54 protein-coding genes and 4 tRNA genes are annotated in these 56543 nt (G+C 63.3%); 49 read left to right on the top strand and 9 right to left on the bottom strand.

Annotation, left to right across the window (positions count from 1 at the left end):
• Positions 1-83: 83 nt before the first annotated feature.
• Positions 84-1517 carry a glutamate--tRNA ligase gene (gene gltX, locus D002_RS0102310; protein WP_026181453.1) on the top strand — a complete coding sequence of 478 codons (1434 nt, stop codon included), beginning with the start codon at positions 84-86 and terminating at the stop codon, positions 1515-1517.
• Between the two features lie 40 nt (positions 1518-1557).
• Here gltX and folD read toward each other — a convergent pair whose 3' ends face one another.
• Positions 1558-2421: a bifunctional methylenetetrahydrofolate dehydrogenase/methenyltetrahydrofolate cyclohydrolase FolD gene (folD, locus tag D002_RS0102305; protein WP_018140294.1), complete on the bottom strand. Its 864-nt coding sequence runs from the start codon at positions 2419-2421 to the stop codon at positions 1558-1560.
• Positions 2422-2537: 116 nt separating this feature from the next.
• Entirely contained in the window at positions 2538-3413 is an 876-nt protein-coding gene (locus D002_RS0102300) for a GGDEF domain-containing protein (protein WP_018140293.1), read from the bottom strand.
• 170 nt (positions 3414-3583) lie between these two features.
• On the opposite strand from D002_RS0102300, the gene D002_RS0102295 reads away from it, so the two are divergent.
• The 5 genes from D002_RS0102295 to D002_RS0102275 all read left to right on the top strand — a co-directional run bounded on the left by D002_RS0102295 (position 3584) and on the right by D002_RS0102275 (position 4628).
• A tRNA-Pro gene (locus D002_RS0102295) sits at positions 3584-3660 on the top strand.
• A 55-nt stretch (positions 3661-3715) separates the two neighbouring features.
• Positions 3716-3792 (top strand) — tRNA-Arg (locus tag D002_RS0102290).
• A gap of 41 nt (positions 3793-3833) precedes the next feature.
• Positions 3834-3909: transfer RNA gene (locus tag D002_RS0102285), tRNA-His, on the top strand.
• Between the two features lie 19 nt (positions 3910-3928).
• Positions 3929-4004 (top strand) — tRNA-Lys (locus tag D002_RS0102280).
• 168 nt (positions 4005-4172) lie between these two features.
• Positions 4173-4628 (top strand): RT0821/Lpp0805 family surface protein, encoded by a 456-nt coding sequence (locus D002_RS0102275; protein WP_018140292.1) that lies wholly within the window; start codon positions 4173-4175, stop codon positions 4626-4628.
• A 119-nt stretch (positions 4629-4747) separates the two neighbouring features.
• On the opposite strand, the gene soxB is transcribed toward D002_RS0102275, so the two are convergent.
• The 3 genes from soxB to D002_RS0102260 all read right to left on the bottom strand — a co-directional run bounded on the left by soxB (position 4748) and on the right by D002_RS0102260 (position 8475).
• Positions 4748-6553: a thiosulfohydrolase SoxB gene (gene soxB / locus D002_RS0102270; protein WP_018140291.1), complete on the bottom strand. Its 1806-nt coding sequence runs from the start codon at positions 6551-6553 to the stop codon at positions 4748-4750.
• 112 nt (positions 6554-6665) lie between these two features.
• Positions 6666-8108, bottom strand: a complete 1443-nt coding sequence (locus D002_RS0102265; protein WP_018140290.1) for a M48 family metalloprotease — start codon at positions 8106-8108, stop codon at positions 6666-6668.
• Between the two features lie 55 nt (positions 8109-8163).
• The gene (locus D002_RS0102260) at positions 8164-8475 is read right to left on the bottom strand and encodes a hypothetical protein (RefSeq protein WP_018140289.1); all 312 of its coding nucleotides are present in this window, start codon (positions 8473-8475) and stop codon (positions 8164-8166) included.
• A gap of 244 nt (positions 8476-8719) precedes the next feature.
• Between D002_RS0102260 and D002_RS0102255 the strand changes: the two genes are divergently transcribed.
• The 23 genes from D002_RS0102255 to D002_RS0102145 all read left to right on the top strand — a co-directional run bounded on the left by D002_RS0102255 (position 8720) and on the right by D002_RS0102145 (position 29247).
• Positions 8720-9049: a rhodanese-like domain-containing protein gene (locus D002_RS0102255; protein ID WP_018140288.1), complete on the top strand. Its 330-nt coding sequence runs from the start codon at positions 8720-8722 to the stop codon at positions 9047-9049.
• Positions 9050-9185: 136 nt separating this feature from the next.
• Positions 9186-9416, top strand: a complete 231-nt coding sequence (locus D002_RS0102250; RefSeq protein ID WP_018140287.1) for a sulfurtransferase TusA family protein — start codon at positions 9186-9188, stop codon at positions 9414-9416.
• Between the two features lie 187 nt (positions 9417-9603).
• A complete protein-coding gene (locus tag D002_RS0102245; RefSeq protein WP_017941141.1) occupies positions 9604-10278 on the top strand; it encodes a 4Fe-4S dicluster domain-containing protein in 675 nt (224 codons plus the stop codon).
• A 43-nt stretch (positions 10279-10321) separates the two neighbouring features.
• Entirely contained in the window at positions 10322-11728 is a 1407-nt protein-coding gene (locus D002_RS0102240; protein ID WP_018140286.1) for a heterodisulfide reductase-related iron-sulfur binding cluster, read from the top strand.
• Positions 11728-12780: an FAD-dependent oxidoreductase gene (locus tag D002_RS0102235; protein ID WP_018140285.1), complete on the top strand. Its 1053-nt coding sequence runs from the start codon at positions 11728-11730 to the stop codon at positions 12778-12780. Before D002_RS0102240 ends, D002_RS0102235 begins: the two co-directional genes overlap by 1 nt.
• Positions 12719-13591: a hypothetical protein gene (locus D002_RS0102230; RefSeq protein ID WP_026181451.1), complete on the top strand. Its 873-nt coding sequence runs from the start codon at positions 12719-12721 to the stop codon at positions 13589-13591. Before D002_RS0102235 ends, D002_RS0102230 begins: the two co-directional genes overlap by 62 nt.
• A 49-nt stretch (positions 13592-13640) precedes the next feature.
• Positions 13641-14357: a 4Fe-4S dicluster domain-containing protein gene (locus D002_RS0102225; protein ID WP_018140283.1), complete on the top strand. Its 717-nt coding sequence runs from the start codon at positions 13641-13643 to the stop codon at positions 14355-14357.
• On the top strand, positions 14350-15261 hold the full coding sequence (locus D002_RS0102220; RefSeq protein WP_018140282.1) for a CoB--CoM heterodisulfide reductase iron-sulfur subunit B family protein: 912 nt from the start codon (positions 14350-14352) through the stop codon (positions 15259-15261). Before D002_RS0102225 ends, D002_RS0102220 begins: the two co-directional genes overlap by 8 nt.
• 110 nt (positions 15262-15371) lie before the next feature.
• Positions 15372-15818, top strand: coding sequence for a glycine cleavage system protein H (locus D002_RS0102215; RefSeq protein ID WP_018140281.1), 447 nt, complete (start codon positions 15372-15374; stop codon positions 15816-15818).
• Positions 15819-15826: 8 nt separating this feature from the next.
• A complete protein-coding gene (locus D002_RS0102210; RefSeq protein WP_018140280.1) occupies positions 15827-16234 on the top strand; it encodes a DsrE family protein in 408 nt (135 codons plus the stop codon).
• 35 nt (positions 16235-16269) lie between these two features.
• Positions 16270-16707: a glycine cleavage system protein H gene (locus tag D002_RS0102205; protein ID WP_081610800.1), complete on the top strand. Its 438-nt coding sequence runs from the start codon at positions 16270-16272 to the stop codon at positions 16705-16707.
• A gap of 106 nt (positions 16708-16813) precedes the next feature.
• Entirely contained in the window at positions 16814-17995 is a 1182-nt protein-coding gene (locus D002_RS0102200; protein ID WP_018140278.1) for a radical SAM protein, read from the top strand.
• Entirely contained in the window at positions 17988-19079 is a 1092-nt protein-coding gene (locus D002_RS0102195; protein WP_018140277.1) for a biotin/lipoate A/B protein ligase family protein, read from the top strand. Before D002_RS0102200 ends, D002_RS0102195 begins: the two co-directional genes overlap by 8 nt.
• Before the next feature lie 25 nt (positions 19080-19104).
• Positions 19105-20187, top strand: coding sequence for an NAD(P)/FAD-dependent oxidoreductase (locus tag D002_RS0102190; protein ID WP_018140276.1), 1083 nt, complete (start codon positions 19105-19107; stop codon positions 20185-20187).
• A gap of 55 nt (positions 20188-20242) precedes the next feature.
• Entirely contained in the window at positions 20243-21415 is a 1173-nt protein-coding gene (locus D002_RS0102185) for a radical SAM protein (RefSeq protein WP_018140275.1), read from the top strand.
• 284 nt (positions 21416-21699) lie between these two features.
• Complete coding sequence (locus tag D002_RS0102180; protein ID WP_018140274.1) at positions 21700-22998, top strand: OmpP1/FadL family transporter; 1299 nt, start codon at positions 21700-21702, stop codon at positions 22996-22998.
• Positions 22999-23203: 205 nt separating this feature from the next.
• Positions 23204-24160, top strand: a complete 957-nt coding sequence (locus D002_RS0102175; RefSeq protein WP_018140273.1) for a hypothetical protein — start codon at positions 23204-23206, stop codon at positions 24158-24160.
• A gap of 153 nt (positions 24161-24313) precedes the next feature.
• Positions 24314-24742, top strand: a complete 429-nt coding sequence (locus D002_RS0102170; protein WP_018140272.1) for a hypothetical protein — start codon at positions 24314-24316, stop codon at positions 24740-24742.
• 3 nt (positions 24743-24745) lie between these two features.
• Positions 24746-25789 (top strand): lipoyl protein ligase domain-containing protein, encoded by a 1044-nt coding sequence (locus D002_RS0102165; protein ID WP_018140271.1) that lies wholly within the window; start codon positions 24746-24748, stop codon positions 25787-25789.
• Between the two features lie 44 nt (positions 25790-25833).
• Positions 25834-26217: a hypothetical protein gene (locus D002_RS0102160; protein WP_018140270.1), complete on the top strand. Its 384-nt coding sequence runs from the start codon at positions 25834-25836 to the stop codon at positions 26215-26217.
• Between the two features lie 57 nt (positions 26218-26274).
• Complete coding sequence (gene proV, locus D002_RS0102155) at positions 26275-27480, top strand: glycine betaine/L-proline ABC transporter ATP-binding protein ProV (protein ID WP_018140269.1); 1206 nt, start codon at positions 26275-26277, stop codon at positions 27478-27480.
• Position 27481: 1 nt separating this feature from the next.
• Entirely contained in the window at positions 27482-28324 is an 843-nt protein-coding gene (locus tag D002_RS0102150) for a proline/glycine betaine ABC transporter permease (protein WP_018140268.1), read from the top strand.
• 53 nt (positions 28325-28377) lie between these two features.
• A complete protein-coding gene (locus D002_RS0102145) occupies positions 28378-29247 on the top strand; it encodes a glycine betaine ABC transporter substrate-binding protein (protein ID WP_018140267.1) in 870 nt (289 codons plus the stop codon).
• A gap of 435 nt (positions 29248-29682) precedes the next feature.
• Here D002_RS0102145 and D002_RS0102140 read toward each other — a convergent pair whose 3' ends face one another.
• Positions 29683-30000: a hypothetical protein gene (locus D002_RS0102140; protein WP_018140266.1), complete on the bottom strand. Its 318-nt coding sequence runs from the start codon at positions 29998-30000 to the stop codon at positions 29683-29685.
• Between the two features lie 243 nt (positions 30001-30243).
• On the opposite strand from D002_RS0102140, the gene D002_RS0102135 reads away from it, so the two are divergent.
• Genes D002_RS0102135 through D002_RS0102125 form a run of 3 tightly spaced genes read left to right on the top strand, consistent with a single transcriptional unit; the run spans position 30244 to position 34870 of the window.
• The gene (locus D002_RS0102135) at positions 30244-31104 is read left to right on the top strand and encodes a CbbQ/NirQ/NorQ/GpvN family protein (RefSeq protein WP_018140265.1); all 861 of its coding nucleotides are present in this window, start codon (positions 30244-30246) and stop codon (positions 31102-31104) included.
• Entirely contained in the window at positions 31101-33656 is a 2556-nt protein-coding gene (locus D002_RS0102130; protein WP_018140264.1) for a nitric oxide reductase activation protein NorD, read from the top strand. The genes D002_RS0102135 and D002_RS0102130 overlap by 4 nt, the downstream gene beginning before the upstream one ends.
• Positions 33653-34870 carry an acetoin utilization protein AcuC gene (locus D002_RS0102125; RefSeq protein ID WP_018140263.1) on the top strand — a complete coding sequence of 406 codons (1218 nt, stop codon included), beginning with the start codon at positions 33653-33655 and terminating at the stop codon, positions 34868-34870. Before D002_RS0102130 ends, D002_RS0102125 begins: the two co-directional genes overlap by 4 nt.
• A 412-nt stretch (positions 34871-35282) precedes the next feature.
• Here the strand turns inward: D002_RS0102125 and D002_RS0102120 are convergent, their stop codons facing one another.
• The gene (locus tag D002_RS0102120; RefSeq protein WP_018140262.1) at positions 35283-35780 is read right to left on the bottom strand and encodes a heme-binding protein; all 498 of its coding nucleotides are present in this window, start codon (positions 35778-35780) and stop codon (positions 35283-35285) included.
• 299 nt (positions 35781-36079) lie between these two features.
• Between D002_RS0102120 and D002_RS0102115 the strand changes: the two genes are divergently transcribed.
• From D002_RS0102115 to arfB, 13 genes are all read left to right on the top strand, one after another.
• A complete protein-coding gene (locus tag D002_RS0102115; RefSeq protein ID WP_018140261.1) occupies positions 36080-37249 on the top strand; it encodes an aldo/keto reductase in 1170 nt (389 codons plus the stop codon).
• A gap of 141 nt (positions 37250-37390) precedes the next feature.
• Positions 37391-38980: an endonuclease MutS2 gene (locus tag D002_RS0102110; RefSeq protein WP_018140260.1), complete on the top strand. Its 1590-nt coding sequence runs from the start codon at positions 37391-37393 to the stop codon at positions 38978-38980.
• Between the two features lie 398 nt (positions 38981-39378).
• Complete coding sequence (ilvB, locus tag D002_RS0102105; RefSeq protein ID WP_018140259.1) at positions 39379-41097, top strand: biosynthetic-type acetolactate synthase large subunit; 1719 nt, start codon at positions 39379-39381, stop codon at positions 41095-41097.
• Between the two features lie 22 nt (positions 41098-41119).
• The gene (gene ilvN, locus D002_RS0102100) at positions 41120-41614 is read left to right on the top strand and encodes an acetolactate synthase small subunit (RefSeq protein WP_018140258.1); all 495 of its coding nucleotides are present in this window, start codon (positions 41120-41122) and stop codon (positions 41612-41614) included.
• Positions 41615-41697: 83 nt separating this feature from the next.
• Positions 41698-42714, top strand: a complete 1017-nt coding sequence (gene ilvC, locus D002_RS0102095) for a ketol-acid reductoisomerase (protein ID WP_018140257.1) — start codon at positions 41698-41700, stop codon at positions 42712-42714.
• Between the two features lie 61 nt (positions 42715-42775).
• Positions 42776-43447, top strand: a complete 672-nt coding sequence (locus D002_RS0102090; RefSeq protein ID WP_018140256.1) for a phosphatidylserine decarboxylase — start codon at positions 42776-42778, stop codon at positions 43445-43447.
• Positions 43444-44277 (top strand): CDP-diacylglycerol--serine O-phosphatidyltransferase, encoded by an 834-nt coding sequence (gene pssA / locus D002_RS0102085; RefSeq protein ID WP_018140255.1) that lies wholly within the window; start codon positions 43444-43446, stop codon positions 44275-44277. Before D002_RS0102090 ends, pssA begins: the two co-directional genes overlap by 4 nt.
• Positions 44278-44281: 4 nt before the next feature.
• Positions 44282-44995: a uracil-DNA glycosylase family protein gene (locus D002_RS0102080; protein ID WP_018140254.1), complete on the top strand. Its 714-nt coding sequence runs from the start codon at positions 44282-44284 to the stop codon at positions 44993-44995.
• A gap of 101 nt (positions 44996-45096) precedes the next feature.
• Positions 45097-45576, top strand: coding sequence for a ribosomal protein S18-alanine N-acetyltransferase (gene rimI, locus D002_RS0102075; protein ID WP_018140253.1), 480 nt, complete (start codon positions 45097-45099; stop codon positions 45574-45576).
• A gap of 164 nt (positions 45577-45740) precedes the next feature.
• Positions 45741-46547 (top strand): tetratricopeptide repeat protein, encoded by an 807-nt coding sequence (locus tag D002_RS0102070; RefSeq protein ID WP_018140252.1) that lies wholly within the window; start codon positions 45741-45743, stop codon positions 46545-46547.
• A 143-nt stretch (positions 46548-46690) separates the two neighbouring features.
• Positions 46691-48286, top strand: a complete 1596-nt coding sequence (locus D002_RS0102065) for a peptide chain release factor 3 (RefSeq protein ID WP_018140251.1) — start codon at positions 46691-46693, stop codon at positions 48284-48286.
• Between the two features lie 166 nt (positions 48287-48452).
• Complete coding sequence (locus D002_RS0102060) at positions 48453-48758, top strand: hypothetical protein (RefSeq protein ID WP_018140250.1); 306 nt, start codon at positions 48453-48455, stop codon at positions 48756-48758.
• A gap of 6 nt (positions 48759-48764) precedes the next feature.
• Complete coding sequence (gene arfB / locus D002_RS0102055; protein ID WP_018140249.1) at positions 48765-49184, top strand: alternative ribosome rescue aminoacyl-tRNA hydrolase ArfB; 420 nt, start codon at positions 48765-48767, stop codon at positions 49182-49184.
• A 288-nt stretch (positions 49185-49472) separates the two neighbouring features.
• Here the strand turns inward: arfB and D002_RS0102050 are convergent, their stop codons facing one another.
• Positions 49473-51293 (bottom strand): ABC transporter ATP-binding protein/permease, encoded by a 1821-nt coding sequence (locus tag D002_RS0102050; RefSeq protein WP_018140248.1) that lies wholly within the window; start codon positions 51291-51293, stop codon positions 49473-49475.
• A gap of 247 nt (positions 51294-51540) precedes the next feature.
• On the opposite strand from D002_RS0102050, the gene recQ reads away from it, so the two are divergent.
• Both recQ and D002_RS0102040 read left to right on the top strand, forming a co-directional pair.
• On the top strand, positions 51541-53430 hold the full coding sequence (gene recQ / locus D002_RS0102045; protein ID WP_018140247.1) for a DNA helicase RecQ: 1890 nt from the start codon (positions 51541-51543) through the stop codon (positions 53428-53430).
• Positions 53431-53479: 49 nt separating this feature from the next.
• Positions 53480-54235 carry a DUF3581 family protein gene (locus tag D002_RS0102040; RefSeq protein ID WP_018140246.1) on the top strand — a complete coding sequence of 252 codons (756 nt, stop codon included), beginning with the start codon at positions 53480-53482 and terminating at the stop codon, positions 54233-54235.
• A 194-nt stretch (positions 54236-54429) separates the two neighbouring features.
• On the opposite strand, the gene asd is transcribed toward D002_RS0102040, so the two are convergent.
• Positions 54430-55284 carry an archaetidylserine decarboxylase gene (gene asd / locus D002_RS0102035; protein ID WP_018140245.1) on the bottom strand — a complete coding sequence of 285 codons (855 nt, stop codon included), beginning with the start codon at positions 55282-55284 and terminating at the stop codon, positions 54430-54432.
• 76 nt (positions 55285-55360) lie between these two features.
• On the opposite strand from asd, the gene prmB reads away from it, so the two are divergent.
• On the top strand, positions 55361-56257 hold the full coding sequence (gene prmB / locus D002_RS0102030) for a 50S ribosomal protein L3 N(5)-glutamine methyltransferase (protein WP_018140244.1): 897 nt from the start codon (positions 55361-55363) through the stop codon (positions 56255-56257).
• An 85-nt stretch (positions 56258-56342) separates the two neighbouring features.
• Positions 56343-56543 (top strand): helix-turn-helix domain-containing protein (locus tag D002_RS13920; protein WP_155996088.1); only part of this gene is annotated, 201 nt, incomplete at its 3' end.

Raw genomic sequence — 56543 nt, 5'->3', positions numbered from 1 at the left:
GTACCCGCCACCGACGGGGGCTGCCAGCGCACCGAACGTGCGTGGGGGCGAGGTGCTGGTGAGCATGCGGGCGCTCCGCTACCATGCGCGCGATGAGCAATATGAAGACTCGAACCCGTTTCGCCCCCAGCCCGACCGGCCTGCTGCACCTGGGCAATGTCCGCACGGCCCTGTTCAGTGCTCTGCTCGCCCGGTCCCGGGGCGGCCACTTTCTCTTGCGTATCGAGGATACCGACGCCGAGCGGTCGCGCGCGGAGTTCGTCGATGCCCTGCAGCGCGATTTACGCTGGCTGGGGCTGGACTGGGACGAAGGCTTTGGTGCCGGGGGCGATGCCGGCCCTTACGCCCAGTCCGAACGTGCGGATCTCTACGCCGGGTATTACCGGCAACTGATCGACGCCGAGCGCGCCTATCCCTGTTTCTGTTCGGCGGCGGAATTGGAGCGTGGGCGCAAGCGCATGCGGGCACAGGGTAAGCCGCCGCGGTATCCAGGAACCTGTGCGCGGCTGAGTCGGGAAGAGGCCGCCGCCCGCGAGGCCGAGGGCCAAAAGCCCACCCTGCGTTTTCGAGTTCCGCTGGGCCGGACCATTCGCTTCGAGGATGGGGTGCGCGGCCCGGTCAGCTTTCGTACGGACGAGATCGGGGACTTTGTGATCCGTCGTTCCGATGGGACTCCGGCCTTTTTCTTCTCCAACGCGATCGACGATGCCCTGATGGGGGTTACCGACGTGGTACGTGGTGAGGACCATATCGCCAACACCCCCCGGCAGATGCTGTTGCTGGAGGCGCTGGGGCTGGAGGCGCCGGCTTACCACCATTTGCCTCTGGTAATGGGACAGGACGGGGCGCCGCTGTCCAAGCGCAATGGCTCCGCCAGTGTCGAGGAGTTGCGGACGAAGGGCTACCTTCCGGTCGCGATACTGAATCATCTGGCCCGGCTGGGTCATCGCTACGAGAGCGAGGGACTGATGTCGGCGGAGGCCCTGGCCTCGGGGTTCAGTTCCGAGCGCATCGGCCACAGCGCGGCGCGCCATGATCCGCAGCAGCTGGACCACTGGCAGTCGGAGGCCTTGCGGGAACTGACAGATGCCGAGATGCAGACGTACCTGGAAGAGGCCGGGGTTCTGGAAGTGGTCGCGGCCGAGCAGCGGCCTGTACTGGCGCGCTTGCTGCGGGATAACATCACCCGCGCCGAGGAGGCCCCGTTGTGGGTTGCCGCGTTTGCGGACGATCCGGTCCCTTACAGCGACAGTGCTCGAGCGGAGCTGGCGGATGCCGGGGAGGCTTTCTTCCGCGCGGCCTTGGAGGCACTGGACGCGGCGGAGGAGTTTCCGTCCCTGGCCAAGGCCGTGGGGCAGGCCACGGAACGTAAGGGGCGCAAGCTGTTCATGCCGCTGCGGGCCGCGCTGTCGGGCCAGACTTTTGGGCCTGAGCTGCCGCGGATCTGGGAGTATCTGGGACGTGAGCGGGTTCGGGCCCGCCTGCAGCAGGCCGCGGAGGCCGCCGCAGAGGTGTAAACCGGCCGGGCTTGAACGGAGTGGGCGTTGCGGGCCGCGGTTACGCGGCCTCGTGGGTCCCGAAGGCGCGGGCGCGCAGGGTGTTGTCCAGTAGCATGGCCACAGTCATGGGCCCCACGCCGCCCGGCACGGGCGTGATCCACGCGGCCTTTTCCGCCGCGGCATCGAATTCCACGTCGCCCGTCAGCGTGCCGTCGTCCCGGCGGTTGATGCCGATGTCGATCACCGTGGCACCTTCCTTGATCCAGTCCCCCTTGACCAGCCCCGGTTTGCCCACGGCCGCCACGATGATGTCGGACTGCCGGGCAATAGCCGCCGTGTCCGGGGTGAAGCGGTGGCAGATGGTCGGCGTGGCGCCAGCGAGCAACAGCTCGAGCGCCATGGGGCGGCCGACGATGTTGGAGGCCCCGATCACGCAGGCGGTACGCCCCTTGAACGGTTCCTCGATATGTCGCAGTAGCTGGATCACGCCCCAGGGTGTGCAGGGGCGCAGGCGCGGCACACGGGCGACCAGACGGCCGACGTTGTACGGATGGAAGCCGTCTACGTCCTTGGCCGGGGAGATGCGCTCGATCACCGTCTCGGGATCGATGTGATCCGGCAGTGGAAGCTGGACCAGGATGCCGTCGATGGTGCGGTCGGCATTGAGCTGGTCGATCAGCGCCAGCAGGTCGGTTTGGGGCGTGCCGGCGGGCAGGTCGTAGGAGTGCGAGACGACACCCACCTGTTCGCAGGCCTTGCGCTTGTTGCGCACGTAGACCTCGGAGGCCGGGTTGGTCCCGACCAGAACCACCGCTAGACCCGGCGGCCGCAGATCCCGCGCCGTCATGGATTCGATCTCGGTCGCGATACGGGCGCGATGGGTCTGGCCAATTGCGCGTCCGTCGATGATCTGGGCCGTCATGGGGTCTCGCCTTGGAAGGAATGCCCGCGATCTTCCCACGCCAGGGGCGGGTGCTCAAGCCGGGGTGGGCGGACAATCGTTCCCGGCGCGGGTGACTGCGGAGCCGTCCAGTTGGCCTACAGGGCGGCCGAAAGACCTGAAGCGGCGGGGCTGGCCTCGCAGCGGTTGCGGCCGTCCTGCTTGGCGCGATAGAGCGCGTCGTCAGCGCGTCCAATCAGGGTCTCGCCGGTATCTCGGGATTGTGGGTGCGTGTCCAGGGTGGCAATGCCGGCGCTGACGGTCACGGTCAGCTCGTCCGGTGCGCAGGGCGGAGCGGCCTGGTGTCCGGCCAGGGTGATCGGGGTGCTGGAGATGGCGTCGCGAAGCTTCTCGCCCAGAGTCAACGCGGCATCAAGGTCGGTATGGGGCGCAATAACAACGAACTCCTCGCCACCGAAGCGCGCAGGGAGGTCGGAGCGCCGCAATACCTTCTGTAGACGCTGGGCGATGGTGGTCAGGATGTAATCGCCCACGAGGTGCCCGAGGCGGTCATTAATCACTTTGAATCCGTCGATGTCCAGCATCACCGCCGATAGAGGCTGCTCATAACGGCGCGCACGGGAGACTTCCTCCTCTAGACGGCGATCCATGTGTCGGCGATTGAATAAGCCGGTCAGTGGGTCGGTAATGGATTCGTGTTCCAGGCGCGTGATGTGCCGAATTTTTTCCACCGAGCTGTGGGTCAGCGCCACCACGGTGCAGACGAAGCAGCCGCCCAGGAGAAAGATCGCAGGGACAAGTAGATCCGGAAGGCCCTGATATAGGCCCCAGTTCAGCGGGATATAGCCGAAGTAGCCCAGCGCAAACACTGGGACTAAGAAGAACATCATCTTCCAGCCGGTCCGGACTCGGCTTTCGGGGAGTTCGCGCAATAGCAGGGCGAGCTTCCACTGAGCATAAAGGAGACCCACAGCCCCTAGTACGATGGCCGTGTTGGCGACCCAGTTGAGCATCCATGTCCTCCTTGACGAGAGCCACGCGCGCGATCTGCGAACAGTACCACGAGCGTACGGCGAGTGGGCTTGACCCGGGGCGCAATTTCGCGTTTCACCTTGACCGGGAGCCGTCAGCGGGGCTAACATTCGGCGCTCGCTGTGTAGGCCCTTTAGTGGGGACGGCTCAACGGGGTATAGCGCAGTCTGGTAGCGCGCCTGCTTTGGGAGCAGGATGTCGGGGGTTCGAATCCCTCTACCCCGACCATGGCTCCCGAGCAACGCTCGAACCAGGTGCCATGGCCCTAATGCTCGGCGGTAACGCGCTCGTAGCTCAACCGGATAGAGCATCGGCCTTCTAAGCCGACGGTTGCAGGTTCGAGTCCTGCCGGGCGCGCCATAGCCCGTGCTCCGAACAAGTGCCTGAACAGTGACACGGTGGTGACCGTAGCTCAGTTGGTAGAGTCCCGGATTGTGACTCCGGTTGTCGTGGGTTCGAGTCCCATCGGTCACCCCATCCCCCTTTTCTGTACCGGGGGCCGTTAGCTCAATTGGTAGAGCAGTGGACTCTTAATCCATTGGTTGTAGGTTCGATTCCTACACGGCCCACCATTTTCTATTCGTTAATCCTGCCTGGGTGCCCTGCTTTTGCTGTGGGCGTCTTTCTGCATCGTGCCCGATCCCTCCGTGCGTCTCTTCCTTCACCTGCCGTTCATACGTGCGGGCATAAGCTGTTGCGTGTTTTCGATCAAGACGGTTGTGTCCGTCAGGAGGTTTGAAATGGCAGGCAGAATCCTGATGACGCTGGTGCTGGCGGGTGCGGTGGCTCTTCTGGCGGGGTGTCAGACGATCAGCAAGCAGCAGACCGGGGCCCTGATCGGCGGGGCGGCCGGTGGCGCGATTGGTAGCCAGATTGGCGGTGGGCGCGGACGGACTGCGGCGATCATCGCCGGTACGCTGGCCGGCGCTGCGGTCGGTGGCTCGGTCGGGCGCAGCATGGATGATGTCGACCGGATGCGCGTCTCGCGTACGCTGGAGACGGTCCCGGATCGCCAGAGTTCGACCTGGCGTAATCCGAATACCGGGCATCAGTACCAGGCCACGCCCACCCGGACCTATCGCTCCTCCGGACAGGATTGCCGTGAGTACCAGGTCGAGGCCACGATGGACGGATATCCCGAGACCATCACGGGTACCGCCTGCCGTGATGCGAGTGGACGCTGGGTGAACGTTTGATCAGCGTCTGATTGAAGACCGAACCTGGCTGCGGTTCTCGTGACGCGGCCACAAAAAAGCCCCGCATTGCGGGGCTTTTGCGTTCCGGGCGGACCCGGAAGGGTGGTGCTATCCGCTGATTAGGACTTGCGGTACATGTCCTCGGTGGTCGGGACGTAGCCAAGATTGTCCTCGCTAATACCCTTGACCTTCGGCTCATTGAGGTCGCTGATGCGGACGCTGTCCTTGGACCGGAGGTAGTCCGCAACGCTGTCCCAGATGTCGGCGCCGGTGCCGCCCGCGGGCTCGCGCTGAACGCTCGCCCAGCCGACCACGACGTATTCCTTGTCGGGATCGATCTTCTTGCCGTCCAGCTCCATCTCGGAGATGCGGTTACCGATCTCGGCCTCGGGCTCGATGGCGTACTTCAGGCCCCCCACACGCACCATGTCACCGCCTTGCTGGTAGAACGGGTCGGCGTTGTACAGGTTGTCGGCCACGTCTTCCAGGATGTCCTTGATCTGGGAGCCGGTCATCGCGTTGCGTGTGGTCTCCGGGTAGGTCAGGCCGGTTTGGTCCATGATGTGCTCGAAGGTGATCGGCATGCCCGGCAGCACGGTCGTACCCCAGCGGAAGCCCGGGGAGAATGCGATCTGGGCGTCGTGGACGTCCATCAGGGCATCGCAGATCAGCTGGTCGAAGGTGCCGTTGAAGTTGCCGCGACGGAACAGCAGGTCCTCGGCAACCGCCAGTTCTTCCGACAGCTTCTCCTCCATGTTGAAGGTCTCGCCGTTGTATCGGACTTCGCTGTTGCGCATGTTGTGGATGTACGTCGCCATGCCCGGGTCTTCCCGCAGCAGTTCGGAAAACACCGGGACCAGGCGGTATTCCCAGTCTTTGATCTCGCCGTCGCGGAAGTCGAAGTCCAGCACGCCGACGAACTTGGCGTTGGAGCCGGCGTTAGTGACCAGGCAAGTCCCGCCGTCGGGGCGATCCACGGGCAGCGGCTGCGGGACGGCGTCGTGCGTGTGGCCGCCCATAATGGCGTCCAGACCCTCGACCATGCCGGCCATCTTGATGTCCACGTCCATGCCGTTGTGCGACAGGGCGACCACGATCTCGGCGCCCTCGGCACGGGCCGCGGTGACCTGCTCCTGCATGTCGTCCGGACGGATGCCGAAGGACCACTGCTCGACCATCCAGCGCGGGTTGGCAATCGGGGTGTAGGGGAAGGCCTGGCCGATCACGGCGACGTTGACGCCGTTCAGCTCGCGGATCACGTAGGGTTTGAAGACGCGATCACCCCAGTCCACATCGCGCACGTTCTGAGCGACGAAGTCGATCCCGGCATTGGCGAAGTCACCATTGACGACCTCTTCGACACGGTCGGCGCCGTAGGTGAACTCCCAGTGGCCGGTCATGATGTCGATGCCCAGCATTTTCTGTGCATCGACCATGTCTTGCGCGTTGGTCCACAGCGCGGAACCGGAACCGCCGCCCCAGGTGTCGCCGCCGTCCAGCAGTAGCGAGTTGGGGCGCGAGTCACGCAGCTTCTTGATCAGGGTCATCAGGTGTGCAAAACCACCCACCCGCCCGTATTGTTCGGCGGCTTCCATGAAGTTCAGATTGGTGAAGGCGTGCGCGTAGATGCTGTCGCGCTCGATATCGTAGTGCTTGAGGAAGTGCTCACTAACGATATGGGGCGGACGGTTGCGCATATCGGCCACGCCGAGATTCACGTTCGGCTCGCGGAAATAGATTGGTTTCAACTGAGCGTGGCAGTCGGTGTAATGCAGCAGATGCACATTCCCGAAGCGATCCAGAGTGTCGTAGGGGTCGCCCGCAGTACCGGCCTTATTGTTGCTGCAGGCAGCTGTGGCCAGGGGGAAACCAGCGGCGCTGGCGGCGGCCAGCAACTGCATGAATTCTCGACGTGAGATGTGCATGAGGAAGACTACCTCTCTATTCCGGATTGATCGTCGGTGGGTTTGAAGCCGTAATCTTGGCGCTGCTTAAGACGGACCGCCACACGGGAACATTCCCGGGGACGGGTATTTTTTATCTTCTTCCTTCACGCGCGTCGCGTGCGGTCTCGCGGGCCGAATTGCGCTTGTGCTCAATCCGCTGACGGTCGCGCTCGCTGGCGTCCGAGGCATCCATGGCGGCTTCGAACTGGCGTACAGCCTCTTCGTACTGTGCGCGGTGGAAGAAGTATTCGGCCATGGCCTCGCGGCTGATCGCAATATACCCCGCTGCGTCCGCAATGTCGGCTTGCAGGCGCAGGAGCTCGGGATTGGGGGCAGACTCCTGTCGGATCATGTCGGACAGGAGGCGGATCGCGCGGTCGGATTGGTCCAGATCCCGATGAACCCGCGCCAGTTGCTCTCGAATGACCGGGTGGCCGGGGTATACCGCATCCAGATCCTGAAGCCGTTCGAGTGCGTCATTGTGTTCGCTCTCCGCGCGAAGCACGGCGATGAAGGCCAGCTCCAGGGTCAGGCTTGGGGCTTCCGAGGCCTCAATGCGTTCCAGTTGTTCGCGGGCTGCGCCGGGGTCGCCGCGTTCCAGAAACGCCACCGCCGCCCCATAGCGTTGAGCTGCGGAGGGCTCGCTCGTCGCGCGGAAACGTTCCAGCGCGCGCCGGGGATCTTTCAGGGCCTTCATGCGCGCCTGCATCCAGCTAAATTCGGGGCCCCGATCACGGGTGTCGCTGGCTGCCATCTGGCTGGCGCGGTTGCGGGCATCGGTGATCCGGTCAAGGGTGACCGGGTGGGTGCGCAGATATTCGGGTACCTGGGTCCCGACACCGCGGGAGAGCTCCTGCAGGCGTTCGAAGAAATCGGCCATGGCGTGGGGGTCGAAGCCGGTACCCTGCAAAATCTGCATCCCTGCACGGTCGGCTTCGGCTTCGTTCGCGCGGGTGAAGTTGATCTGTTGCTGGATGCCGCCGGCGACCCCGCCGGTGATGACCGCGGAGCCCAGCGTGGGGTCTACCGCGGAGGCAAGAATGCCGGCGAGGATCGCGAGCCCGGTGGTGAAGTTAATATCGCGTCCGCGCGCGAACATGCGTGCGAGGTGACGTTGGGTGACGTGGGCAATCTCGTGCGCAAGAACGGCCGCCAGTTCCGCCTCGTCGCGGACTTCTAGCATCAGGCCTGCATGCACGCCAATAATGCCGCCGGGCATGGCGAAGGCGTTGACCTGGCTGTTGTCGATCGTCAGGAAATAGAAGGGGCCATCGGCATTGGCTGCATTGGTCAGCAGCTGCCGCCCGAGCGAGTCGATATAGAACACGATCTCGGGATCGGTCACCAACGGGGCGGTGCGGCGGACCTCGCGTAACAGCGAACGGCCGAGTTCGCGTTCTTCCGCAGGGGTGAGGACCCCACCGGAGGCCTCGCCAAGATCGGGCAGGGAGACCCCGCTACCCTGGGCAGGCCCAGTGCCTACACTGGCAAAGACCAGGAATGCGGCGAGGAAAAACCAGACAAAGGAGGGCATGCCGCAGGGGCTGGCGGGCGCCAGCCCCCGTCTGCGGACATGCCGGGAGGGGCTCTTACTTGCCAAGCCCCGGAGCCGACGAATAGGTGCGCATGCTGTCACGGGTTTCCCACAGCTTCGGCTTGAGCATCGCAGCCGGGATCATGAACTTCTTGCGATCCAGCACCTTGTGGGTGCGGACCTTCTTGATGACGTCTTCGTAGCCCAGCTTGAACAGCAGGCCAACGTCACCGCCGGAGGTCCGGCGCACGATCATGTAGCCGTCCTGCATGTCGTGCACGTAGATGTTGGCCGGGCGCAGCTTGCCATTTTCGTCTTTCAGCGTGACGGCGTAGTGGCCGTCCACTTCGAATTCGCTCTTGTCCACCGGGGTATCCTCCGCGAAGCAATGAAGCTGACATTATGCATCAGCGTTTTCTAAAGCGGGGGGGACGATAGCAGAACTTTTAGCCGTGGGCGACCACCCACCCACCGCTTGTCCGGTTGGGGAAACCCGGATTTGCATTTCCGCTGGGTTTCGCTATGCTCCGCGCCCACTCCTCCGTGAGTCCGTTCAAATTGTGACGCTCGCGCTGAGAGTTCGGTTCCCTGTAACGACCCCGGAGCACAGTGTGTACGGATTTACCGAGATCACCCCGGATGAACTGGAGCAGTGGCGCAACGAAGGCAAGGCGTTTCGCCTGATCGACGTGCGCTCCCCCGGTGAGACCGGGCGCGGCGTGATCCCCGGGGCGGAACTGGTACCGCTGGTCACTTTGCCGATGCGTAAGGATGAGCTGTCCGGTACCGATACGCCTCTGGTGATTTACTGCCAGAGTGGAGCACGTTCAGCCCAGGCCTGTGCCTTTCTCGCGCAACAGGGTATTGAGGACGCGAGCAGCCTGCGTGGTGGCATTGTGGGCTGGGCCCAGACCGGCAAACCGGTGGTAAGTCCGGATTAGAATTCGGTTGTATTCCGATGCCGATTCGCCTATAAGGGGGAATTCGGTTGGTGACTGTTCGGTAGTGGCTGCCGTACCCAAGGCCCAATCCGGACCGCAGTACCCGCTGATAAATCGCACTCAAAGGAGAGAAACGATGGCCAACTTTGATCAAGAACTCGATGCTTCCGGCCTGAACTGCCCCCTGCCCATCCTGCGCGCCAAGAAGGCGCTCGCCGCGATGGACGCCGGTCAGGTGCTGCACATCATCGCCACCGACCCGGGCGCCGTGAAGGACTTCCAGGCCTTCTCCAAGCAGACCGGTAACGAGCTGATGGAGCATAAGGAAGAAGGCGGCAAGTTCTACTTCCTCGTGAAGAAGGGCTAAGGCGTTTCAAGCGCTTGATTCGGGGCGGCAATCCGCAAGGGTTGTCGCCCCGAATCCTGAATAACGACGGTTGCCATGCGGTAACTGGATTGGTGCCTGGACGAGGTCTAGGCTGGCTGCGCAAGGTTCACAAGAAACCTGCATCGCCAAAAGCGAAGAGGTGTGAGATATGGCGACATACGCTGAGATGCAGCAAATCTTCGACGATATCCGTGGAGATTTTCGCTACGACCACGAGCTCAATGGCTGCCTGAACTGCGGGATTTGCACGGCGACGTGCCCGTCCGCTCAGTTCTACGATTACTCGCCGCGCGAGATCGTCCAGCTGCTCTGGACCGAAAACGTCGAACAGATCTACGACGCGATGCAGGAAAAGATCTGGGCCTGCGCCCAGTGCATGACCTGTGCAGCGCGCTGCCCGTTCAAGAACTCTCCTGGTGGCCTGGTCGCGATCATGCGCGAAGTGGCCATCAAGCACGAGATGCAGTCGGCCAAGGACGTGCTCCGTCCGTTCGGCCGCGTGATGCTCAAGCTGATCACCACGGGTAACCAGCTGTCTCCCGACATGATCCAGCCCGATCACTTCCCCGACTGGGGCCCCAACATCCAGAAAGTGGAAGGCGACCTGCGCATCCTGCGCAAGGCGATTCCGGTGAAGACGCTGCAGACGGTCGAGACCGCCTGGGAAGTGTCCCTGAAGACCTCGGTCGAGATGTACACCATCTGGGAAATGACCGGCGTCTTGAAGTCCCTCGAGCTGATGGACGAGAACCTCTTCGACGTGATCGAAGACTTCATCGACGAGAAGCGCGAGGACTACGAAGACTGGCTCGAGGAGCAGGAAGAGGAAGACGACGAGTAATTCGTCGCCCGAATCCCGCATCCAAGACATCAGGAGAAGCGTTATGAGTGAACAGACCCCAGGCAACCACAACCAGAATGGTGAAGGTGCCGGTGCCGGCACCATGAAGCCCGGCTACCACAACACCGACGGCCAGGGCATTGCCGGTCACGGTTCTTTCTTCCAGTCGACCGATCTGTCGAAGGAAGACGCCGTCAAGGCCACCGATTGGGTGCGTAAGCACGTCGACCGCCGCACCATCGATCTTGGTGATCGCATGGATGACGTCCGCGAGCATATGTACGAGCTCGAGAAGGACGGCCAGATCATCATCCACCGCATCGAGGATCAGCACGAGCCGATCTCGGTGAACACCCTGTTCGGCTGGGAGAAGAAGGTCCCGACCAAGCAGTTGTGGCACCACAAGTCCTGTGGTCAGTGCGGGAATATCCCGGGCTACCCCACCTCGCTGCTGTGGTTCATGAACAAGTTCGGCTTCGAGCCGGGCAAAGACTACCTCGACGAGACCGACCAGACCTCCTGCACCGCGTGGAACTACCACGGCTCGGGCATCGGCAACGTCGAATCGCTGGCGGCGGTGTTCTTGCGCAACTTCCACCAGTCCTACGTCTCCGGCAAGCAGCACGGTCACGAGCTGGGTCACTTCTTCCCGCTGGTGCATTGCGGCACCTCCTTCGGTAACTACAAGGAGATCCGCAAGTATCTGGTCGAGTCCGCCGAGCTGCGCGAGAAGGTCACCAAGATCCTCGGCAAGCTGGGTCGCCTGGTCGACGGCAAGCTGGTCATCCCGGAAGAGATCATCCACTACTCCGAGTGGGTGCATGTGATGCGTAACCGCATCGCTTCCGAGCTGCAGACGATCGACGTCTCCAACATCCGTACCACCGCTCACGTGGCCTGCCATTACTACAAGATGGTCCACGAAGATGCGGTCTACGATCCGTCCGTTCTCGGCGGCAACCGTACCGCGATCATTACCTCCACCGCCCAGGCGCTGGGTGCCCAGGTGATCGATTACTCGACCTGGTACGACTGCTGCGGCTTCGGCTTCCGTCACATCATCTCCGAGCGCGAGTTCACCCGCTCGTTCACGATGGACCGCAAGATCCGTGTGGCTCGTGAAGAAGCCAACGCCGACGTGATGCTCGCCAACGACACCGGCTGCGTCACGACGATGGACAAGAACCAGTGGATCGGCAAGGCCCACAATCAGAACTTCCAGATTCCGATCATGGCGGAAGTCCAGTTCGCGGCCCTGGCCTGCGGTGCGGACCCGTTCAAGATCGTCCAGCTGCAGTGGCACGCTTCGCCCTGCGAGGACCTGGTCGAGAAGATGGGCATGTCCTGGTCCGAGGCCAAGAAGACCTTCCAGGAGTACCTGAAGGAGGTCGAGGCCGGCAATATCGAATACCTCTACAATCCTGAACTCGCTTACGGGGGCAAGGTCTGATGCAGCAAGATACCGTTCTAGTAGTAGGGGGTGGCCCGGCCGGTCTGGCTGCCGCCGCGAATGTGAACTCCGCCGGTTACAAGGCGGTGGTCGTCGAGAAGGAAGACGTCCTGGGTGGCGCCCCGATCCTGTCGGGCTACGCCAAGCTGGTACCTTCCGGCGAGTGGGCGAAGGACGCCATCGGCCGCATGGTCAAGCGCGTCGAAGACGATGCCAACTCCACCGTGCACAAGGGTGCCAAGGTCGAGAAGCTGGAAGGCGAAGCGGGGAACTTCACCGCGACCCTGACCAACGGCGAGTCGGTCCAGGCCGGTGCCGTCGTGCTGGCCACGGGCTTTACCCATTTCGATTCCATCAACAAGCCGGAGTGGGGCTTCGGGACCTATGAAGACGTCCTGACCACTACCCAGATGGAACAGATGGTCGCCAGCGGCAAGATCGCCTGCCCGTCCGATGGCCGAGTGCCGGAACGGGTCTGTATCCTGCTGTGCGTCGGTTCCCGTGACCGCCAGATCGGTCGCGAATGGTGCTCCAAGATCTGCTGCACCGTTTCCGCGAACCTGGCCATGGAGATCAAGGAGATCTCGCCCGAGACGGACGTGTTCATCTACTACATGGACATCCGTACCTTCGGCCTCTACGAAGACAAGTTCTACTGGAAGTCCCAGGAAGAGTTTAAGACCAAGTTCGTCAAGGCCCGTATCGCGGAAGTCACTGCCTCCGGCGATGGCCGTCTGTTGGTCAAGGGCGAAGACACTCTGGTCAAGCGTCCGATCGTGATTCCGTTCGACATCGTGGTGCATGCCATTGGCATGGACCCGAACGCCGACAACCCCGAGATCTCGCAGGTCTTCGGTGTGGGTCTCGAGAAGCACGGCTTCCTGGAGCGCGCCGAGCAGTACACCAACACCTGTGGAACCACCCGCAAGGGCATCTACTCCTGCGGTGCGGCCTACGGTCCCGAAACGATCGACGATTCGATCGCCCAGGGTGCCGCCGCCGGTGGCCGCGCGGTTGCGGATCTGCATGCGCTGGTTCAAAAAGCCGGCTGAGGTCGTCAGCGACGAAGTGGCGTCGGGTCTCGCCCCGGAGCCGCTTGAGGTTACCTTTGACAAGGAGATCCTCGCGACGAAGCTTTCCAGTCTGAGAGAGGCCATCGCCGAAGCGGGTGGGGTCGACGGGCTGGAGACCTTTATCGAAGCATTGCGCTCCAAGCACGAGGTGTTTGCGGGCGTGGTGGCCAAAGGCGATGCCATCGAGGCGGAAGATGTCCGAACCCTCGGTGGTCTCGTGTTTTCGGTTCGCCGGAAGCTCACCACCCTGATGGCCGAGCGCCAAGGGGCCCTGGTGGATGGCGTACGGGCGTTGGTTCGGCCGGATGTCGACGTGAATACCCGCCTGGCGGCGTTCGCCGATCTGGCGGCCGACGACAAGAAGTTGCGTCGTGCGATGTGGGATTTCGGAGCCGAAATCCTGCACTTCGCGGACCCGGAGGCAGTGCCGATGGCCTGTCGTTGGGTTTGGGACACGTCGACGACGACCGGTTCATTGCGGGAGTTCATCCGCGGCAATGACACGCTCCGATCCATTCCCATTGGAGAGTCGGTGGGGGCGATCGAGGGGGCGCGTCGGTGGTTCTATGACGCGTTGGCCGAGGAGGGGTTTTACCGGGACTTGCCGTTTGTGACGGATCTGGTCTGGGTGCAGGCCTACTCGGACTATGCCCGGGCCCTGTCGATAAGTCTTGGGATGATCGACAACCAGTTTGGCACCAAGCAGGACCCGCTGGAGCTTGCGGTGAAGATGCTGGGGATTGATTCCCCGGAAGGTCGCCTGAAAGGAACCGATGCGTCGCTGCATTGAATAACGGAACGAACTTGAGCCTGGCTACACAGGTTTTCGGAGAGACGTCATGGCAATACATGAAAAGGCACTGATCGAGGACGAGCGCCTCCAGCAGCACGACGAGCTGGTGGTGGATGGGGTGGATGTGTCCGGTCACTGGAACACGATGATTTCCCCGCGCACCGTCCGCGACTACGACGACGATTTCGAGACGAAGATCCAGGGTTTTGCCGGCGGTGAGAACGTTCACCGTTGCTGGCAGTGCGGGTCTTGCACCAACTCCTGCACGATGTACGCGCAGAATGTTCAGTTCAATCCGCGCTACTGGATCTACCTGACCCGCCTGGGCATGAAGGAAGAGCTGGTCAAGGACAAGGACATCATCTGGCAGTGCGTGTCCTGCAACAAGTGCACCAACATCTGCCCGAAGGATGTGAAGCCTGAGGGCGTGATGAAGGCACTCGCGCACTGGATGGAAGAGGAAGGGATCACCGAAAAGGCCCCGTCCACGCACTTCGACGAAGAGTTCGCCGATCAGATCTACAAGACCGGCCGCATTGAAGACGGCAAGGTCATGCAGAACTTCTTCAAGAAGACCGGTCAGCCGCTGGTTCAGGAATGGCTGAAGGTATTCATCTTCCGCATGATGAAGCACCTGCCGGTGAAGCATCTGATGGCGATGGGCTTCAATACGATTCATACGCCGCGTACCAAGTCCTGGGGTAAGACCGGGGATGTGCTGAAGAATTACGTGCGCGAACAGAAGGAGGCCGCTCATGGCTAAGGTTGCTTACTATCCGGGTTGCGCACTCGAAGGGTCCGGTGGTCCGTACGACCGCTCCACCCGTGTACTGGTCAAGGCGCTTGGGCTCGAGATGGAAAACCTGCGCGACTACAACTGCTGTGGCGCGATGGAGGTGAAGAACATCCATCCGATGCTGCAGACCTATCTGTCCGCCCGAAATATGGCGATTGCCTCCGAGCAGATGGGCATGGATACCGTGATGGCGCCGTGTAACGGCTGCTACCACAATCTGAAGAAGGCCGAGTTCGAAACCGCCACCTCCGAAGACGCGATGAACACCGTCCAGGATCTGGCGCGCAAGTCGGACGATCCGGTCTATAGCGGCGACGTGCGCACGCTGCATCTGCTCGAGTGGTTGATGGAAGAGCTGGGTCCCGAAGGAATCAAGCAGAAGATGACCAAGAGCCTGAACGGCATCAAGGTCGCCAACTACTATGGCTGCATGTACACGCGTCCGCGCCAGATCTTCCCCGAGAAGGACAATGGCCCGGGCTCCGAGTCCAGCTATCAGCCGCACTTCATGGATGACCTTCTGGGTGCCGCTGGCGCCGTGAATGTCGAGTATCCGTTGAAGACGTCCTGCTGTGGCGGTGCGCATACGCTGTCCGATTCCGATACCTCGACCCAGCTGGTGCTGAACCTGCTGCAGTCGGCCGAGGATTCCGGTGCGGAAGTGATTGCCACCGAATGCCCGACCTGCCACTCTGGCCTGGAGATGCACCAGGTTCGTGCCGAGACCGAATTCGGGATCAAGACGGACGTGAAGGTGCTGTACTTCACCCAGCTGCTTGGGTTGGCCATGGGTCTGTCCCCGCGCAAGCTGGGCATTCACGAGAACGTGAGTGACTCGATTGGTCTGCTGAAGGAGAAGGGGGTCATCTGATCCCCGGACCCATGCCCAGCATGGCCCATTGACGAGTTCAGAAGACGGGCGCGAGGCGCCCGTTTTTTGTGGAGGCAAGGGTCCGCTCGGTCCCGGGAACGAGGCGAAACATGGATTGCAACGGTTGCGAGTTTCACCCTGAGCTGTTCTACGACGACGAGTTCCAGATCTGGCTTCGCCGTGAGGACGACGACACCCTCACCGTGGGGATGACCGATTTGTCGCAGACCATCGCGGGAAAGATCATCCACGTGCGCGTGCGGCGACCAGGTACCCGCCGACCACCCGGCAAGCCGGTCGCGACGATCGAGAGCGGCAAGTGGGCCGGCCCGATCCCCAACTTCATCGACTGCAAGATTGTGGAGGGGAACGAAGAGGTGCTGGAGAACCCGGTGCTTCTGAACTCCGATCCCTACAATGCCTGGATCGCCCGGGTCGAGCCAACCAACGGTATCGAGTCCGCGCTTGAGGCGTTTGTGACCGGCGATAAGGCGGAAGAGGGCTACTGCAAACGGGCCAAGGATGACGACATCCAGTGCCAGCGCAAGCTGCGGTGAGCGATTCTATGGGCGACTCCAACGACGATTACTACCTGGATAACGACGAGCAGACGGTCGTGATCATCATGACCTCCGGCCCGTCCACGCCGGGACGTTGTGCCACGCCGTTCTATCTGGGCGCGGTGATGGCATCGATGGATGTGGATGTCTACATCTTCTTCACCATGGAGGGCGTGCGCCTGATGGAGAAGGGCGTGGCGGACGATTTGCGTGCCATGGAGGATGGCAAGCTGATCAAGGATTTTATCCAGGACGCAAAACGCGCAGGTGTGCGGCTGCACGTTTGCCAGCCCGCTTTGCCGGGGTATAGAATCGACGCGTCTTCGGATCTCATCGACGAAGTCGATGCAGTCAATCGGGCAAGCGAGCTCGCTGACCTGATACTACGCAGTGACAAAACGATAACGTTTTAATTTCCCGCTTTATTTGATTATTCCTGGAGGAAGACATGGGTGCAGTTCGGGGTTGTGATATTCCGGAAGATCTGATGTACAACGTTGAAAACAACGTTTGGGTGCGCAAGGAAAGCGACGGTACCGCGACGGTTGGCCTGACTTCCTACGCTTGTTCGCTGGCGGGCACGATCGTGTCCTACACCCCGAAGAAGGTGGGCAAGACGGTCAAGAAGGACAAGTCCTGCACCACCGTCGAATCCGGCAAGTGGGTGGGTCCGGCGAAGACCCCGGTCACCGGTGAAGTCACCGAGACCAACGACAAGGTCGCGGCCAATCCGGGCCTGATCAATGAAGATCCCTACGGCGAAGGCTGGCTGATCAAGCTGAAGCCGGAAGACTGGGACGGCGAAGCCGGCGATCTGAAGGCCGGTTCCGATGCCATGTCGGGCTTCGAAGCGAAGATGGAAGCGGACGGTTTCGGCGGCTGCTGATACCCGTTGCTGCAAGGGCCGCCGCCTTGTCGAGGTGGGCGGCCCCTTTTTTTCGGTAATACCCGAGTAAAACCTTCAAGAAATCTGCCGACCCCGGAGAACGCCCATGTCGAGCTGGAATGATGTAATCCAGCGGGTAGAACCCCTCGAGGACGTCCCTGTCGATCCGTCGCTGGTTGATGACCTCCAGCACAGCCTGCGAAGCCCTGCGGATCCGGGTTCGGTGCACTTTTATACCCCGACCTTCAAGTCCTATCAGTCCAGCGAATTGGCCGACTGTGGCAAGAGCGCCTGGCCGGCGATGTCGATTACCGGTGGCGACTGCAAATTGGCCTGCGATCACTGCAAGGCGAAGATCCTTGAGCCGATGATTGCCGTACGCACCCCGGACGATCTCTGGCGACAGGTGAACAGCGTCATCGAGTCGGGCGCCCAGGGCATGTTGTTGACGGGGGGCTCGAACCACCGGAACGAGGTGGAGTACGACCCTTACTACTCCACCATTCGTCGGATAAAGGACGAGTTTCCGGAGTTTCGTATCGCAATGCACACCGCCCTGGTGGATGACAATATCGCGTTGTCCATGGAGCAGGCCGGGATCGATGCGGCGATGATGGATGTGATCGGGGCCCAGGACACCATCACGCAGGTGTACCACCTGCGCCGGAGTGTCGATGACTTCGAGCAGACCCTCGAGAGTCTCGTGAACACCAACATGAAGGTGGTGCCGCACATCGTCATCGGTCTGCACTACGGCAAGTTGCTGGGCGAGTGGAACGCGCTGGAGATGCTGGCGCGGCACCTGCCCGATGCCGTGGTTTTGGTGGTGGTCATGCCGTTCTATGCGCCGGCCAGTCGTCCGTTCGAAACCCCGGACGTGCACGCAGTGGGCCGCTTCTTCCACGATGCGCGCGAGCGGCTCGGCGACACCTCGCTGTTGTTGGGCTGTGCGCGTCCGCCGGGTCAGGCCAAGAGCCAGATCGACAGCTACGCCGTGATGGCCGGCCTGTCCGGTATCGCGCACCCGGCCGAGGGGGTCGTTGAGCTGGCGGCGCGGCTGGGCAAGAAGGTCCGTGTGACCCCGGCCTGCTGCTCCATCGCGGTCGGCGACGAAGTGATGGCCGAGGATGCCGGCGTTGGCAGTGGCGTCGAGCTGGATCTGGATACCATCGTGGCGGAAGAGGCCCGGCGGCGCGAGCAGGAGCGCAAGGCGCGCCAGGGCCTGGGTGGGATCCGGATCGTCACCGAAGGGGGCGAGGTTGCGGCGGGAGGTGGTTGCCATGCCTGAGCGCGATCAAACGACCCTGCGCATCCTGGATACCGGGCTGCGTCCGGCTGCCGAGAACATGGCCTTCAATCGTTCCCTGCTGGAGAGTCACCAGGAGGGGGTGTCGCCGCATACCCTGCGTTTCCTTCAGTTCCAGCCCTGCGCATTGGTGGGTTTTCACCAGAACGTCGACCAGGAGATCAACACCGAATACTGCAAGGAGCACGGGATCGCGATCCAGCGCCGCATTACCGGCGGCGGCGCGATCTATTTCGATGCTACGCAGCTCGGCTGGGAACTGTACCTGGACAAGCGCTTCCTCGGCACGGCGGACATGGGCCGGATCGCCTCGCGTATCTGCAACGCGGCGGCCGCAGGCATGCGCTCGCTGGGTGTGGACGCGCAATTCCGCCCGCGCAACGACATCGAGGTTGATGGCCGCAAGATATCCGGTACCGGCGGCGCCTTCGATGGCGAGTCGATCATGTATCAGGGCACGCTGCTGATCGAATTCGATGTCGAGGACATGCTGCGCATCCTGCGCATTCCAGCCGAGAAGCTCTCCGACAAGGCAATCGAGTCCGCGCGGGACCGGGTCGTGAACCTGGCGACGCTATTGGAGGACATGCCGGCTCTGGAGGTGGTGAAGGACGCCATCGCACGCGCCTTCGCGGAGGAGTTCGGTGTGCGCACCGAAGCCGCCGATCTGCTGCCGGAAGAGCGGCGTGCCTTCGAAGAGGCATTGGCGGAGATCGATACCGAGGAGTGGGTGTACCAGCGCAACCGTCCGGCGACTGATGCCCCGATGCTCGAAAGTATCTACAAGTCGGACGGTGGCCTGATGCGGGTTGGTGTAGCGCTGGACCCCGAGCGTCGGCGACTCAAGCAGCTGTGGATTACCGGCGATGTCTTCGTGAAGCCGGCCCGCACGATTGCCGATCTGGAAGCGGCCATGCGCGATACGCCGCAAGCCGAGATGGAAGACCGCGTGCGGGCGTTTTTCGCCGAGCGGGACGTCGAGATGCTGCAGCTGACCGCAGACGATTTTGTCGCGGCGATCCAGTCGGCCCTGGCGCAGGCCGAGGTCGAGCAGGCGGCGCAATAATGATTCGTGACAGGAACCTTTGCTGATGCTGCCCGCTTCTGTCGACGTGCTGGTTGTGGGGCTGGGCCCGGGCGGCGCATCCGCTGCGCGGGTCTGCGCGGAGGCGGGCCTCTCTGTGCTCGCGGTCGAGCGCAACAAGGCCTTCGGCGAGCCAGTACAGTGTGCCGAATTCATCCCCAATCCGATGGGCGCCTATGCACGGCCCGACGGCGTCTTGCTGCAACGTATCGATTCGATGCAGAGCTTCCTGCCGTCCGGGGCGGTAGAGCATTCGGATTTCCCGGGTTTGATGGTCGACCGCGGCGAGTTTGACCGTGCCATCATTCGCGCCGCCGAGGCCAACGGGGCGCAACTGGTCACCTCTACTCCGCTGGTGTCCGTTGATGCTAAAAAGCACGTGGCCTGCGTGAAGCATGCGGGCCGTGAACACGAGGTGGCGTATCGCGTGTTGATCGCGGCGGATGGCCCTCATTCCCCGGTGGCTGAGTCGCTGGGCCTGCCGGCGCTGCCGGTGGTCCAGACGCGGCAATACACCGTGCCCCTGAAAAAGTCCTACACCGCGACCGACGTCTGGTTGTCGGACGACTACCCAGGCGGCTACGCTTGGCTGTTTCCCAAGGGGGAGTGGGCCAATCTGGGGCTAGGTGCGGACAAGGACATTGCGGGCGACCTGAAGGCTCCCCTGGAATCGCTGCACGCCCAGTTGGTGGAGCAGGGACTGCTGGGCGAGGAGATCCGCTACCGTACCGGGGGGGCGATCCCGGTGGGCGGTTTGAGGGATTCCCTGGTGGCCGACGACGTTCTGTTTGTGGGCGATGCGGCGGGCCTGACGCATCCCATCACCGGTGCGGGTATCGCCGCGGCGGTTGTTTCGGGCGAGGCGGCAGGTGAGGCCGCGATCGCTCATCTGGAGGGCGACGACGAGGCCTTTCCCGACTACGACGAAGAGATGCGCGACCAGTATGGCCCGGCCCTGGAACGGGCCTGCGAGCGCCGCGCCTTTCTCAACGAACACTGGCGAACCCCGCGGGCGCAGGAAGATGCCACTCAGCGCCGTGGATGGATTGCATTTTCCGAGTATTTCAACGATGGTGACCGGGCCGCGTAGGCGGCCACGGTCGACGGATGCCCGGCATCCCCGAGACAACGCTGGAGGAATTTTCATGAGTGCAAGCGCAGAAGAGATGGTCGCGCCAATCAATTTTTATCGGCCGGACTATCACATCAAGACCCCGGACATGCGTTCGCCGGAGTACGTGCAGATGTCCACCGCCGCCGCGATCACGCTGGGTCTGGTCCCGGGCACCATGCATCGCACCTCCTGCACGCACTGCCTGAACCTCCTGGTCACGTATCCGGAAGGCTGCCGTGCGAACTGCTCCTACTGCGGGCTGGCGCGTCATCGCGAGGAATCGCGTGACTACGCCGACCGCAATTTCATCCGTGTGGATTGGCCCACCGCCAAGTACGACGAGGTGATCGAGCGCGTGAAGAACCACGCCGACGCCGGCCAGTTCGAGCGCATGTGCATCTCCATGATCACGCACCCGAATTCCGATGCCGACACCGTCGAGCTTCTGGAGCGCTGGGTCGCCGAGGTCAACCATATCCCGGTGTCGATCCTGTCCAACCCGACCACCATGAGCTACGAAGACCTCCAGCTCCTGCGGGACAAGGGTGCCGATATCTTCACCGTCGCGCTGGATGCGGTGACGCCGGAGATCTTCGAGCGCACCCGTGGCAAGGCGGTCGAAAGTCCGCATAGCTGGGACAAGTACTGGCAGTCCATCGAGTGGGCCGCCGAGATCTTCGGTCCCGAGAAGTTTGGCGCGCACCTGATCTGCGGCATGGGCGAGACCGAGGAAGAGATCCTGCAGGTCTGCCAGCGCATTCGTGATCTGGGCGGCCACAACCACATGTTCGCCTTCTTCCCGGAAGAAGGCTCGCTGATGGAAGACTGGAACCCGGTCCCGCGGGACCAGTGGCGCCGCGTGCAGCTGGGCCGCTTCGTGATCGACTACGCCGGGGGGCGTATCGACGACATGAAGTTCAACGCGGATGGCCAGGTGGTGGACTTCGGTCTGCCGCAGTCGGAAGTCGAGGAGCTGATTGCTTCTGGCAAGCCGTTCCAGACCTCCGGTTGTCCCGGCAAGTCGGACGAGGAGGTCTCGGCTTGCAACCGGCCCTACGGCGATTCCAGTCCGACGGACATCCTGTCCTTCCCGTTTGCACTCAACTCGACCGATGTCGGGTTCGTCAAACGGCAAATGGCCGGAGAGGATGTCGGCACCTTCGACTTCGACGCCGACGAGGCGGAAGACGAGAAGACAGCCTGAAATTATCAGTGGTAGTATCGCGAAAGCCCCGGCACCCCCGGGGCTTTCGTATGTCAGGGGGTTAATAAGGCTTTTTGAATATTCAGGTTTCGAGCAGGGTTTTTACGGCCATTCGCCCGAGTGTCCTTGAGCACGCCTGCCGAAAAGACTCGCGACACGGTCGGTCACTGTGACGCGGGTAGTGGGGACACCGTACAAACCGGACCGGCGGCATAAACAAGGGGGCCGCGCGTAACCGGGGTGTCCGCATATCACAACAAGAAGACCACCAAAGGAGATACAACATGGAAGCACGCATCATTCGCCGCAGCCTGGTGACGGCCGCGGTCGGCCTGGCGATGGGTTCCGCTGGCGTCGCGCAAGCCACCAACGGCTATTTCGCGCACGGCTATGGCACCAAGGCAAAGGGTATGGGAGGCGTCGGTATGGCAATCTCCCAGGACGCCTACGCACCGGGCATCAACCCCGCTGGCATCGCCGGCATGGAAACTCGATTTGACGCATCTGTCGCCTATTTCCGCCCCGAGCGTTCGTACGAGGTTTCGGGGATGCCTTCCGGCCAGCCGGGTACGTTTGGCCTGGCACCGGGGAAAGTCGACAGCGGTAGCGAAGACTTCTTTGTCCCTTCGCTAGGGTTTGTCCAGCAGATTGATGAGAACCGTTCATGGGGTATCGCCCTGCTTGGGAACGGAGGCATGAATACGGATTATCCGGCGTTCTCGAATGAGGTTTGCCAGATGGACCCGAATACTCCATCCAACACGGGTCCATTCTGTGATGGTTCGGCGGGGATTAACCTTGAGCAGATCGCCATCATCCCGACTTACGCGCAAAAATTTGCGGATGGAAGGGTCAGCGTTGGGTTTAGCCCGATCATTAGCTACCAGCGTTTCAGCGCTGAGGGCATTAGTACCTTTGGAGGGATGAGCGACGATCCTGAAAACCTTAGCAGTGGACGTACGGATTCCAGCTGGGGTTATGGCGCGCAGATCGGATTTCAAGCGGAGCTCGCAGAGGGCGCGCGTGTCGGGGCGAGTTATCGCTCCAAGATCCGTGCTGGAGACTTCGACGAGTACGCAGGGTTATTCGCCAATGGTGGGGAATTTGATATCCCGTCTACCTACGGACTCGGCTTTTCTTTGGATGTCACACCGAACGTCACATTGTCGGCCGATTACCAGAAGATTCGGTATTCGGAGATTGACGCGGTCTCTAATTCGAATACGGCCGGCATGCTAGGTGCCGATGGCGGTGCAGGCTTCGGCTGGGATGATGTGAATATCTTCAAGTTCGGCGCTCAGATTGACGGCGGTAATGGCTGGGTTTGGAGAGTGGGCTATAACCGCGGCGAGAATCCGATCAGTTCGAATGAAGTGACACTGAATATCTTGGCGCCTGCCGTGATGACTGATCACTTTACAGCCGGATTCACCCGGGAGTTCGGGCAGCACGAGATCAACTTCGCTGCCATGTATGCACCGAGGCAGAGCGTATCTGGCCCGAATGCTTTCGATCCCGGCCAAGATGTTGAGATCGAGATGCGTCAGTACGAGCTCGAGATCGGGTACGCGTACCGCTTCTGATGGGGTGGTCCGGGGCGGTCGCCTGACCGCCGCGGGGCTTCGGTGTCGTGTGCCCGGGAGGGCGCGCCGGCCTTGAGGGGAAGGCTGGGTCTGCCAGGGATGGCGGGTGATGCCGAGGTCCGTGACGTACTGGGTGTGCGTCCCGGGCCCTTCTTTCTGTCGAGTATTTCGCTCGGATTTACCAGAGAATTCAAAGGAGGATGCCATGCGAGCAATTCATGCTTTGCGCGGCTATGTGCGTGCGGCCGGAATGGTCGCGGTGGTTGCACTGTTCGCGGCCAGCCAGACCGTGGCGGCCGATACGTATCGGCCATTCGTGCTGGCCTACACCGAATCGGGGACGGATGTCTCCGCCGAGGCCGCCAGTGTGCGGGAGCGTCTGGAGGGGGCCGACTTCCGGTTCCTGGGCGAATACCCGGTCAGTGACGACCGGCATGTGGTCGTGGTGACCCACGATGATCTGCTGTCGGTGGCCGGCTCCGAGGAACGCGGCGGCTACATCGCCCCGATCCGTGTGTCCGTGACGGCGGTCGATGGCGGCCTGCAGGTGAGCTATAACAACCCGGAGTATTTCCGTCATGCCTATCGGCTGGACGGCTCGGTCGAAAACGTGACGAATCGTTTGGCGAACACGCTGGGTTCTGAGCGTGAATTCGGGTCCGAGGAGGGCCTCAGCGAGCGTGACCTTAACCGATACCGTTATACCTTCGGTATGGAGCGCTTTGACGCGCCGTACGAGTTGGGTAGCCACGGGTCGCGGCAGGCCGCACTCGACGAGCTGGACCGCAACCTGAGTAGTCGGGTGGCCGGAGTTAGCGAGGTTTACCGGGTGGATATTCCCGGCCAGGACGTCACGGTGATTGGTGTGGCGGTCAGAGAAGAGGACGGGGCGGCGCAGGATTCGGCGGACCTTCACCAGCTGGGGATTGTCGATGTTGGCGAGTTTCGTCATACCGCAACGGTTCCGATCGAGATCCTGGTCCGAGGCGGCGAGATCGAGGCGTTGCACATGCGGTTCCGCAAGGCAGTGCACTTCCCTGACCTGCGCATGCTGGGGGATCACAGCTTCATGCGTCTGCGCAGTTCTCCCGGGGCACTGGAAGAGACCCTGAGGGAAGTCGGGGGCTTTGAAGAAGAGGAAGACGACGGATTCGACTGGTAATCCGTTAGAAATCTGACGCGCCAGGGAACGGTGCAATAGGGGCGCGGAATTCCCGCGTATCCCACTCAAGAACCCCGGTCCGCCGGGGTTTTTTTACGACCGGGGTGCGGAGTTGTTTATGCTCCCGCAACACCCGCGGCAGGATGCACACTCATGAAATCGATGAAGATCGCCAATATTGGCGAGATCCGCAACGAACTTAACAAGTACAAGAAGGGCAAGAAGCTCGATATCCACCAGTTCAACCAAGTCGCGCGTCTGGCGTGGCTTGGCAAGATCGTGATGCAGCCGTTGGACCTTGAGGACCCCGAATGCAAGTCTTTCCTGGTGTACATCCAGGAGCCCGAGGAGTTGGCCGCTCATTTCCTTGATACCGATCAGGAGTTGACCGGGGGGATCCACATCATTGATGGCGAGCAGGCCATGGCGATGGTCGAGATCATGCGTAGCGGGGTTGAGGAACGCGCCAAGCTGTACGAGGATCTCTCGCGTAGTGACTTCTACTTCCGTTACTTCTACCAGCCCGGCGCGGACGACAAGGGCGGTGACGCCGGTTCCGGTCAGGATCAGACCGAGGGCTGAAATTTGGTCGCATCGACGGTTACCCCGGAGTGGATCGACGCCGGGGCCCGCTCCGCAGGAGAACTCCACGCGCTCTACGCAGGTCTGGCGGGTACTACCTCGCCGGATGCCCCCCCGCGTCTGCTCTGGGCGCATGCCCGTGAGGCGCATATCTCGATCGGTGCCAGCCAGGATGCGGAAGCCGACCTCGACCTGGCGGCCTGTGCCGCCCAGGGTGTTCCGGTGGTGCGCCGCCCCCTGGGGGGCGGTTCCGTATGGGTGGATGCCGACCAGGCCTGTTTCTTCCTGATTCAGCCGCGCCATGTCCTTGCTCAGGGCCACCGTCACCTGTTCGCGATGGGCTTGGGGATTGCGATGGATGTGCTGCGCGAGCTAGGAATCCAGGGTGTGGAGGCGCGGGGGCAGGATGTCTGGGTTCAGGGGCGCAAGATCATGGGCACGGGCGCGGCCACGCTCAATGAAGGCTGTGTGTTTGGTGCGAGCTTCCTGCGCCATTTTCCGGTCGAGCGTTTTCTCGCCTGTGTGAATGCCCCCAGCGAGGGGTATCGAGATTGGCTGCGCCCGGCGCTGGAGACGGGCATGACGGACTGTGCGCGCCAGTGCCCGCAGGTGCCCGAACCGGTTCAGATCGAAAGTGCGCTACGCACGGTCCTGGAACGCCGTTTTGGCGTGCCGGCTCGGAATCTGTCACCGGATTCGGCCACCATCGAACAGTGGTTGGCGGTGGGGCGTGAGGAACTTGCGGACCTGGCGGACGGGCAGGGATCCCCGGCCGTGCGCGACGGTATTCGGGTGAATCGCGACAATCACGTGTTCGAGACGCGAGGGCCCTGTGGCCGTCTGCGCCTTCATGTAGAGGGCTCGCATATTGCTCGCGTCTGGTGCGAGGACCCTGAGACCACCGCGATCCTCGAGGCGCGCCTGGTCGGCGAGTCACCGGAGCGCCTGCGCGTTCGGTCGCGCTTGAATGGCCAACTGGAACCGCAGGTAGTGGACGAGATCAGTGCCCGTATCGACGGGCTCTACCGCGGAATCGCGGCGGCCTGATAGCGTCCGCACCTGTCCGTTTTTCGAAACCCCGGAGATCCTTTATGTCTGAACCGACCATCGCGCGCCGCCTGGAGAAACGCATCATCCTGATGACGCAAGATGCGGACATGACCGCGCGGCTCCAGTCTCCACTGACGCCAGATTGGCACTTGCACCAAGTGACCGATCTCGAGGACCTCGGGCCCTGGAACGAGATCTTGCTGTATCGCTTCCTGTTGCTGGATCTGGACGAGATCGAGGCCTTCGATCCCCTGGATGTCATTCGGATGTTGCGCATGGAATACCAGATCAACCTTCCGGTATTCTGTTTCGGTGGCGACCAGGATATCCAGGACGAAATGCGCCTGGCGCGTGCCGACCGCTTTTTCGGGCGGGATGAAATGGTCGACAAGCTTCCCGAGTTCATCCGCCAGTACGACTGGTAATCGGCCGCCCGGGCCGGGGTTTGGCAACCCGGTGCGTTATTGCAGGGAGAGCGTGGAATGGAACCCATCATCCGGGTGCGCGAGTTGTACAAGGTGTTCGGGCCGAACCCGCAGGAAGGCCTGAGGCTGATCGAGGACGGGCTGGACAAGGACACCATCTTCGAGCGCACCGGCAATACGGTGGGCGTGAAGGCCTGCGATCTTGATATCGCCGAGGGCGAGATCTTCGTGGTGATGGGGCTGTCCGGTTCCGGCAAGTCGACCCTGGTGCGGCTGCTTAACCGTTTGATCGAGCCCACTGCGGGTACCGTGGAGGTACGCGGGCGCGACGTTACGCGGATGAGCCAGCGCGAGCTGATCCGGTTACGCAGCGAGGATCTGGCAATGGTCTTCCAGTCCTTCGCTTTGATGCCGCACAAGACCGTGATCGACAATGCGGCACTGGGGTTGGAAATCGCCGGGGTCGGCCGTGCCCGGCGCCGCGAGCGGGCGTTGGAGGCGCTGGACCAGGTGGGCCTGAAGGCGCACGCCCGCAGCTATCCCGACGAGCTGTCGGGCGGGATGCAGCAGCGTGTGGGTCTCGCCCGGGCGCTGGCGACCGATCCCTCCATCATGCTGATGGACGAGGCCTTCTCGGCGCTGGACCCGCTGATACGCACGGATATGCAGGATCGGCTCCTGGATCTGCAGCGCGAGCATCGCCGGACCGTGGTGTTTATCTCGCATGACCTCGACGAGGCCATCCGTATCGGCGACCGCATTGCCATCATGCAAGGTGGCGAGGTCGTACAGGTCGGTATGCCGAAGGAGATTATCACCGCCCCGGCCAACGAGTACGTCCGCTCGTTCTTCCACGGCGTGGACATCACCCAGGTGTTCCAAGCCGGCGACATCATGGATAGCGAGAATATCCCGGTGCTGGATGCCGACACCACCGCCGGCGAAGCACGCAATCGCATCGCCCATGTCCCGGGCAGCGAGGCCGTGATCCTCAATGCCGATGGACGTTTCCGGTCTATTGTCCAGGCCAAGCGTCTGAACGAACTGACAGTGGATCGCCCGGCCAGCGAGGTGGCCGTGACCTTGGAGCCGGTCGGTGAGGACATGGCTCTGGCGGAGCTTCCATCCCGTGCTGCGCGAAGCCCGGTATCCATCCCGGTGGTGGATTCTGAGGGCCGCTTCCGTGGTCTGGTGACGTTGCCGCGACTGGTAGAAGCGCTGGATCGCAGTCGGACCGCGGCCGCCATGAACGGAGATCGCTGACATGGAAGGACGCATCAATATCCCCGTGGGCGACTGGATCGAGACGGCGGTCGACTGGATCCTCGACAACCTCGAGCCAGGCCTGGACGGCATCGCCTGGTTCCTGGGTCTGTTGACCAACTCTTTCGAGGGCGCGTTGCTGGCGATTCCCGCCTGGTTGTTGGTGCTGGTCCTGGTGGGGCTTAGCTGGTGGCGGGTGAGCTGGCGCTTCGGGATCTTCGCGATCGTGGCGCTCGGTCTGATTCTCGGCATGGACCTTTGGGAACCCACCATCAAGACACTCTCGCTGGTGCTGGCCGCCACTGCGGTGGCCCTGGCGATCGGCATGCCGGTTGGGGTTGCGATGGCGCGCAGTGACTGGGTCGAAGCCTCGATCCGCCCGGTGCTTGATCTGATGCAGACCATGCCGCCTTTCGTCTACCTGATCCCGGCGGCGATCTTCTTTGGTCTGGGCACCGTCCCGGGCGCCATTGCCACGGTGGTCTTCTGTATGCCGCCGGTCGTGCGTCTGACCAATCTGGGTATCCGTCAGGTGAACCGCGAGCAGATCGAGGCCGGGCTGGCCTTCGGTTGCAATCGACGCCAGCTTCTGACCAAGATTCAACTACCTCTGGCAATGCCGTCCATCATGGCCGGCATCAACCAGACCATCATGCTGGCACTTTCCATGGTGGTGATCGCGTCGATGATTGGGGCCGGCGGGCTGGGCAACACCGTGCTCACCGGTATCCAGCGGCTTGATGTCGGGCTGGGCTTCGAAGGCGGCCTGGGGGTCGTGATCCTCGCCATCCTGCTCGACCGCATTACTCAGAGCGTGGGGCGGCGGCGCAAGGGGAGTCATTGACCTCCGGTTTGGGCGTCGCGCCATCGATTTCACTCGAAGCAAGGAGTAGCACGATGAACAAGACACTGACCTCAACCCTGTTGGGTGGCGTGCTGGCCGCCTCGATGACTGTGTCGACCGTTCAGGCCGACGACATCCAGATTGGCTGGACCGCGTGGTCCGACGCCGAGTTCGTGACCAAGCTGGCCGAACGTGTGATCGAGGACGAAATGGGATACTCGGTCGAGCTGATTCAAACCGACATTGCTCCGCAGTACCAGGGTCTGGCCGCTGGCGACATCGACCTGATGCTGATGGCCTGGTTGCCGGGTACGCACGAGGATTATATGGAGCGCGTGGGCCAGGACATCGTCAATCTGGGGCCCTTGTACGGTGACGCCCGCCTCGGCTGGGTCGTCCCGAACTACGTGCCCGAAGACGAGCTGGGTTCGATCGAGGACCTCAAGAAAGATTCGGTGCGGGATAAACTGGATGGCCGCATTACCGGCATTGACCCGGGTGCGGGCCTGACGCGTCTGTCGGAAGATGCGATCGAGACGTACGGCCTGGACGGCTATGACCTGCAGATCTCCTCCGGCGCCGGCATGACCTCTGCCCTGGATCGCGCGATCCGTCGCGACGAATGGATCGTGGTTACCGGCTGGAGCCCGCACTGGAAGTTCGGGGCCTATGACCTGCGCTATCTGGAAGATCCGGAAGAGGCCTTGGGTGGCTTCGAGCGTATCCATGCTCTGGCCCGCGAGGGCTTCGCCGAGGAATACCACGACGTGGCGATGATGATCTCGCGCATGCAACTGAACCTGGACGTGCTGGAAGAGGCGATGTTCTACGCCCAGGAGAACTCCTACGCCGAGGCCGTGGACCGCTTCATCGAAGATCACCCGCAATACGTGCAGTACTGGGTGACCGGCGTGATCGACTGATCAGCATGGACTGCCCGCAGCACCCGAAAGCCCCGCCCTCGCGGGGCTTTCTTCGTTCAGGCCAGCGATTCCTTGTTCACCACGAAGCGCACGAAGGCACGAAGAAGGGCAAGGGCGATGGCACCACGGAGGGAGCGGGGTTCACGAACAGCGCGGAGACGTTCGGTTCAGGGGCGGACGACGGGGCGAATGAAACACGTTGCCGGCATTCTCCGGTCACGATGAAGGTTCGCCCGCCAATCGTCGTCATCCCGGAAACCGCGCAGCGGCCGGGATGACGAGGAGGGGTGCGCGTTCGGGATGGTGGGGGCGGGTGTTTTGATCGGGCCGCTGCTGTGGCCGGTCCGGAAACGCGAAAGGCCCCGGGCGAGTCGCCGCGGGGCCTTCGAGTGGTACGCCCCGGGACGAAGCCGCGGGGTGGGGCAATCTCCAGGATCAGCCGATCCAGGCGTGCTCCAGGACGTCGATACGGACCTTCTCGTGGAAGGTCTCGCCGTTGCCCTCGATCACCAGGTCGCCAATGCGAGTGCCGGCGGTGTCGTAGCTGAACTTGCAGTCGAAGGTGCCCGGTAGGGACACGCTGCCCTCGCATAGGGTCTCGCCTTCCACCGAGAAGGTGCACTGGGCGGTGCCGGATCCGTTCAGCACGGCCTGCACCCGGAATTCCTCATTGATCGGGCGGCGGTAGAAATCCGGGTCGCGGTTCGGGTTGTACTGCAGGTTGTTCAGCTTGACGAGCTTGACAAGTTTCATACCGGGTCCTCTATTAACGCGCTGAATCCGAGTGATCGCGCCTTCGCACGTACAACCCCGCCGCCAGCGGGCGTTCGGTTCATGCAACGGCGCAGGTTCGATAGAATATAAACAGCGAATGATACATCAAAGCCTGCGGGAACACGACGGACCCAGAAGCACAGTCCGCTCGAACCGGCGCAGCCTAACGCCGCACCCGCGCATACACCAGCCCTGGCCCGAGTGGCCGGCATCGGAGATCCCATGAAGAACCTGATCAACCGCATCCGCGGTGTGGAACGCGACGTCATTGAGAAACCGGGGGATGCAGGCGATGCCCCGTTCTACAAGCCCCAGGGCGACGAGGTCGAGATCTTCAGGGCGGCGTATTCCAAGCGTCTTCCGGTGATGCTCAAGGGTCCGACCGGTTGCGGCAAGACCCGTTTCCTGGAGCACATTGCCCATGTCCTGGGCCAGCCGCTGGTGACCGTGTCCTGCCACGAGGACCTGACCAGTTCCGACCTGGTCGGCCGCTTCCTTCTGGAAGGTGAGGAGACCGTCTGGCAGGACGGCCCGCTGACCCGCTCGGTGAAGGAGGGCGCGATCTGCTACCTCGACGAGATCGTCGAGGCGCGCACCGATACCACGGTGGTCATCCACCCGCTGACGGACCATCGCCGCCAGCTGCCGCTGGACAAGAAGTCCCAGATCATCGATGCGCACGAGGACTTCATGCTGGTGATCTCCTACAACCCCGGTTACCAGACGGTGCTGAAGGACCTGAAGCCCTCCACCAAGCAGCGCTTCGTCGGTATCCACTTCGACTACCCGGCGGAAGACGTCGAGCGCGAGATCGTGGCCAAGGAATCCGGTGGCCTGGACGCCGACCGCGTGGAGAAACTGGTCGCCGCCGGGCGCAAGGCACGCGCACTGAAGGACCACGGTCTGGAAGAGGCCACTTCGACCCGCGCGCTGGCCTACGCGGGCGAGCTGATGCAGGCGGGCCTGAGCCCGCGCGTGGCCTGCCGCGCCGCGATGATTGCGCCGATCACCGATGATCCGGAGCTGATCCAGGCGCTGGAGGAGATCTTCGACGCCCACTTCCCCGAGTCCGAAGCCGCGTGAACGATACCGCGACCAACGGCGACGCGAAGCCCGAGGCCGAAGAACTCGTCGAGATCGAGGAGATCCTCCAGCACCTGGAGGACATCAGCTTCGTCGCCCACCGCGACACGAAAGAGGCCTTGCCGGCGATCCGGCCGTTCGGCGCCACCGTCGCGCGGCGCTGGATCGCGACCGCCCGCGACCTGTTCTTCCACGACCGCGAGTCCGGCAAGAGTTTTATGCGTCACTCCGCGCGTCTGGCCGAGCACATGCAGACGGTGGAGCTGTGGTTGGAGCAGGCGGCTCGCTTCAAGGAATGGGTCAACTCCAACTACGCTCTGGAAGGCTTCATGGCCCAGGCCGACCGGGTCTATGCCACCTGGGGCGAGGACGGTGAGCGCGAGTGGGCCGAGATCGGCCTGCGCTGGTGCGCGCGCAGCCTGCCGGATGCTCGTGCCTACTTCGAGACCGATTTCGAGAAGCTGGCGGGCGGGCGTGGCATCGAGGGCCTGCGCGCCCTGATTGAGCCGGCGGAGACGCTGTTCGACGAGCGCGGCCTGACCCTGGATGCCTACCTTGAGGGGGCCCCGATTGCCCGCAACCTGGTCGGTGACCAGGGCCTGTTGTCCTGGGCGCGGCGCGGCGCGGACCTGCTGAAGGCTGGGCGTTCGCGCGGCGAGGCGTATTTCCGTCTTGAGAGTGACGAGAGCCTGAAGCTGTTGCTGGAGGCCCTGCCGGGTTTCCGGCCGCGCATGCACGGGCGCTTCCTGCGGCTGGTGCTGCTGGCCTGGCTGGATGCCGACATCCCGCTGGCCGATTCCAGCTGGAAGCCGGGCGAAGGCCGTCCGATGCTCGAGACCGATGGCCGGCGCCTGTTCATGCCGGCGGTAATGGACTCGCGTGAGGAGGCGATCGTGGCGACTCAGCATGCCGCCGCGCACCTGGCCTTCGATACCTACGCACAGGACGACGTCCAGCGCCTGTTTGAACGCGCCGGGGTCGAGCACCCGCCGCTGGACGACAAGTCGCGTTTCACCTGGCGTCCGCTGTTCGCGAACTATGCCGAACGCATGTTCCGTTTCCAGGTCCTCTTCGACTTGGCCGAGGACCTGCGGGTGAACGCGTGCATCGCCACGCGTATCCCGAACTTTCTGCCGCGTCTGGTCGAACTGGCTGAACAGCACGAACGCCCGGAGGGGGCGGCCGCCGTCTATTTCGACTTTGCGCTTAAGGCCCACCAGGCGCTCCTGCATGGCGAGGAACAGGACCCGCGCCTGACCCCGATGCTGGAGCCGGACGCGGATGTGGTCACCGCCTGGGCAGTGGGCGAGACCTTGTTCGCGGACGAGGCCTTCCCCGAGATCACCATCGAGGAACGGGCCGAGGCCTACCTGCCGGGGCTGTCGCTGAACCAGTCGCTGCCGGTTTACCCGCAGAGAAAGCGGGACGGCAGCCTCGCCGATTTCCGCGATCACGAGGCGCACGACGAGCACAAGTTCGAGCGCGAGAAGCAGGAGGAGCAGCCGCAGCAGGCTCCGGAGCAGGCGCAAAAGGATCCCGACGCGGATATCCAGACGCCGCAGCAGGAGACCTCAGGGACCGGAGGCCGCATCGGTACCGGCATCCCGCAGCCGGCCCAGGTCGCCAAGCGCGCTGCACCCTACGTGCCGCGTAAGGATGGCATCGCATATCCCGAGTGGGATTATCGCGAGCAGCGTTACATATCCGAGTGGGTGAACCTCTACGAGCGCGTCCTGGACGACGAGAACGCCGAATTGGCCGCCAGCATCCTCGCTGATAACCGCGACACCCTGAAGCGTCTCAAGCGTGGCCTGGAGATGCAGCGGCCGCAGCGCCTGGCTCCACTGCGCAAGCAGATGGATGGCGACGAGCTGGATACCGAGGCGGTGATCGATTTCATCGCGGACAAGAAGGCCGGGCTCTCGCCCAAGGCCTTCATTTATCGCCGCCGCGCGGTGCAGCACCGTGACACCTCGGTACTGCTGCTGGCGGACATGTCCACGTCCATCATGGCGCGGCATCCGAGCGGCGAGGGCAAGATCGTGGATCGCGTGCGCGAGGGGATCATGTTGTTCATCGAGGCCATCGACAAGGTCGGTGACCCCTGCGCGATTGCTGGCTTCGCCTCCAAGCAGCGTGACCAGGTCAATTACTACTGGCTGAAGGACTTCAACGAGGGCCTGGACGACACTGTCCGCAATCGCATTGCGGGGATCTCCGGGCGCCTCGCCTCGCGCATGGGGGCGGGCATCCGCCACTCACTGGAGGCCTTCAAGCGCAGCTCCAGCCAGCGCCGTTTGCTGCTGATCCTGTCCGACGGCCGCCCGGCCGACTATGACGATGGCGGCGACCAGCGCTACCTGCACGAGGACACGCGCATGGCGATGAAGGAGGCGATCGACGCCGGGGTGCACCCGTTCTGCATCACCCTGGACCCGTCCGGTTCCGATTACCTGCCGGCGATCTTTGGTCCTGGCCACTACACCATCATCGATCACGTGGACGAGCTGCCGCGCCGCCTGCCCGAGATCTATTTGAGGCTGCGCCAGTGAATGCCACCCCTGAAGCGATCGAGACCGACGCCGAGGCCCACGGCTTGGAGCGGGGCCCGGCTCGGCGCCACGCGACCCTGCTGCATGCCCCGCGCTATCGTGGCCACAGCTATGGCGACAATCACCCCCTGGGCATCCCGCGGGTATCGCTGACCATCGACCTGATCGAGGCCTATGACGCGATCACACCGGCGGAGATGGCCGTGTCGCGCAAGGCCCAGCCGGCCGAGCTCGAATGGTTTCACACCCGCGAGTACGTCAGCGCGATCCAGCGTGCCGAGGCCCTGGGCAAGGTCTTCCAGCGCTACCGCGACCGCCACAACATCGGCAACTTCGAGAACCCGTTTTTCGCAGGCTTCTACTCCACGCCCGCGACCGCGACCTGGGGATCGATCCAGGGTGCGGAGGTCGTGTTGGGTGGTCAGATGGCCTTCAACCCGGCGGGGGGCATGCACCACGCCGCTCCCGACCAGGCGCGCGGTTTCTGCTACTTCAATGACCCGGCGCTGGCGATTCTGCGCTTGCGCCAGGCCGGTCAACGCGTGCTGTATCTCGACATTGATGCCCACCACGGCGACGGCGTCGAGGCCGCGTTTGTCGGCGACCCCGACGTCCTGACCGTCTCTCTGCACATGGATACCGAATACGGCTATCCCTTCGAGGGCGGGCGGATCGAAGACACCGGTCCGCTCGGCAATGCGGTCAACATGCCGTTGCCGAAAGAGACCAACGACACGGAATTCCGAGCCGCGTTTACCACGATCTGGGATGCCGTACGCACCCGCTGGCAGCCGGACGTCATCGTCGTCCAGGCCGGTACGGATGCCTTGCTGCCCGATCCGCTGGGCAAGTTCGGCATCTCCACTCAGTGCTTCCTCCAGTGCATCGACGACGTGATCGAGACCAGCCCGCGCCACGCCGACGGCACACCGAAACTCCTGGTCCTGGGCGGCGGTGGCTACCATCCCCTCGCGCTGGCCCGCTGCTGGACCGGCGTCTGGGCCATGCTCAGCGGTCGCGACCTGCCTGCCGAGGTTCCCGCCTCGGGCCAGGCGCTGCTGCGCGACGTCGATTGGGACATGGACGAGGAGGAGGACTGGTACGAATCGCTGTTTATCTCTCGGCTGGATGCCGAGCGCACGGGGCCTGTCCGTGCAGAACTGTGGGAGCGGATCGAACGGCTGCTGACCGTCCATCCCTGGTTGCACGACTAGGCTCTGGTGGTGCCCAGTTGCACAGGGTGGCGCGATTGGAACACGCTTCGGTCTGTTGGTTCTTGGATAGGACCATCCCCCGCAAGGGGTATGGTCCTATCGACGGGCAGGGAATAGGGAGACGCTGATTTAATTGCACGTCCGCGTTGGCGCCCCCTGTTTTCCGAGACAAGGCGCGTCGTGCAGCGGGTAGTGGTTCTACCCGCAAGCGGCGCAACGCAGGATCGGGGAACAGGGGGCACTAACCCCACAAGCCATTGAAAGCAGGGGCTCGGCCGCCCGTTGTTATCAAAAACGGGCGCGGGAACAGCGTTGCGGTTCCCTTGTGCAGAATGACTGCACGGCAGTCACCGCGCCTTGTTCGCACGCAAAAGCGACTCGAGCGCGGACGTGCAATTAAATCAGCGTCTCCCTAGAGCAAGTCGTCCTGGATGGCGTCGATGCCTGCGGCTGCGCATTCGTGGTCGACTTCGCCACTGGGTGCACCGGAGACACCAATACCACCCACGATGCGTCCATCCGCAGTGATTTGCACGCCACCGCCCAGGATCGTGACACCGGGCAGGTGCTGGATGCCGTAGCCCAGTTCGCCGGGCATGGTCATTTCGCGCAGCTCGAGCGTGTCGGTGCGGAAGCTGACGGCGGTGTAGGCCTTGCTGATCGCGGTGTCCACCGTATGAGCGCCCGCGAAGCGATCCCGTTTGAAGGCCTGAGAGACCCCGTGGCGATCCACAACCGCGACGGCGACTTGTGTATCGCGATCGCGGCACGCCTCCATCGCGGCTTCCACCGCCTTGACGGCGATCTCCGGGATCAGGGTAGGGGTGGAGAAGGTGCCCTCGCTGGCCTGGATGGGCCCGGCGGATAGCGCTAGTAGGGCAGTGGGTACAATTAGTCGTAGCAGTTTCATGAGAAGCCCTCCTGTCTTTATGGGGTCTCACTAGTGTTATTTAGATCGAGTGCTCCGGTTTGGCAAACCGGCTTCGCCGGGGGTGCTCGGGGCCTCATGGGGAAAACGTCATGCCGGTTATCGATTCTGGCTCCCGCGAGTCGATGCTCTTGTTACGGGTTTTCGCAAATCCTTGTCGCTGCAGTAGGATTCGTCTCCCTGTGCTCGACCGCTGGAGCCGGGCCGCGTGATACCAAGCGCTGGCGTGGCCAATCCCGGTAGGGCGCGATTTCAGGATCCGCAAACGATCGAGGAGCTTCATGGACGCCGTCCAGAAACTGATCCCTGGCTACGCCAATGCGAAAGCCACGCGCCGCTATGCGGAGCAGTTTGTGTCCGAAGGCAAGGCCGCCGAAGGGCATTACAGCGAGTTCTCGCGCGCGAAGATGCGCCTGTCCAGCCTCGGTATAGGCACCTTCGGTGGCGCTGCCAACGCGGAGGTGGATGCGCAGATCTCCGCGATCGTTGCCCGAGGTCTGACCGAGGGCATCAACGTGATCGATACCGGTGCTCACTATCGCTATGGCCGTTCGCTGGCGGCGGTTGGGGCGGGTGTGCGTACCGCGTTGGAGGCCGGGGTGCCGCGCGAGGCGATGTTCCTGATCTCCAAGGGCGGGTTTCTGACCCTGCGCGGTGGGCCGCCGGAGGACATGGAAGCTTGGTTTCAGCGTGAGATCGAATCCCAGGGCATGGGCACGAAGGACGACTTAGCCAAGGGCGCGCACCTGCTGACCCCGGAATATATCCACTACCAGATGGAGCTATCGCGCTCGCTGATGGGGGTGGAGACGCTGGATGCCTTCATCATCGACCAGCCCGAGGTGCACATCCACGAGATTGGCAAGGAGCCGACCAATCGTAAGCTGGAGCCGGTCTTCGAGATGCTGGAGCGGGCGGCGCAGGAGAAGAAGATCCGCGCGTACGGGATTTCCACCTTCGAGGGCTTTCGTGAGGAGACGGATGCCGCGGTGTTCCAGTCACTCACCTCCATGCAGGGGCTGGCCGAGCGTGCTGCGCAGACGGTTACGGGTGACGACCACGCCCGGCATCACTTCAAAGTGGGGATGCTGCCATTCAACCAAGTGATGCTGGAGGGCTTTACCCGTTTCAACACCGCGACTGGGCAGGGCAACGTGGCGAGCCCATTGCAGGCCGCGCACCAACTAGAGGTGTTCATGTTCGCGTCGCACTCCATGCTCAAGGGCCATCTGGCACAGCAGTCGGTTGAGGTGGTCGATCAGCAACTGGCGCATTTGCCCAATCCGGCGCAGCGCGCCATGCAGTTCAACCGGTCCACTCCGGGGTTGGGCACCTCGCTGGTGGGTATGAGCACGCCGGAGCACCTGGACGACATGCTGGCGGTAATGCGCGAGCCGATGCTGGACAAGAAGGCCTTCCTCGGCATGTTCAAGAAGGCCGAGGAGGACTGACGCCTTTGTGGGAGCCGGCTTGCCGGCGAAGCCCCTGCCCGGGTCCGACTTTGGCAGGGGCTTCGCGTGCAAGCACGCTCCCACAAAGGCCCCGAAGCCCAAGCCAGGGTGAAGATTTCATGCACAAGGGTATGCAATGCGATGCAGGTTGATCTGAAGGCCCTCGAATTCCCCGCGATCCAGCGCCTGCTGGAGCGCCTGACGGCCACGCCCTACGGCGCCGATGCGGCGCGCGGGCTGGAGCCAGCGCCGAACCTGGGTGCGGCCCAGGCGCTGCAGAAAGCGGTGACGGTCGCGCGCCAACGCCTGGACGCAGGGACGCTGCCGCGCCTTGGGCAGCTGCCGGATGTGCGCGCGGCGCTGCGTCAGGCCGCTAACCCGGGGGCGGCGCTGCCGGTTCAGGCCCTGCATAACCTGCAGACGATCATGCGTCAGGCCCGCGAGCTGGCGGATCAGCTGGCGGACACGCCGGAGATCTATCCGGCGGACCTGAAAAAGCTTTACCCGCCCGAGGCGCTGGAAGAGCGCCTGGCCGCTTGTCTGAATCCCGGGGGGTCCCTGCGCGAGGACGCCAGCCCGTCGCTGGTGGAGGCCTTCGGCGAGCGTGGGCGTCTGCGCGAGGAGGTCGCGACGGTGGTCAAGAAGCGCTTGGCGGCCTCCGATGTGGCACAGAAGGGCGAGGACGCCCTGAAGGTCCAGTGGCACCAGGAGCGGGCGGTCATGGTGCTGCGTGGCGAGATGGCCAATGCGGTCAAAGGCGTACGCCGGGGCTCGGCGATGGGCGGGCGTGATCAGATCGTGGAACCCATTGAGGCGGTTCCGCTGAATAACCAACTGGATACCGTCAATAGCCAGATCAATACCGAGCAGCAGCGGCTGTTGCGCGAGCTCACCGATAGCGTGCGCTCGTTCGGCGACCCTCTCGAGCTCATGCTGACCGCGCTGACCTGGATTGACCTGGCCTCGGCGGCCGCCCAGCTCTCGGCGCAGATGAACGCCCATGCCCCGGTGCTGGAGGACAGCGCAGGGGTGGAGCTGATCGAGGCCTACCACCCGCTGCTGTTGTTGCAGTTTGCCGAAGGCAATGGGCCGCAGCCGGTACCGCTGTCGATCCGCCTGGACGAGGATCAGCCGCTGTTGCTGATCACCGGCCCGAACACCGGTGGCAAGACGGTCGCGCTGAAGACCTTGGGGCTGTTGGTAACGATGGCATGGTGCGGACTGCATATCCCGGCCGAGCAGGATTGCCGCATTGGGCGTTTTGATCGCGTGATGGTGGACGTGGGGGACAACCAGAGCCTGTTCCATCACTTGTCCACCTTTGCCGGGCATGTCGAGGTCCTGAAGCGCATCCTCGACCATGCCGGGGCCGAGACGCTGATCCTGCTGGACGAACTGGGTACGGGTACCGATCCGGACGAGGGCGCGGCCCTGGCGATGGCGATGCTGGACGAGCTGCGCAGTCGCGGTACTCGCGGGATTGTGAATACCCACCTCGCGCCGCTGAAGGACTACGCGGCGCAGCACGCAGGGATCGTGAATGCATCGATGCAGTTTGATGCCGACACGCTGTCGCCGACCTATCGGCTGCTGGTTGGTGAGCCTGGTGTCTCCTTCGGTCTCACCATCGCCGAGAAAAACGGTCTGCCGCCGGCGCTGGTCGAGCGGGCGCGCGAGCACTTCTCCGAGCTGCCCACTGCTCAGGCCGGGGCCGACGCCGACCGCAGCTGAACCTTGGGGTTGCCCCGCTGCACCGTCATTGCGAAGCCCCGCAGGGACTCTGGCAATCTCCGGGCGGAACCCCGACGTCTGTTCCGGCCGGCGCTGAAGCCGCCCGCGGAGATCGCCACGTCGCTGCGCTCTTTGCGATGACGGTGCTCGCAACCCCGTCATCGCGAGGCCCCGCCAGGGGCCGTGGCAATCTCGCGGGACCGGCGGGCCGGCGGGCTTGGCCAGCTCCGTTGGCAGGTGGCTAAATCGCTGGCTCCTCGCGACGTCTGCCGCGTGCCCATCCGCTTTACGGCGTGAAATGGGGGCGATTTCATATTAGGATGGTGGGCTATTTTGATTTGTGGTGTGTGATCGCCTGACGATCGCGCACAAGCCCCTGGTTAAGGAAGTCGACCACCATGTCCGAATCCTCAAGTTCGTTCACCGCCATCACCGGCGCCGAAATCTTCTGCCGCAGCCTGCAGGCCGAGGGCGTCGAGGTCGTATTCGGGTATCCCGGCGGCGCCGTACTGCACATCTACGATGCGCTGTACCGACAGGACAAGGTCGCGCACGTGCTGGTCCGCCATGAGCAGGGTGCGGTGCACGCGGCCGAGGGTTATGCCAAGTCCTCGGACAAGCCGGGTGTCGCGCTGGTGACCTCGGGCCCCGGTGCGACCAACGCGATTACCGGCATTGCCGACGCCTATATGGATTCCGTGCCGCTGGTGGTCTTTACCGGCCAGGTGCCGACCAGTCTGATCGGCAACGATGCGTTCCAGGAGGTGGATACCGTGGGGATCACCCGTCCCTGCGTGAAGCACAACTTCCTGGTCAAGGACGTGAAGGACCTGGCGGCCACCATCAAGAAGGCGTTTTACGTGGCGACCACCGGCCGTCCCGGTCCGGTGGTCGTGGATATCCCGAAGGATGTGACCGCGGATACCTGCGAGTTCGAGTATCCGGAAAGCATTCACATGCGCTCCTACAATCCGACCTCGAAGGGGCACACCGGCCAAATTCGCAGGGCGGTTGAGCTGATCCTGTCGGCCAAGCAGCCGATGATCTACACCGGTGGTGGCGTGATCCTGGGGCGCGGCTCCGAGGCGCTAACCGAGTTCACCCGGCAGCTGGGCTATCCGATTACCAACACCCTGATGGGGCTGGGTGGCTACCCGGCGTCGGACAAGCAGTACCTCGGCATGCTCGGTATGCACGGTACCTACGAGGCCAACATGGCCATGCACCACGCCGACGTACTGATCGCGATCGGCGCGCGCTTCGATGACCGCGTGACCGGCAATATCGAGAAGTTTTGTCCGCACGCAAAGATTGTCCACGTGGACGTCGACCCGTCTTCCATCTCCAAGAACGTGAAGGTGGATGTGCCGATTGTCGGTGAGGTGGAGCCGGTGCTGCGCGAGCTGATCAAGGGCCTGAACGAGAACGGCGGCAAGCCGGATGCCGAGGCCTTGGCGACCTGGTGGAAACAGATCGAGGAATGGCAGGCGCAGGACTGCCTGAAGTACGACCAGACCTCCGAGCTGATCAAGCCGCAGTACGTGGTGCAGAAGTTCTGGGAACTGACCCAGGGCGATGCCTTCGTGACCTCGGATGTCGGTCAGCACCAGATGTGGGCGGCGCAGTTTTACCGTTTCGACAAGCCGAACCGTTGGATCAACTCCGGTGGACTGGGGACGATGGGTGTGGGCCTGCCGTTTGCGATGGGTGTGCAGTTCGCGCATCCGGATGCGACCGTCGGCTGCATTACCGGCGAGGCTAGTATCCAGATGTGTATCCAGGAGCTGTCCACCTGCTTCCAGTACCAGTTGCCGTTGAAGATCCTGAATTTGAACAACCGCTATCTGGGCATGGTCCGGCAGTGGCAGGAGTTCTTCTACCAGGGCCGCTATGCGATGTCCTACATGGACGCGCTACCGGACTTCGTGAAGCTGGCCGAGGCCTACGGTCACGTCGGCATCCAGATCACCCAGCCCGGCGATGTCGAGGGCGCGATCAAGGAGGCCCTGGCGCAGAAGGAGCGCCTGGTGTTCCTGGACTTCATTACCGATCAGTCCGAGAACGTCTATCCGATGATCCCGGCCGGTGCTGGCCAGAACGAGATGATCCTGGTCTAAACCGGGTACAGGGAAAAGCCGTATGCGTCATATCATCAGTGTCCTGCTGGAAAACGAAGCCGGTGCCCTCTCGCGGGTTGCCGGGCTGTTCTCCGCGCGTGGCTACAACATCGAGTCGTTGACGGTCGCGCCGACCGACGACCCGTCGCTGTCGCGCATGACTATCGTTACCAGCGGCTCCGACGAGATCGTCGAACAGATCACCAAGCAGCTGAACAAGCTGATCGACGTGATCAAGCTGCTGGACATGACCGCCTATCCACACATCGAGCGCGAGATGGCGCTGATCAAGGTGCGCGTGCCGGAGGCCGCCGACCGCGAGGAGGCCAAGCGCCTGGCGGATATCTTCCGCGGCCGGATCATCGACGTGACCCACGACACCTACGTGATCGAGATCACTGGCGAGGGCTCCAAGCTGGATGCCTTCCTCGTGGCCCTCGACGGGTTCACCGTTCTGGAAGTTGTGCGCTCCGGCGTGATGGGCATCGCTCGGGGCGATGTCGCCCTGCAAATCTGAATCCCCAGGTCCGACCTCGGTTTGGGGGCGGACCTGTTTGTTTGCCATGGGCCCCGTATGGGGCCGATATCAAGGAAATTGCAATGAATCTCTACTACGACAAAGACGCTGACCTCTCCATCATCAAGGGCATGAAGGTCGCCATCATCGGCTACGGTTCGCAGGGGCATGCCCATGCGAACAATCTGAAGGATTCCGGTGTGGACGTAACCGTGGGTCTGCGTGAGGGCTCCGGCTCGCGCGCCAAGGCCGAAGAGGCCGGTCTGAAGGTGGCCGATGTCGATGCCGCGACTGCCGGTGCCGACCTGATCATGGTGCTGGCGCCGGACGAATACCAGGCTGCGCTGTACCGCGACGTGCTGGAGCCGAACCTGAAGCAGGGCGCGACCCTGGCCTTCGCCCACGGCTTCGCGATCCACTACAACCAGATCGTCCCGCGCAAGGACCTGGACGTGATCATGATCGCGCCCAAGGCCCCGGGCCACACCGTACGCTCCGAGTTCGTGCGTGGCGGCGGTATCCCCGACCTGATCGCGATCCAGCAGGACGCCTCCGGCAAGGCCCGTGACATCGCGATGTCCTATGCCTCCGCGATCGGCGGCGGCCGTACCGGCATCATTGAGACCACCTTCAAGGATGAGACCGAGACTGATCTGTTCGGTGAGCAGGCCGTGCTGTGTGGCGGTGCGGTGGAGCTGGTCAAGGCCGGTTTCGAGACCCTGACCGAGGCCGGTTACGCCCCGGAGATGGCCTATTTCGAGTGCCTGCACGAGCTGAAGCTGATTGTTGATCTCATGTACGAGGGCGGCATCGCCAACATGAACTACTCGATCTCCAACAACGCCGAGTATGGTGAGTACGTGACCGGCCCGCAGGTCATCAACGAAGAGTCGCGCTGGGCCATGCGCGAGGCGTTGAAGAACATCCAGAATGGCGAGTACGCCAAGCAGTTCATCCTGGAAGGCGCGATGAACTACCCGTCGATGACCGCCAACCGTCGCCTGAACGCGGCCCACGAGATCGAGCAGGTCGGCGAACGCCTGCGTTCCATGATGCCGTGGATCAAGGCCAACCAGCTGGTCGACAAGTCCCGCAACTGATTCGTCTCCCCGTGGCGGGCCACTCGGCCCGTTGCGGGGGCGTATCCCTCCCGAGTGCCCAATGCTGTTTCCGCTCGCCCCCGAAGGCCGTGTTTTCGTCATTGTCTCTGCCTGGATGGCGGTGATTACCCTGTTGGTGGGCGAGGCCGAGCTGGGGCTGTTTATGGTGATCCTCACCGTGGCCCTGATGGGTGTTTTCCGTGATCTTCGGCGCAAGGCCCCAGCCCCGGCTTTGGGCGTGATTGCCCCGGCCGACGGCGCCATCGAGTCGGTGACCGAAGCCCGTGATCCGTTCACCCGCAAGCCAGCGGTATGTATCCGGTTACGTCAGCGGCGGTTGGGCGAGTACAACATTCATTCCCCGCAAGAGGGCGAAATCCGTGAACGGGTCTGGCCCGGGAAGGAGACGGCCGAGCCGCCGGATGTCCAGTTGGAGGGGCGCCTGGCCTATTCGCTGGAGACGGACGAGGGAACCCGGTTGAGCCTGGCTCTCAGTGTGGATCACTGGCCGCGCATGATTCGTATGCAGAGCAACGTACCCGGCAACCGGCTGGGACGCGGCAAGCGCATGGGGTTCGCCGGCTTTGGTGGTACCTTCGAGATATGGTTGCCGGCTGGTTCGCAGGTGATGGTGGAGCCAGGGCAGGATGTTCTCGCCGGTTCTACCCTGCTGGGTGGCCTCCCAGCAGGGCAGCAGAACGACAGTGAACGTGCCGTGGAGGTGCTGGAATGAATGCAGGCGACGAAGATCAGCGAGCCGCTACGGGACGCGATCCGGACTCCGCCGAAGGCGAGGACGCCCTCGGGGAAGATTCGTTACCGCATCGCCGTCGGCGGCGCGGGGTGTTCCTGCTGCCCAATCTGTTTACCACGGGCGTGCTGTTCTCGGGATTTTTCGCCATCGTCTCCGCGATCAACGGTGAGTACATCACTGCGTCCATCGCGATCTTTGTGGCCATGGTGCTGGATACTCTGGATGGGCGTGTCGCGCGCATGACCGATACCCAGAGCGAGTTTGGCGCGCAGTACGACTCGCTTTCGGATCTCGTGTCTTTTGGTGTGGCCCCGGCCTTGGTGGTCTACCTGTGGCAGCTGCACGATCTGGGTAACTTTGGCTGGGTGGCCGCCTTCTTCTTTGCGACGGCGGCGGCGCTGCGCCTGGCGCGTTTCAATAGCCGCCTTGCCGTGACCGACAAGCGTTTCTTCCAGGGATTGCCCAGCCCCGCGAGTGCGGCGTTGTTGGTAGGAATGGTTTGGGTGCTGGAGGACTGGGGCATCCCGGCCGAACTGGCCGATCCCTATGTCGTTGGCATCCTGGTGGTGACCGTGCTGGCGGGGGCCGCAATGGTGAGCAACTTGACCTACTTCAGCTTCAAGGACATGGACTTCAAACACCGCGTGCCCTTCCTGGCGATTGTCGGGGTGGTCGTGGCCCTGATGCTACTGGCCCTGGACCCGCCCAAGGTCCTGCTGGCGGGCTTTGTGATCTATGCCCTGTCTGGCCCGCTGCTGACACTGGAGCGCTGGCGCCGTCATCGTCGTCGCGCGCCCATGGGGGAGTAGTCGCGTGTCACTGTCGGTGCGACAGCGCCGTATCCTGGCGGATATGGGTATACCGGTGTGGCGCTCGCGAATTGCACCGGCGGTTTCCGACGTCGCGGCAGCCCCGCTGGCGGAGCATGAAGCGGCGGCGTCCGCAACGGACGACACCCGCGCGTCGATCGCGTTGCTTGACTGGGACGCGCTGCAAGAGCAGGTCCGGACCTGCACCGCCTGCACCGAACTCGCCCGCGAACGCACACAGACTGTATTCGGAGTCGGAGATCGTGGTGCCCGCTGGCTGTTCGTGGGCGAGGCTCCGGGGGCCGAGGAAGACCGCCGCGGCGAGCCTTTCGTCGGTCGCGCCGGTCAACTGCTGGACAATATGCTGGCGGCACTGGGGCTGGATCGAACCCGCGACGTCTTTATCGCCAATGTGTTGAAGTGCCGTCCACCGGGAAATCGCGACCCGAAACCGGAGGAGGCGAGTGCCTGCCGTGGCTTCCTGGATCGACAGATTGACCTGATCCAGCCAGAGGTCATCGTGGCGTTGGGACGTATCGCGGCGCAGGGGTTGCTCGAATCCGGGGAGCCGCTGGGCCGTTTGCGGGGAAGTGAACATCGCTATCAAGGGGTTCCACTGATCGCGACCTACCACCCCGCCTACCTGCTGCGAAAGCCGGGGGACAAGGCGCGGGCCTGGCAGGACCTTCAGCGCGCCCGGGCCTGTCTTCGGACATAAGCCCTCTGGTATTAGGGTTTTGGGAACTGCGCGGCCGCCGGTAGGCTCGGAATACCGGACCCACGAGCGATTGCCCCCTTGTCACAGGAGACCCCATTGTCATGAGTGCCGAGCCCCGTGTGCAGCCAGAATTGCGCCGCATGCAGGCGACCGATGTCGAGCGTGTGATGCGGATCGAGCGCGAGGCCTATGACTACCCCTGGACTGCTCGCATTTTCGAGGACTGTATCCGGGTCGGTTACGACTGCTGGGTGTTGGAGGTGGACGGGCGCCAGGTGGGACATTGCGTCCTGACCGTGGCCGCGGACGAGGCGCATCTGTTGAATCTGACGGTAGACCCGCGCTGGCAGGGCAACGGATTGGGACGGTTCATGGTCCGCCGATTGTTCGATTACGTTTGTCAGCAGGAGGCCGAGGCCCTGTTCCTCGAGGTGCGGCCTTCGAACGTGGCGGCGGTGCAGCTCTACCGTTCCGAGGGTTTCGAACACATCGGTACCCGGCCCCGCTACTATCCGCTCCCTAGCGGTCGCGAAGATGCCTGGGTGCTCACGCGCCGCTGCGCGGCACCTGCGGGTGCCTGATCCATGCCAGGATGTGAATCCGGTCACAGGATATAGGCCAAATCCGGACTTTGGCGGGGTTTTGTCGCCTCCGGTTCTCGCCTCGATCCCTTCGCGTTGTAGCGCGGACCCCCTGGGTCTATGATCAAGACCGGTATTTGTTCCCGGAACCGTTGAGGTAACCCATGTCCCGATCCCTGCGTGCATTGTTCGTTTCGCTCCCTCTGGCCTTGCCGTTGGTGGTTACTGGTGGGGTGGCTCAGGCCCAGCAATCCTTCGGCTACGACGAGGCTGATCGCCAGCAGGAATTGCTGGAAGTCTGGTATGAGATCCGCGAGAGCAATGCCCAGAAGGGCAATACCGATGCGATGTTTGACGTGGGCATGGCGAACTACTCCGGTCGTGGCACCACGGTCGACTACGATGAGTCGATTCGCTGGTTCGCCCGCGCGGCGGATGCCGACCATGCCGGTGCTCACTACTATCTGGGTTTTCTCTTCGCGACGGGCAAGGGCACGGCGGCGGATCCGGAGCGTAGCCGCGAACACTACACCCGCGCCGCCGAACTGGGCCATGCCCAAGCGCAGTATTGGTTGGGAAGCCATCTGGCGAGTGGCGAACAGGACCCTGCGGCCGGCCTGAAATGGCTGGTCAAGGCAGCGGAACAGGGTCTGCCCGCGGCCCAGTATTACGCCGGTCTGCTACACGAGAACGGTCAGGGTACGGCGCGTGACCCGGCCGCGGCCGCGCGTTGGTACACCGAGGCGGCGGAGCAGGGTTACCGCCATGCCCAGGTCGGTATGGGACGTCTGCACCAGAACGGGCGCGGGGTCGAGCGCGATCTGGTGCAGGCGCATGTCTGGTACACTCTGGCTGAGGATCAGGAGCGTCTCGCCAGCCTCGAGGCGCGCATGAACAATCGGGATCTGGTGACGGCCAAGGGCCGCCTCGAAGAGCAAAACGCTGCGATCCAGGCCGCCTCGGCCCGATAAACGCGCGTCCCGCGCCATGGTCGCCACACACGGCCCCGGGGGATTCCCCGGGGCCGTGTGTGTTGAGGGATGCGCAGTGGAAACGAGGGCAAGGCCAAGGCTTTCACGTTAAACTGTCGGGCTTATCCAAGCGGCCCGTATCCATGTCGTCTTTCCTTGAGGAAACCCGCCGACGCCGGACCTTCGCGATCATCTCGCACCCGGACGCCGGCAAGACCACCATGACCGAAAAGCTCCTGCTGTATGGCGGCGCGATCCAGCTCGCCGGTACGGTCAAGGGGCGTAAGTCCTCGCGCCACGCGACCTCCGACTGGATGGAGATGGAGAAGTCGCGCGGGATTTCCGTGACTTCCTCGGTCATGCAGTACCCCTACAAGGGACGCATGGTGAATCTTCTGGACACCCCAGGCCATGCCGATTTCTCCGAGGACACCTACCGCACGCTGACAGCGGTGGACTCCGCCTTGATGGTGATCGACGCCGCCAAGGGGGTGGAGGAGCGCACCATCAAGCTGATGGAGGTTTGCCGGCTGCGCGACACACCGATCATGACCTTCGTCAACAAGATGGACCGCGAGGGTCGCGATCCCATCGATCTGCTGGACGAGGTCGAGGAGGTGCTGAAGATTCAGTGCGCTCCGGTGACCTGGCCGATTGGGTCCGGCAAGCGTTTTCGCGGGGTGTACCACCTCCGCCGCGATGCGGTGCACTTGTACGCCCCCGAGCAGGGCGGCAAGAAATCCACCGGCGAGATCATCGAGGGCCTGAACAATCCGCGCCTGGACGAGGTGCTGGGTGACCAGGCCCAGGAGCTGCGCGAGGAGCTGGAGCTGGTGCAGGGTGCCTCGCACGAGTTCGATCCCGAGGCCTATATGAGGGGCGAGCAGACACCGGTGTTTTTTGGTTCCGCGATCAACAACTTCGGTATTGAGGAGCTGCTGGACGATTTTGTCGAGTACGCCCCGGCCCCGCTGCCGCGTCCGACCCATTCACGCCAGGTGGAGCCGACCGAGGAAAAGTTTACCGGCTTCGTGTTCAAGATCCAGGCGAACATGGACCCGAAGCATCGCGACCGCATCGCCTTTATGCGTATCTGCTCCGGCACCTTCGACAAGGGTGCGAAGCTGCACCACGTGCGCATCGGGCGCGACGTGAAGGTCCCGGACGCGCTGACATTCCTGGCCTCCGACCGTGAGCACGTAGAGACCGCTTATCCGGGCGATATCATCGGTATCCACAACCACGGCACCATCCGCATCGGGGATACTTTCACCCAGGGCGAGGATCTGACCTTTACTGGTGTGCCGAACTTTGCCCCGGAGCTGTTCCGCCGCGCGCAGTTGAAGGATCCACTGAAGATGAAGCAGCTCGCGAAGGGTCTGCAGGAGCTTTGTGAGGAGGGCGCAACTCAGCTCTATCGGCCCTTGATCAACAACGACCTGATCCTGGGCGCGGTCGGCGTGCTGCAGTTCGAAGTGGTCGCCGAACGCCTGCGCACCGAGTACAAAGTCGAGGCGCAGTTCGAGAACGTGAACGTCCAGACGGCGCGTTGGGTCGAAAGCAACGATCCGAAGAAGTTCGAGGAGTTCAAGGAAAAGGCAGCGAACCATCTGGCGGTCGACCACGGAGGGGATCTCGTCTACATCGCACCGACGCGGGTGAACCTGCAGATGGCGCAGGAGAAGTGGCCGGAGATCCGCTTCGAGGCGACCCGTGAGCACGGCCAACCGATGGCTTAGATCGCCGCTCCGGGGCGCACTGGAACCGTCATCGCGAGGAGCGAAGCGACGTGGCGAACTCCATCCGAAACCAGCGGCCCCGGGCTTGATGCCAGCTTGAGGCGATTGCCACGGCGTCTGCGACGCCTCGCAATGACGGTGCAATTGTGTAGTGCAGGAGGAGAATATGGCGTTTCGATTCTTGTCCGTGATCGGCGTGGTCCTGGCCCTGGCAGTCAGCGGCTGCGCGGTGCACAAGTCCGAGACCCGCGGGGACGGGCCGGAGCCGCGACCGGGAACGGTCAAGCAGATGAACCCGTTTTTGCACTTTCTGGAGAACCGGCCCCGCCCCGAGGAGTTCGAGCGCGTTTATCCGGATGTGACCCTGGTGCTGCCCGGCGACATCGCGACCCACGAATACCGCACGGATAACAGCCGGTTCTTCGCCGAACTGGACGAGGACGGCCGCATCCATGACGGCGACTTTCGCTGACGGTCCATGGGGCTTCGCATCTCCAATAGCGTGACCCTCCCCGAGCAGGAGATCGAGCTGACTCCGATTCGGGCCCAGGGGGCGGGTGGGCAGAACGTGAACAAGGTCGCCTCGGCGATCCACCTGCGCTTCGATGTCCGTGCCTCCAGTCTCCCCGACGTGTACAAGGAGCGCCTGCTGCGGCGCCGCGACCAGCGCATCAGCAAGGATGGTGTCGTGGTGATCAAGGCGCAGCAATACCGCACCCAGGAGGCCAATCGCGAGGACGCCCTCGAGCGCCTGGCGGAATTGCTACGCGATGCTGGGCGCCCGATCAAGACCCGCAAGCCGACACGCCCCACGCGCGGCTCCAAGCTCCGCCGGCTGGACTCCAAGACCCGCCGCGGCCAGAAAAAGGCCCTGCGCGGGCGCGTCGCCCCCGACTGATCAAAGGCTGTATTCACCACGAAGCTCACGAAGGCACGAAGGAATTCAAGGGCGGATTAACCACGGAGGGCACAGAGAAATTCGAAAAGGGTCTGAGGTGCACGATCCGTCAAGGGCGCGAAGCGGTCCCGCTTAACCTGCAGTAAGCCAGGATGCAATCAGTACTTACATTTCACCCCAACTTCCCTGTTTTCTCCGAGTCCTCTGTGCCCTCCGTGGTTAATCCGCTCTTGACCTTGGCCGATCCCTGCTTCGTTTCTTCGTGTGCTTCGTGGTGAATCAAGGGGTTCAGGCCCCAGCATTCGGGCTCGGATCGGCGGGGGCGGGCTCGTGTTCCTGCTGGTGTTGCCACAGGCGGGCGTAGGCGCCGTTGTGGGCGAGGAGCTCGCGGTGGGTGCCGTGTTCGGCGACGCGGCCCCGGTCCAGTACCACGATCTGTTCGGCGTCCTTGACGGTGGATAGTCGATGCGCGATGACCAGCGTGGTGCGGCGGGCCGAAACCTCGTTCAAGGCCTGGAGGATCGCCTTCTCAGAGCCCGAGTCCAGAGACGAGGTCGCCTCGTCGAAGACCAGGATCGGCGGGTCCTTCAGCAACATGCGTGCGATCGCGATGCGTTGTTTCTCGCCGCCCGAGACCTTGAGCCCGCGTTCCCCGACGACCGTGTCCAGACCGTCCGGAAGGCGGGCAATGAAATCGTCCAGGTGCGCCAGGCGTACCGTACGCAGGATGGCCTCTTCGGAGGCACCGGGATCGCCGTAGGCGATGTTGTAGCGGATGCTGGCGTTGAACAGCACCGTGTCCTGCGGCACGACCCCGATCGCGCGGCGCAAGCTCTGCTGGGTGACCTCGCGGATGTCCTGGCCATCAATGGTGATGCGGCCATCGGTCACGTCGTAGAAGCGGAATAGCAAACGCGCGATGGTGGATTTTCCGGCACCACTGGCGCCGACTACCGCAAGCTTGTGTCCGGCCGGAATGTCCAGCGACACGTCTTCGAGAATAGGCCGTTCCGGTTGGTAGTGAAACGAGACCTTTTCGAAGCGAACCTGACCGCGGGTGACCTCCAGATCCGGCGCGTCTGGTTGATCCTCAACCTGAGCCGGCTTCTCCAACAGGCCGAACAGCCGCTCGATGTTGGCCAGCGACTGACGGATCTCCCGGTAGACAAAGCCCAGGAAGTTCAGAGGCATGAACAGCTGGATCATGTAGGCATTCACCATGACCAGGTCGCCAAGAGACATATCCCCGGAGGCGACGCGGCTGGCAGCCAGCAGCATCATCACGGTGATGGCCGCGGCGATAATCAGGGCCTGGCCGGAGTTCAGCAGGACCAGTGACAGTACATTCTTGGTGCGCGCCTGCTCCCAGGTGGCCAGCCCCTCGTCGTAGCGCTGCGCCTCGAAGCCCTCGTTGCCGAAGTACTTGACTGTCTCGTAGTTCAGCAGGCTGTCGATGGCGCGGGTGTTGGATTCGTTGTCACGCTGGTTGGCCTCGCGTACGAAGCGGGTACGCCACTCGGTAATCCACACGGACCAGGCGATGTAGGCGGCCACCGCGATGATCACCGTCAAAGTGAAGACCGGCCCTACCGCCACCAGCAGGATGACCGCCACCAGCGCGATCTCGATGATCGTTGGCAGGATGTTGAACACCATGAAGCGCAGCAGGAAGCTGATGCCGCTGGTGCCGCGCTCAATGTCGCGGGCCAGCCCGCCGGTCTCGCGCGCCAGATGAAAGCCCAGTTCCAGACGGTGCAGGTGCTCGAAGACGCGCAGCGCTGCGCGACGCATGGCCCGTTCCGCTACGCGTACGAACACCGCGTCGCGCAGCTCCCCGAACAGGGTTCCGCCGAAGCGCAGCAGGCCATAGGCGATCACCAGCGCCACCGGGATCGCGACCAGCGCGTCGGTCCCGGAGTCCTCGAAGTGGTCGACGATGTACTTCAGCGCCAGCGGGACCAGCACGGTCGCCAGCTTGGCCAGGCCCATCAACCCGAGGGCTAGGAACAAACGCCCGCGGAATTCGGCAAGGTAGGGGAACAGGGAGCGAAGGATGCGCCAGTTGATCGCGTCGTCGGGCGCATCGTGCACGCTGGAATGACCGCGCATGAAGGAATCCGGGGCTGAGATGGCGCCTTACTGTAACCCGGCCTTGGTCCTGCTGTGTGGCTTGTGTCAGCGGCGGGTGCGGTCACCCCTCTCCGTGAGGCGTGCGGCACCCGGACTTGCCGCGCTGTAGGGCCCTGAAATTATGTGGCCTCGCCGCGGCAGACGGTGAAGATCCCTGACGCAGCTTGCAGCGGTGGCGGGCATTCGGCAGTCTTCCCGGCCTGTCCTTTCGTTGGGAGTACATCCATTGGAACCCTCGGGTCTTGCAGCCGGGCATGCGCAGGGAAGCGCTCCGGCGGCCGCGCCGCTGGAGATCTTGCGCGAGACCTTCGGCTATACGGAATTTCGTGGCCAGCAGCAGGCCATCGTCGAACACGTGACGGGCGGTGGCGATGCTGTGGTGCTGATGCCCACCGGTGGCGGCAAGTCGCTTTGCTTCCAGATCCCGGCCCTGGCGCGTCCAGGCTGTGGCATCGTGATATCGCCGCTGATCGCGCTGATGCAGGATCAGGTGGCGGCCCTGCGCCAGAACGGTGTGGCCGCGGCAAGCCTCGACTCCGGACAGAAGGCGGACGAGGCGCGCTCCGTATTGGCGGCCCTGCACGCCGGTCAACTGGATCTGTTGTACATGTCGCCGGAGCGGCTGTTCGCGCCGGGCATGCTGGAGCGTCTGGAAGGCATCGACCTGGCCCTGTTCGCGATTGACGAGGCGCATTGTGTCTCGCAATGGGGGCATGACTTCCGCCCCGAGTACAGCCAGTTGGCGGTGTTGGCCGAGCGCTTTCCGCAGGTGCCTCGCCTGGCCCTGACCGCCACCGCGGATGGGCCGACCCGCCAGGAAATCCGTGAGCGCCTGCGCCTCGAGCAGGCACGGGCCTTCGTCAGCTCCTTTGATCGCCCGAACATCCGCTACCGCATTGCCCAGGCGGATGGTGGCCGGGGCGGCTCGGCGCGCGATCGCCTGCTGCGCTTTATCCGCGAAGAACACGCCGGCGAGGCGGGCATCGTCTATTGCCTGTCCCGCAAGAAGGTGGACGCGGTGGCCGAATGGCTGGCGGAGCAGGGCATCACGGCGTTGCCGTATCACGCCGGTTTGCCCGCAGCGACCCGAGCGGCCAACCAGACCCGCTTCCTGCGCGAGGAGGGGGTGGTGATGGTCGCTACCATCGCCTTCGGCATGGGGATCGACAAGCCGAACGTGCGCTTCGTCGCCCACCTGAACCTGCCCAAGAGCCTGGAGGGCTACTACCAGGAGACCGGCCGCGCCGGGCGCGATGGCTTGCCGGCGAACGCCTGGATGGTCTATGGCTTGCAGGATGTCGTCACCCTGCGGCAGATGCTGGAGGGCTCCCAAGCCGGCGCCGAGCGCCAGCGCATCGAGCAGCAAAAGCTGGAGGCCATGCTGGGGTTCTGCGAGATCACCAGCTGCCGGCGCCAGGCCCTACTCGCCTATTTTGACGAACACATGCCGGAGCCCTGCGGTACCTGCGACAACTGCATGGAGCCGCCGGCAACCTGGGATGCCAGCGTACCCGTGCAGAAGCTCCTGTCCTGTATCTATCGCACTGGCGAGCGTTTCGGTGCCGGGCATGTGATCGATGTGCTGCGCGGTTCCGCCAGTGAGCGCCTGACGCGACTGGGCCACGACCGTCTGAGCACCTTTGGCATTGGCAAGGAGCTGGACAAGGCGCAGTGGCGTGGCGTGGTGCGGCAGCTACTGGCGCGCGGCCTGTTGCGGCTGGACGAGGAGGGCTACGGCGGGCTGAAGCTGGACCCGGCCTGCCGTCCAGTCCTGCGGGGTGACGAACCGGTCCATCTGCGCGAGGAGGCGGCTCGCCCGGAACGGGCTGCGCGCAGCGCCAGCCCGGCACGCCGCGACACGGCACGCAGTGTGGCGGCGATGGACAGCGAGGATCGCGCGTTGTGGGAAGCGCTACGCAGTTTGCGCACGGACCTGGCCCGCGATCAGGGGGTGCCGCCCTATGTGATCTTCAGCGATGCCGCGCTCCTGGAGATGGTGGCGTCCGCCCCGCGCAGCCGCGAGGAGATGGCCGGGGTTTCCGGGGTGGGGCAGCACAAGCTGGAGCGCTACGGCGACGCCTTTATCCGGGCCATCGAAGGACATTTCGGGCTATAGTGGCGGAAAAACCATGTTGTATATCGACCGATGATTTCGGGGAGACCGAGTGACCGACAAAAGCTTCCTTGAGGACTTCTACCGCCATCGCGACGGTCAGCTGGTTGTAACCCCGGAGCAGGGCAGCGACTTTGCGAAGACGCTCGCGGGCGACTTCAACCCGATACATGACGCCGATAATCGGCGGTTCTGCGTGCCGGGAGATCTTCTGTTTGCGCTGGTGCTGGACACCTATGGGGCGAGTAGCAACATGCACTTTCGCTTTACCGGGATGGTTGGCGGCAACGTGCCCCTGGTGTTCCCCGAGGCACCGGGCGATGCCTTTGCGATTACGGATGACAATGGCAAGAGCGTGATCGAGGTGGAGCGCTCCGGCGCGGTGATCGACGAGCCGAGCGCCATCGAATCCCTCATCCGCAGTTATGTGAGCTTCTCCGGGCAGAACTTCCCGCATGTGCTGGTTCCGTTGATGGAAGAGCACGGTGTGATGGTGAATCCTAAACGCCCGTTGGTGATGTACGAGCGTATGGGCTTCCGTCTGCCGGAGCCCCTGGCGGCCAGCGCCGGCATCCCCACGCCGCGCCTGAAGGACGCGGTGATGACCGTCAACGGCAAGCGTGGCGAGATCCGCCTGGACTACGAACTGGTGATCGACCAGTCCGTAGTCGCCGACGGCAGCAAGCATCTGGTCCTTAGCGGACTGCGCCCCTTCGATGCCCGCGACGTCGAACAACTCGTCGCCGATTACGAGAGCTGGAAGGCCGCCTACTTCAACCAGCCCGCCGGGACCCGCGCCCACGCCTGAGCCTCTTTATTCACCACGAAGCGTACGAAGGCGGAAGAATTTCGGTTCGCCTGAACAACGCGAGCCACTATCAACATCCGTATCTCGCCCCGTCCCCCCCTTTAGTTTTCTCCGTGACCTCTGTGTCCTCCGTGGTGAACCCGCTCTTGACCTTGACCTTCTTCGTGCCTTCGTGTGCTTCGTGGTGAAAAAAGTCAGTAGAACTGGCCGAGTGCGGAGCGGACCTGGACCTCGGTTTCAGGGTTCAGGTGGTCGGCGAGCTTGAGGGGGTGGTCGGGGAGCAGCAGCACCACGGAAGAGCCCAGGTTGAAGCGGCCCATCTCGGCGCCGCGCTCCAGGGTGACGGTGCGATCTGGGTATTCACTGACGCTGATCTCGCGGCCATGCGGCGGGGTGACCTCGCCGGCCCATACCGTCTCGATGGAGCCTACGTTCTGTGCGCCGATCAGGGCCATGGCCATCGGACCCACCGGGGTGTCGAAACAGGCCACGACGCGCTCGTTGCGCGCGTACAGTCGTGGGACATGGCGCACGATGCGCGGCGCAACCGAGAACAGGCGGCCAGGCACGTGGATCATGTGGGTCAGGGTGCCGGTCATCGGCATGTGCAGCCGGTGGTAGTGGCGCGGTGACAGGTACAGGGTGACGAAGTGACCGATTTGGAAGGCCTCTGCGAGGTTCTCTTCCCCGCCCAACAGTTCCCTGACCGTGTAGTGATGCCCCTTGGCCTGGAAGATCTGTCCGGCCTCAATGCGCCCGGCGGCGCTGACCCGGGAATCGGCTGGGCTGACCACGGTATTGGCATCGCCCGCTAGTGGCCGCGCATCCTCGCGCAGGGCGCGGGTAAACAGGGCGTTGAAGCTGGAATAGGCGGTCAGGTCCGGCTCCGCGGCCTCGTCCATGTTCAGCCCGAAGCGGCGTACGAAGGCCCGCAGCAGCGGCTGCAGACGTGACGACTCGATGCGCGCCAGGCGATGCACCACGCGCGACAGGGCGTGCTGCGGCAGCAGATGCGACAGGCGGGCGAGCCAGGGGTCGAGTTTGCTCATGGGGCCTCATTCGGGCGTACACGGGTGATTCGAGGCGGTATGATGACGGCCCTCGCACGCAACGGAAAGACCGGGTATGGATTCCACCACCGGATTGCGCACCCTGCGCGACTTCATCCGCTTCGGCGCCAGCCAGTTTCGTGGCGCCGGCCTGAGCTTTGGTCATGGTACGGACAACGCCTTCGACGAGGCCGCCTGGCTGGTGCTGCATACCCTGCATTTGCCGCTGGACCTGCCGGAATCCTGGTGGGACTCGCGCCTGAGCGAAGCCGAACGCACGCGGGTCGTGGCGGTGCTGCGCGAACGCGTCGCCACGCGCAAGCCAGCGGCGTACCTGACCCGCGAGGCCTGGTTTGCCGGGCTCCCCTTCTATGTCGATGAGCGTGTCCTCGTCCCGCGTTCGCCGCTGGCGGAGCTGATTGCCGCCGGGTTCGAGCCCTGGGTGAATCCCGATGCGGTCACGCGGGCGCTGGATCTTTGCACCGGCGGCGGTTGCATCGGCATCGCGATGGCGCTGGCCTTGCCGCAGGCGCGCGTGGATCTGGCGGATGTCTCGGCGGATGCGCTGGCCGTGGCGCGCATCAATATCGAGCGCCACCAGATGGGCGATCAGGTGCGTGCGCTGCAGTCGGATGTATTCGACGGGTTGGCGGCGGAGGATCGCTACGAGCTGATCGTGTCCAACCCGCCGTACGTCGATGCCGAGGACATGGCGGCCCTGCCCGACGAGTATCGCCACGAGCCGGCGCTGGGGCTGGCGGCCGGGGGTGACGGCCTGGATATTGTGCGCCGTATCCTGGATAAGGCGCGCGCGCACCTGACCGACGAGGGTGTGTTGATCGTGGAGGTTGGCAATAGCCAGGCCGCAGTGGAGGCGGCCTTCCCGGAGCTGCCACTGATCTGGCTGGAATTCGAGGCGGGCGGGCACGGTGTGTTTCTGATCCATGCCCGCGACTTGCCTGAGGCTCCTTAGGTGTGATCTCTCAATAGGTTGTCCACGGGACGACTCCGAAGGATGCTGAGTTTGCGGACTGAGCCATTCCCAAGGAGGACGCCCCGTGAACCTTCACCAAAATGCCTTAATGGGCCCCCGCGGTCGAGAGCGGATGGCTCGTCTGGTCGTGGATCACGGCCAGAGCCTTCGGGCCACGGCCCGCGCCGTTGGCGTGGATCCGAAGACCGTGCAGCGCTGGGTCCAGCGGTTCCAGGAGGCGGGCCGTTCAGGTCTTGTGGACCGTTCGTCCCGGCCGCGGCGCCAA

The organism is Thioalkalivibrio sp. ALJ7 (genome assembly GCF_000376865.1).
In the GTDB taxonomy this organism is placed as follows: domain Bacteria; phylum Pseudomonadota; class Gammaproteobacteria; order Ectothiorhodospirales; family Ectothiorhodospiraceae; genus Thioalkalivibrio.
Note: the sequence above shows the minus strand (reverse complement) of the source record. Positions and strands in the feature narration are given on the sequence as shown.

Excerpts from the sequence above, each read along its gene's own strand:
- gltX (WP_026181453.1), top strand. The coding sequence starts at position 84 with ATGCGCGCGATGAGCAATATGAAGACTCGAACCCGTTTCGCCCCCAGC.
- folD (WP_018140294.1), bottom strand. The coding sequence starts at position 2,421 with ATGACGGCCCAGATCATCGACGGACGCGCAATTGGCCAGACCCATCGC.
- D002_RS0102300 (WP_018140293.1), bottom strand. The coding sequence starts at position 3,413 with ATGCTCAACTGGGTCGCCAACACGGCCATCGTACTAGGGGCTGTGGGT.
- D002_RS0102275 (WP_018140292.1), top strand. The coding sequence starts at position 4,173 with ATGGCAGGCAGAATCCTGATGACGCTGGTGCTGGCGGGTGCGGTGGCT.
- soxB (WP_018140291.1), bottom strand. The coding sequence starts at position 6,553 with ATGCACATCTCACGTCGAGAATTCATGCAGTTGCTGGCCGCCGCCAGC.
- D002_RS0102265 (WP_018140290.1), bottom strand. The coding sequence starts at position 8,108 with ATGCCCTCCTTTGTCTGGTTTTTCCTCGCCGCATTCCTGGTCTTTGCC.
- D002_RS0102250 (WP_018140287.1), top strand. The coding sequence starts at position 9,186 with ATGGCCAACTTTGATCAAGAACTCGATGCTTCCGGCCTGAACTGCCCC.
- D002_RS0102245 (WP_017941141.1), top strand. The coding sequence starts at position 9,604 with ATGCAGCAAATCTTCGACGATATCCGTGGAGATTTTCGCTACGACCAC.
- D002_RS0102240 (WP_018140286.1), top strand. The coding sequence starts at position 10,322 with ATGAGTGAACAGACCCCAGGCAACCACAACCAGAATGGTGAAGGTGCC.
- D002_RS0102235 (WP_018140285.1), top strand. The coding sequence starts at position 11,728 with ATGCAGCAAGATACCGTTCTAGTAGTAGGGGGTGGCCCGGCCGGTCTG.
- D002_RS0102225 (WP_018140283.1), top strand. The coding sequence starts at position 13,641 with ATGGCAATACATGAAAAGGCACTGATCGAGGACGAGCGCCTCCAGCAG.
- D002_RS0102220 (WP_018140282.1), top strand. The coding sequence starts at position 14,350 with ATGGCTAAGGTTGCTTACTATCCGGGTTGCGCACTCGAAGGGTCCGGT.
- D002_RS0102215 (WP_018140281.1), top strand. The coding sequence starts at position 15,372 with ATGGATTGCAACGGTTGCGAGTTTCACCCTGAGCTGTTCTACGACGAC.
- D002_RS0102210 (WP_018140280.1), top strand. The coding sequence starts at position 15,827 with ATGGGCGACTCCAACGACGATTACTACCTGGATAACGACGAGCAGACG.
- D002_RS0102205 (WP_081610800.1), top strand. The coding sequence starts at position 16,270 with ATGGGTGCAGTTCGGGGTTGTGATATTCCGGAAGATCTGATGTACAAC.
- D002_RS0102200 (WP_018140278.1), top strand. The coding sequence starts at position 16,814 with ATGTCGAGCTGGAATGATGTAATCCAGCGGGTAGAACCCCTCGAGGAC.
- D002_RS0102195 (WP_018140277.1), top strand. The coding sequence starts at position 17,988 with ATGCCTGAGCGCGATCAAACGACCCTGCGCATCCTGGATACCGGGCTG.
- D002_RS0102190 (WP_018140276.1), top strand. The coding sequence starts at position 19,105 with ATGCTGCCCGCTTCTGTCGACGTGCTGGTTGTGGGGCTGGGCCCGGGC.
- D002_RS0102185 (WP_018140275.1), top strand. The coding sequence starts at position 20,243 with ATGAGTGCAAGCGCAGAAGAGATGGTCGCGCCAATCAATTTTTATCGG.
- D002_RS0102180 (WP_018140274.1), top strand. The coding sequence starts at position 21,700 with ATGGAAGCACGCATCATTCGCCGCAGCCTGGTGACGGCCGCGGTCGGC.
- D002_RS0102175 (WP_018140273.1), top strand. The coding sequence starts at position 23,204 with ATGCGAGCAATTCATGCTTTGCGCGGCTATGTGCGTGCGGCCGGAATG.
- D002_RS0102170 (WP_018140272.1), top strand. The coding sequence starts at position 24,314 with ATGAAATCGATGAAGATCGCCAATATTGGCGAGATCCGCAACGAACTT.
- D002_RS0102160 (WP_018140270.1), top strand. The coding sequence starts at position 25,834 with ATGTCTGAACCGACCATCGCGCGCCGCCTGGAGAAACGCATCATCCTG.
- proV (WP_018140269.1), top strand. The coding sequence starts at position 26,275 with ATGGAACCCATCATCCGGGTGCGCGAGTTGTACAAGGTGTTCGGGCCG.
- D002_RS0102150 (WP_018140268.1), top strand. The coding sequence starts at position 27,482 with ATGGAAGGACGCATCAATATCCCCGTGGGCGACTGGATCGAGACGGCG.
- D002_RS0102145 (WP_018140267.1), top strand. The coding sequence starts at position 28,378 with ATGAACAAGACACTGACCTCAACCCTGTTGGGTGGCGTGCTGGCCGCC.
- D002_RS0102140 (WP_018140266.1), bottom strand. The coding sequence starts at position 30,000 with ATGAAACTTGTCAAGCTCGTCAAGCTGAACAACCTGCAGTACAACCCG.
- D002_RS0102135 (WP_018140265.1), top strand. The coding sequence starts at position 30,244 with ATGAAGAACCTGATCAACCGCATCCGCGGTGTGGAACGCGACGTCATT.
- D002_RS0102120 (WP_018140262.1), bottom strand. The coding sequence starts at position 35,780 with ATGAAACTGCTACGACTAATTGTACCCACTGCCCTACTAGCGCTATCC.
- D002_RS0102115 (WP_018140261.1), top strand. The coding sequence starts at position 36,080 with ATGGACGCCGTCCAGAAACTGATCCCTGGCTACGCCAATGCGAAAGCC.
- D002_RS0102110 (WP_018140260.1), top strand. The coding sequence starts at position 37,391 with ATGCAGGTTGATCTGAAGGCCCTCGAATTCCCCGCGATCCAGCGCCTG.
- ilvB (WP_018140259.1), top strand. The coding sequence starts at position 39,379 with ATGTCCGAATCCTCAAGTTCGTTCACCGCCATCACCGGCGCCGAAATC.
- ilvN (WP_018140258.1), top strand. The coding sequence starts at position 41,120 with ATGCGTCATATCATCAGTGTCCTGCTGGAAAACGAAGCCGGTGCCCTC.
- ilvC (WP_018140257.1), top strand. The coding sequence starts at position 41,698 with ATGAATCTCTACTACGACAAAGACGCTGACCTCTCCATCATCAAGGGC.
- D002_RS0102090 (WP_018140256.1), top strand. The coding sequence starts at position 42,776 with ATGCTGTTTCCGCTCGCCCCCGAAGGCCGTGTTTTCGTCATTGTCTCT.
- pssA (WP_018140255.1), top strand. The coding sequence starts at position 43,444 with ATGAATGCAGGCGACGAAGATCAGCGAGCCGCTACGGGACGCGATCCG.
- rimI (WP_018140253.1), top strand. The coding sequence starts at position 45,097 with ATGAGTGCCGAGCCCCGTGTGCAGCCAGAATTGCGCCGCATGCAGGCG.
- D002_RS0102070 (WP_018140252.1), top strand. The coding sequence starts at position 45,741 with ATGTCCCGATCCCTGCGTGCATTGTTCGTTTCGCTCCCTCTGGCCTTG.
- D002_RS0102065 (WP_018140251.1), top strand. The coding sequence starts at position 46,691 with ATGTCGTCTTTCCTTGAGGAAACCCGCCGACGCCGGACCTTCGCGATC.
- D002_RS0102060 (WP_018140250.1), top strand. The coding sequence starts at position 48,453 with ATGGCGTTTCGATTCTTGTCCGTGATCGGCGTGGTCCTGGCCCTGGCA.
- arfB (WP_018140249.1), top strand. The coding sequence starts at position 48,765 with ATGGGGCTTCGCATCTCCAATAGCGTGACCCTCCCCGAGCAGGAGATC.
- D002_RS0102050 (WP_018140248.1), bottom strand. The coding sequence starts at position 51,293 with ATGCGCGGTCATTCCAGCGTGCACGATGCGCCCGACGACGCGATCAAC.
- asd (WP_018140245.1), bottom strand. The coding sequence starts at position 55,284 with ATGAGCAAACTCGACCCCTGGCTCGCCCGCCTGTCGCATCTGCTGCCG.
- prmB (WP_018140244.1), top strand. The coding sequence starts at position 55,361 with ATGGATTCCACCACCGGATTGCGCACCCTGCGCGACTTCATCCGCTTC.